The 57,671-nt window shown below is 31.0% G+C and carries 48 protein-coding genes and 1 other RNA gene (2 of these 49 running past the window's edge); 19 read left to right on the top strand and 30 right to left on the bottom strand.

Translation table 11 applies throughout. The annotated features are described in order from the left end of the window. A protein-coding gene (locus tag ACR9ES_RS05270) for a Fic family protein (RefSeq protein ID WP_435255364.1) crosses the window boundary here: on the bottom strand, positions 1 to 1,072 show its 5' portion. 257 nt of this gene lie to the left of the window's left edge; 1,072 of the gene's 1,329 nt are visible here — the first part of the coding sequence; the start codon lies at positions 1,070 to 1,072; the stop codon falls past the left edge of the window. Between the two features lie 157 nt (positions 1,073 to 1,229). On the opposite strand from ACR9ES_RS05270, the gene ACR9ES_RS05265 reads away from it, so the two are divergent. Further along, positions 1,230 to 2,216 carry a tyrosine-type recombinase/integrase gene (locus tag ACR9ES_RS05265; protein ID WP_435255363.1) on the top strand — a complete coding sequence of 329 codons (987 nt, stop codon included), beginning with the start codon at positions 1,230 to 1,232 and terminating at the stop codon, positions 2,214 to 2,216. Between the two features lie 85 nt (positions 2,217 to 2,301). On the opposite strand, the gene ACR9ES_RS05260 is transcribed toward ACR9ES_RS05265, so the two are convergent. Further along, on the bottom strand, positions 2,302 to 3,243 hold the full coding sequence (locus ACR9ES_RS05260; RefSeq protein ID WP_435255362.1) for an alpha/beta hydrolase family protein: 942 nt from the start codon (positions 3,241 to 3,243) through the stop codon (positions 2,302 to 2,304). Positions 3,244 to 3,272: 29 nt separating this feature from the next. Here ACR9ES_RS05260 and ACR9ES_RS05255 point away from each other — a divergent pair, with 29 nt between their 5' ends. The 4 genes from ACR9ES_RS05255 to ACR9ES_RS05240 are packed head-to-tail and all read left to right on the top strand — an operon-like array spanning position 3,273 to position 8,564. Beyond that, positions 3,273 to 3,839, top strand: coding sequence for a hypothetical protein (locus ACR9ES_RS05255; RefSeq protein ID WP_435255361.1), 567 nt, complete (start codon positions 3,273 to 3,275; stop codon positions 3,837 to 3,839). A gap of 2 nt (positions 3,840 to 3,841) precedes the next feature. Further along, on the top strand, positions 3,842 to 5,053 hold the full coding sequence (locus ACR9ES_RS05250) for an aldo/keto reductase (protein WP_435255360.1): 1,212 nt from the start codon (positions 3,842 to 3,844) through the stop codon (positions 5,051 to 5,053). A gap of 10 nt (positions 5,054 to 5,063) precedes the next feature. Further along, a complete protein-coding gene (locus ACR9ES_RS05245) occupies positions 5,064 to 7,253 on the top strand; it encodes a peptidase domain-containing ABC transporter (RefSeq protein WP_435255359.1) in 2,190 nt (729 codons plus the stop codon). After that, positions 7,254 to 8,564, top strand: a complete 1,311-nt coding sequence (locus ACR9ES_RS05240) for an HlyD family secretion protein (protein WP_435255358.1) — start codon at positions 7,254 to 7,256, stop codon at positions 8,562 to 8,564. Here ACR9ES_RS05240 and ACR9ES_RS05235 read toward each other — a convergent pair. The 12 genes from ACR9ES_RS05235 to ssrA all read right to left on the bottom strand — a co-directional run bounded on the left by ACR9ES_RS05235 (position 8,549) and on the right by ssrA (position 17,320). After that, positions 8,549 to 9,058, bottom strand: coding sequence for a hypothetical protein (locus ACR9ES_RS05235; RefSeq protein WP_435255357.1), 510 nt, complete (start codon positions 9,056 to 9,058; stop codon positions 8,549 to 8,551). The two genes, ACR9ES_RS05240 and ACR9ES_RS05235, sit on opposite strands and share 16 nt — an antisense overlap. Next, on the bottom strand, positions 9,055 to 10,056 hold the full coding sequence (locus ACR9ES_RS05230) for a methyltransferase domain-containing protein (RefSeq protein WP_435255356.1): 1,002 nt from the start codon (positions 10,054 to 10,056) through the stop codon (positions 9,055 to 9,057). The genes ACR9ES_RS05235 and ACR9ES_RS05230 overlap by 4 nt, the downstream gene beginning before the upstream one ends. 235 nt (positions 10,057 to 10,291) lie before the next feature. Then, a complete protein-coding gene (locus tag ACR9ES_RS05225; RefSeq protein WP_435255355.1) occupies positions 10,292 to 10,456 on the bottom strand; it encodes a hypothetical protein in 165 nt (54 codons plus the stop codon). A 29-nt stretch (positions 10,457 to 10,485) separates the two neighbouring features. Next, positions 10,486 to 11,661 carry a hypothetical protein gene (locus tag ACR9ES_RS05220; RefSeq protein ID WP_435255354.1) on the bottom strand — a complete coding sequence of 392 codons (1,176 nt, stop codon included), beginning with the start codon at positions 11,659 to 11,661 and terminating at the stop codon, positions 10,486 to 10,488. A gap of 76 nt (positions 11,662 to 11,737) precedes the next feature. Continuing rightward, positions 11,738 to 12,181, bottom strand: a complete 444-nt coding sequence (locus ACR9ES_RS05215; protein WP_435255353.1) for a DUF6730 family protein — start codon at positions 12,179 to 12,181, stop codon at positions 11,738 to 11,740. A 2-nt stretch (positions 12,182 to 12,183) separates the two neighbouring features. Next, complete coding sequence (locus ACR9ES_RS05210; RefSeq protein WP_435255352.1) at positions 12,184 to 12,942, bottom strand: relaxase/mobilization nuclease domain-containing protein; 759 nt, start codon at positions 12,940 to 12,942, stop codon at positions 12,184 to 12,186. Between the two features lie 2 nt (positions 12,943 to 12,944). Further along, entirely contained in the window at positions 12,945 to 13,238 is a 294-nt protein-coding gene (gene mbpA / locus ACR9ES_RS05205) for a mobilization protein MbpA (protein ID WP_435255351.1), read from the bottom strand. A 72-nt stretch (positions 13,239 to 13,310) separates the two neighbouring features. Further along, complete coding sequence (locus ACR9ES_RS05200) at positions 13,311 to 14,168, bottom strand: toprim domain-containing protein (protein ID WP_435255350.1); 858 nt, start codon at positions 14,166 to 14,168, stop codon at positions 13,311 to 13,313. Positions 14,169 to 14,385: 217 nt separating this feature from the next. Further along, positions 14,386 to 15,591, bottom strand: a complete 1,206-nt coding sequence (locus ACR9ES_RS05195; protein ID WP_435255349.1) for a primase-helicase family protein — start codon at positions 15,589 to 15,591, stop codon at positions 14,386 to 14,388. A gap of 91 nt (positions 15,592 to 15,682) precedes the next feature. Next, positions 15,683 to 15,976 (bottom strand): hypothetical protein, encoded by a 294-nt coding sequence (locus ACR9ES_RS05190; RefSeq protein ID WP_173359827.1) that lies wholly within the window; start codon positions 15,974 to 15,976, stop codon positions 15,683 to 15,685. Between the two features lie 74 nt (positions 15,977 to 16,050). Then, the gene (locus tag ACR9ES_RS05185) at positions 16,051 to 16,770 is read right to left on the bottom strand and encodes a hypothetical protein (RefSeq protein WP_435255348.1); all 720 of its coding nucleotides are present in this window, start codon (positions 16,768 to 16,770) and stop codon (positions 16,051 to 16,053) included. 154 nt (positions 16,771 to 16,924) lie between these two features. Then, positions 16,925 to 17,320: a transfer-messenger RNA gene (gene ssrA, locus ACR9ES_RS05180) on the bottom strand. A gap of 304 nt (positions 17,321 to 17,624) precedes the next feature. Here ssrA and ACR9ES_RS05175 point away from each other — a divergent pair. Genes ACR9ES_RS05175 through ACR9ES_RS05165 form a run of 3 tightly spaced genes read left to right on the top strand, consistent with a single transcriptional unit; the run spans position 17,625 to position 19,472 of the window. Continuing rightward, positions 17,625 to 18,833 (top strand): NAD(P)-dependent oxidoreductase, encoded by a 1,209-nt coding sequence (locus ACR9ES_RS05175; protein ID WP_435255347.1) that lies wholly within the window; start codon positions 17,625 to 17,627, stop codon positions 18,831 to 18,833. Between the two features lie 39 nt (positions 18,834 to 18,872). Beyond that, on the top strand, positions 18,873 to 19,094 hold the full coding sequence (locus ACR9ES_RS05170; protein ID WP_435255346.1) for a DUF3820 family protein: 222 nt from the start codon (positions 18,873 to 18,875) through the stop codon (positions 19,092 to 19,094). A gap of 9 nt (positions 19,095 to 19,103) precedes the next feature. Next, on the top strand, positions 19,104 to 19,472 hold the full coding sequence (locus tag ACR9ES_RS05165) for a DUF1801 domain-containing protein (protein ID WP_435255345.1): 369 nt from the start codon (positions 19,104 to 19,106) through the stop codon (positions 19,470 to 19,472). On the opposite strand, the gene ACR9ES_RS05160 is transcribed toward ACR9ES_RS05165, so the two are convergent. Further along, on the bottom strand, positions 19,473 to 20,423 hold the full coding sequence (locus ACR9ES_RS05160) for a transglutaminase domain-containing protein (protein ID WP_435255344.1): 951 nt from the start codon (positions 20,421 to 20,423) through the stop codon (positions 19,473 to 19,475). Between the two features lie 105 nt (positions 20,424 to 20,528). Between ACR9ES_RS05160 and ACR9ES_RS05155 the strand changes: the two genes are divergently transcribed. After that, a complete protein-coding gene (locus ACR9ES_RS05155; protein ID WP_435255343.1) occupies positions 20,529 to 21,527 on the top strand; it encodes a M28 family peptidase in 999 nt (332 codons plus the stop codon). A gap of 179 nt (positions 21,528 to 21,706) precedes the next feature. Next, a complete protein-coding gene (locus ACR9ES_RS05150) occupies positions 21,707 to 22,231 on the top strand; it encodes a DUF4136 domain-containing protein (RefSeq protein WP_435255342.1) in 525 nt (174 codons plus the stop codon). Between the two features lie 61 nt (positions 22,232 to 22,292). Here ACR9ES_RS05150 and ACR9ES_RS05145 read toward each other — a convergent pair whose 3' ends face one another. Then, on the bottom strand, positions 22,293 to 22,766 hold the full coding sequence (locus ACR9ES_RS05145; protein WP_435255341.1) for a hypothetical protein: 474 nt from the start codon (positions 22,764 to 22,766) through the stop codon (positions 22,293 to 22,295). Positions 22,767 to 22,808: 42 nt separating this feature from the next. Beyond that, positions 22,809 to 28,937 carry an alpha-2-macroglobulin family protein gene (locus ACR9ES_RS05140; protein ID WP_435255340.1) on the bottom strand — a complete coding sequence of 2,043 codons (6,129 nt, stop codon included), beginning with the start codon at positions 28,935 to 28,937 and terminating at the stop codon, positions 22,809 to 22,811. A 186-nt stretch (positions 28,938 to 29,123) separates the two neighbouring features. On the opposite strand from ACR9ES_RS05140, the gene ACR9ES_RS05135 reads away from it, so the two are divergent. Further along, positions 29,124 to 30,476, top strand: a complete 1,353-nt coding sequence (locus ACR9ES_RS05135) for a UDP-N-acetylmuramate--L-alanine ligase (RefSeq protein WP_435255339.1) — start codon at positions 29,124 to 29,126, stop codon at positions 30,474 to 30,476. Here the strand turns inward: ACR9ES_RS05135 and ACR9ES_RS05130 are convergent. The 7 genes from ACR9ES_RS05130 to trkA all read right to left on the bottom strand — a co-directional run bounded on the left by ACR9ES_RS05130 (position 30,460) and on the right by trkA (position 38,675). Continuing rightward, positions 30,460 to 31,545, bottom strand: a complete 1,086-nt coding sequence (locus ACR9ES_RS05130; protein WP_435255338.1) for a nucleotidyltransferase family protein — start codon at positions 31,543 to 31,545, stop codon at positions 30,460 to 30,462. The two genes, ACR9ES_RS05135 and ACR9ES_RS05130, sit on opposite strands and share 17 nt — an antisense overlap. Beyond that, entirely contained in the window at positions 31,535 to 32,644 is a 1,110-nt protein-coding gene (locus tag ACR9ES_RS05125) for a hypothetical protein (protein ID WP_435255337.1), read from the bottom strand. Before ACR9ES_RS05125 ends, ACR9ES_RS05130 begins: the two co-directional genes overlap by 11 nt. Positions 32,645 to 32,707: 63 nt before the next feature. Continuing rightward, the gene (locus ACR9ES_RS05120) at positions 32,708 to 32,878 is read right to left on the bottom strand and encodes a hypothetical protein (RefSeq protein ID WP_435255336.1); all 171 of its coding nucleotides are present in this window, start codon (positions 32,876 to 32,878) and stop codon (positions 32,708 to 32,710) included. Between the two features lie 13 nt (positions 32,879 to 32,891). Then, a complete protein-coding gene (locus ACR9ES_RS05115; protein ID WP_435255335.1) occupies positions 32,892 to 35,021 on the bottom strand; it encodes a T9SS type A sorting domain-containing protein in 2,130 nt (709 codons plus the stop codon). A gap of 40 nt (positions 35,022 to 35,061) precedes the next feature. Continuing rightward, a complete protein-coding gene (locus ACR9ES_RS05110) occupies positions 35,062 to 35,724 on the bottom strand; it encodes a phage tail protein (RefSeq protein ID WP_435255334.1) in 663 nt (220 codons plus the stop codon). A 105-nt stretch (positions 35,725 to 35,829) separates the two neighbouring features. Then, positions 35,830 to 37,329 (bottom strand): TrkH family potassium uptake protein, encoded by a 1,500-nt coding sequence (locus ACR9ES_RS05105; RefSeq protein ID WP_435255333.1) that lies wholly within the window; start codon positions 37,327 to 37,329, stop codon positions 35,830 to 35,832. After that, positions 37,329 to 38,675 carry a Trk system potassium transporter TrkA gene (gene trkA, locus ACR9ES_RS05100; RefSeq protein ID WP_298997781.1) on the bottom strand — a complete coding sequence of 449 codons (1,347 nt, stop codon included), beginning with the start codon at positions 38,673 to 38,675 and terminating at the stop codon, positions 37,329 to 37,331. Before trkA ends, ACR9ES_RS05105 begins: the two co-directional genes overlap by 1 nt. A 94-nt stretch (positions 38,676 to 38,769) precedes the next feature. Between trkA and radC the strand changes: the two genes are divergently transcribed. The 4 genes from radC (at position 38,770) to ACR9ES_RS05080 (ending at position 42,436) form a co-directional block, all read left to right on the top strand. Continuing rightward, entirely contained in the window at positions 38,770 to 39,456 is a 687-nt protein-coding gene (gene radC / locus ACR9ES_RS05095; RefSeq protein WP_274635161.1) for a RadC family protein, read from the top strand. Positions 39,457 to 39,481: 25 nt separating this feature from the next. Further along, the gene (locus ACR9ES_RS05090) at positions 39,482 to 40,792 is read left to right on the top strand and encodes a DUF7033 domain-containing protein (RefSeq protein ID WP_435255332.1); all 1,311 of its coding nucleotides are present in this window, start codon (positions 39,482 to 39,484) and stop codon (positions 40,790 to 40,792) included. Between the two features lie 182 nt (positions 40,793 to 40,974). Beyond that, positions 40,975 to 41,649, top strand: a complete 675-nt coding sequence (locus ACR9ES_RS05085; protein WP_435255331.1) for a YjjG family noncanonical pyrimidine nucleotidase — start codon at positions 40,975 to 40,977, stop codon at positions 41,647 to 41,649. A 40-nt stretch (positions 41,650 to 41,689) separates the two neighbouring features. Continuing rightward, positions 41,690 to 42,436 (top strand): hypothetical protein, encoded by a 747-nt coding sequence (locus ACR9ES_RS05080; RefSeq protein WP_435255330.1) that lies wholly within the window; start codon positions 41,690 to 41,692, stop codon positions 42,434 to 42,436. A gap of 173 nt (positions 42,437 to 42,609) precedes the next feature. On the opposite strand, the gene ACR9ES_RS05075 is transcribed toward ACR9ES_RS05080, so the two are convergent. After that, complete coding sequence (locus tag ACR9ES_RS05075) at positions 42,610 to 43,881, bottom strand: replication-associated recombination protein A (protein WP_435255329.1); 1,272 nt, start codon at positions 43,879 to 43,881, stop codon at positions 42,610 to 42,612. Positions 43,882 to 43,957: 76 nt separating this feature from the next. On the opposite strand from ACR9ES_RS05075, the gene ACR9ES_RS05070 reads away from it, so the two are divergent. After that, positions 43,958 to 44,671, top strand: coding sequence for a rhomboid family intramembrane serine protease (locus tag ACR9ES_RS05070; protein ID WP_125068429.1), 714 nt, complete (start codon positions 43,958 to 43,960; stop codon positions 44,669 to 44,671). Positions 44,672 to 44,701: 30 nt separating this feature from the next. Here the strand turns inward: ACR9ES_RS05070 and rlmB are convergent, their stop codons facing one another. The 5 genes from rlmB to ACR9ES_RS05045 form a co-directional block, all read right to left on the bottom strand. After that, complete coding sequence (gene rlmB / locus ACR9ES_RS05065; RefSeq protein WP_125068427.1) at positions 44,702 to 45,439, bottom strand: 23S rRNA (guanosine(2251)-2'-O)-methyltransferase RlmB; 738 nt, start codon at positions 45,437 to 45,439, stop codon at positions 44,702 to 44,704. A 78-nt stretch (positions 45,440 to 45,517) separates the two neighbouring features. After that, positions 45,518 to 46,876, bottom strand: coding sequence for a RagB/SusD family nutrient uptake outer membrane protein (locus ACR9ES_RS05060; RefSeq protein WP_125068425.1), 1,359 nt, complete (start codon positions 46,874 to 46,876; stop codon positions 45,518 to 45,520). Positions 46,877 to 46,887: 11 nt separating this feature from the next. Further along, on the bottom strand, positions 46,888 to 49,863 hold the full coding sequence (locus tag ACR9ES_RS05055; RefSeq protein ID WP_435255328.1) for a SusC/RagA family TonB-linked outer membrane protein: 2,976 nt from the start codon (positions 49,861 to 49,863) through the stop codon (positions 46,888 to 46,890). A gap of 132 nt (positions 49,864 to 49,995) precedes the next feature. Further along, positions 49,996 to 51,501, bottom strand: coding sequence for a SusD/RagB family nutrient-binding outer membrane lipoprotein (locus ACR9ES_RS05050; RefSeq protein WP_435255327.1), 1,506 nt, complete (start codon positions 51,499 to 51,501; stop codon positions 49,996 to 49,998). Positions 51,502 to 51,513: 12 nt separating this feature from the next. Continuing rightward, positions 51,514 to 54,726 carry a SusC/RagA family TonB-linked outer membrane protein gene (locus ACR9ES_RS05045; protein WP_435255326.1) on the bottom strand — a complete coding sequence of 1,071 codons (3,213 nt, stop codon included), beginning with the start codon at positions 54,724 to 54,726 and terminating at the stop codon, positions 51,514 to 51,516. A 389-nt stretch (positions 54,727 to 55,115) separates the two neighbouring features. Here ACR9ES_RS05045 and rpsL point away from each other — a divergent pair, with 389 nt between their 5' ends. The 3 genes in view from rpsL to fusA are tightly spaced (at most 32 nt apart) and all read left to right on the top strand, a layout consistent with a single transcriptional unit that may run on beyond the window. Further along, positions 55,116 to 55,496 (top strand): 30S ribosomal protein S12, encoded by a 381-nt coding sequence (gene rpsL, locus ACR9ES_RS05040; protein WP_028890722.1) that lies wholly within the window; start codon positions 55,116 to 55,118, stop codon positions 55,494 to 55,496. Between the two features lie 32 nt (positions 55,497 to 55,528). Next, positions 55,529 to 56,005 (top strand): 30S ribosomal protein S7, encoded by a 477-nt coding sequence (gene rpsG, locus ACR9ES_RS05035; RefSeq protein ID WP_028890723.1) that lies wholly within the window; start codon positions 55,529 to 55,531, stop codon positions 56,003 to 56,005. 6 nt (positions 56,006 to 56,011) lie between these two features. Next, positions 56,012 to 57,671 carry the 5' portion of an elongation factor G gene (fusA, locus tag ACR9ES_RS05030; RefSeq protein ID WP_435255325.1) on the top strand. The gene runs 458 nt beyond the window's last position, so the window shows 1,660 of its 2,118 coding nt (coding positions 1-1,660); its start codon is at positions 56,012 to 56,014; its stop codon lies beyond the right edge, outside the window.

Here is a 57,671-nt window from a genome sequence, read left to right as displayed (position 1 = left end):
CTTGCTCGGTAACTTGCTCGGTAACTTGCTCGGTAACTTGCTCGGTAACTTGCTCAGTAGCAGGTAGCGTAATGCGTAAAAAATTATCAGTAAATTTAAAACAATCTCTACTGTAAGTACTTAAAATTCTTGGGATTCCTGAACCTAATTGTTCTACTAAGTCTAAATCTTTAAAGATTCTTATAAGTTCTTTGTTTCTTGGAATAGAAAAACCTTCAAAAAATTCATTTTCGCTAAGTCCATCAACCAAACTTCCTGCAGATGTAATTTCAATACGATCAGAAAAAATTTCAAATTTAGGAGGTACTTCTCTACTAAAGTCGTTATGTACAAAAGCATTAATTATTGCTTCGCGTAAAGCTCTGGCATCCCATAAACGTTTTTCTTGTCTGTCTTTAGCTGTAATTTTAGCAATAGTTTTATTTTCTAACTCTAATTTATCTAATACTTGTTTACAAGCTTTTATAAGCGAAGTATAACCATATTCATTGGTCTCTATAAGTTCTACGCGGTCAATTCCTGAATACTTAGCTACCTTAATAGAAATGTTATTTACGTCAGATAGTAGGTACCCCGCATAGTTCCATTTATTATCTTCTGTTGTTAATTCTAAGGTATTACCAAAATGAGAATTAAGGTTTTTATCTTTTGCTTGATAGTAAATATGTAATTGTTCAAATTGTAGGTTTTGCTTTGGAGATACAATTTTACTAATAGTGTTTCGTGTACGTGAAGCGTATAGAGTGTCTATAGTTTTTTGTGGCATAGGTTCAGATGCTGTACCTATACGGATAAAAGAACCCTTTTCACTCATACCATATTTCTTTTTAAAATATGGTTTTTCGCTACCACTTGCTATCGTAATTTTTACTAACTTTTTTTCTTCTTGCTCTATTATTGAAATATCAAACAAACCTAAGCAAGATGGTTGAATATTTGTTTTCAAGCGATCTTTAACACGAAGCATTACATCATCGGTATCTGTTACACCAACAACTTTTCCGTTTTTGTCAATGCCGATAATAAGTTCACCACCTAAGTGATAGTTTAAAAATGAGAAAAAGCAATTCAAATATTCAATTAGAAAATCTATACTTCCTGATCATTGGGATTTCGAAAATAAGAAACCAAAAAATAAAGGGAAAAATATATCTAAAAACCAAAAAGGAATAACAAAAAGAATAAATGAATATACAGATGCTTTTGAGGAAATGCATTCTCGTTGCGAAATGAGTAAAACAGAATTTACAAGTCAATTATTAAAAGAGCATCTAGATAAAACTTTTAATAATTTAACATTAAGTCAAACTTCGTTCTTTGAAGTTTATGACAAATTTACGGAGGAGAAAATTAAAAGGAAAGAATGGAAACATTCGACAATAAAGCGATATAAAAACATTAAGAACTTATTACAAGAATTTGAAAAGGTTAAGAAGTATAAATTAACATTTAGTAAAATAAATAACGCCTTCTATACTGAGTTTATTGATTTTTGTTATGAGTATAAAGATCACTATACCAACACATTTAATAGAAACTTAGGACTATTTAAGACATTTATGTTCTGGGCTTTGAAAAAAGAACATACATACAATAATAAGTTTGTTGATTTTAAGAAACCTAAACGAGTTTTAACTAGAGAGGAAGCATTGTCTTTTGAGGATATTAAAACACTCTATAACTTTCCTTGTGAAGATGAAAGACTAAATAAAATTAAAGATGTTTTTATTTTTCAGTGTTTAACAGGAATGCGCTATGGTGAATTAAAAAGAGTAAATAAGAGAACAATTAACAATAATGGTTGTGTGATATTAAAGGAAGAAAAGGATAGCTCTAAACCGACTCGTGAAATTCCTTTGGTTTCTATTTCAAGATCAATATTAGAAAAGTATAATTATGAGTTGCCTTTAATATCTAATCAAAAACAAAATGATTATATCAAAGATATTTTAAAGGAAGCAGGATTTACTCACGAGGTTGAATATACAAGAACTAAAGGGGTAGAGCAGCAAGTTTTTATAAAGCCATTTTATAAGCGTGTTTCTACTCATACTGCTAGAAGAACTTTTATTACTATTATGAGGAATAAAGGAATTGCTGATAAAACGATTATGAGCATTAGTGGTCACAAAGATTTGAAGACTTTTAATATGTATCATCAAGTTGATAACAACGCTAAAATTGATGCTGTTAAATCTGTTTTTGAGAATTTCTAGAATATATTTTAAAAAAGGGTTCGACTCTAAGAAAGTAAAACCCTCGATAAAGAAGTTTACACACTTTACGGGATAGTGTCAAAAATTATAAATATTTGTTAAGCCAATTTAAAATAGTTAAATCCATTTCATTCTTATTTTTACGAACATTGTGCTTGTCGTTTTCATATATAATTAATTTGTAAGGAATTTGATATGCCTTAAGTTTTTTAGCTAAATCCAAAGTTTGATTAACATCAACGGCTTCGTCATTTAATCCATGGAAAATTAAAAGAGGTATTTTAGGTAGTTCATTAACCCAAAATAAAACAGATCTTTCTGTTAACACCTTGTTTTTATCTGAATTATATTTAGGTATTATTTGAGAAAAAACCTTTTTCTCCATTTCAGGTCTATTCTTTATAGTATAAAATAAATTTGAAGGACTTCCACCTATTATAGCTGTTTTAATAATGTTTTGAGATTTAAGTTCTTTTAAAGACAAATAGGTCATTATCCCTCCTCTGCTCCAACCATACAAGGCTATTTTAGAGGAATTTACTTTTTTGCTTTCTTTTAGTAAAGATATTAGATTGATAATATCGTTAACATCTTTGCCTCCAAACTCATCTTTCCCCTGACTGTCATTGTTACCACGATAAGTACTTCCAGCTATAATAAAACCTTTACTTGATAGAAGTGAAAGGTGGTAGATCATTAAAGAGGGAGTTAAATTCCCAAAATTTCTGTTTCCACCTCTGTTAAAAATTATAAGAGGCATTTCGGTTCTAGTATTTTTAGGATACATAATATACCCTTTTATTTTTAGACTATCACTAAAGTAGTTTATACTATCTAACTTAATATTTTCTAGATGCTTGTAGTTAGGTAGATATTTAAGATTGTTATCGTCATCTAAATAAGTGATTTTACTATAGAGACTCAGGTCTTGAATCTTAATATTTTTAGAATTTAATATTTGAGAATAATTTATATTAATATTTAAAAATAAAAAAAGTACAATTAATGATTCTTTAGTAATATTCATATATTTGATTTCCTAATAAAAAAACAAATATGATAAAAAAGATTTTATTTCTGTTAATTTTATTCCATTTAACAAGTAAAAGTTTCTCTCAGGTAAAAGATATGCCAAATTATTCTTTTTTTAAATTGGTGGTAACTAAATTAAATACAGATAAAAATGAAGTTTTACTTGTTAAATGGAATGATAAATGGGAAGTGCCAGGGCTGAAATATAATAGTAAATCATCTATTAAGGAGTTTATAGCTAAAATGGCTAATGACATGGGAATTAGAATGTATAAAGAAGAGAGGTTAAGAGGGATTTTCACAATTCATTATGAGAATAGACCTAAACCAACATTGATGAATTATTATTCACTTGATTTCGTTGAAGGAGATATTACTCCACCACCTAGTTGCAGTCAAATAAAATGGTTTTCAATAGATGAAGCATTAAAGTTAATATCTTATCAAGATATGGTTGAGATATTAAAGCAATTATATGAAGATAAAAATTCAGTATTTGGAGGGGCTATAAAAAAATATAAAGAAGCTAAATCAAAAGAAAAAAAAATAGAATTTACTGAACCTTTATATAAACTTGCAGAATGTAAATAAGTATGGAAAGAAAACATATAGGTATTGGAACTTATAGAATGAGTGTTGATGTTGATTCACATATCGAATCAATTAATTATGCAATAGAAAATGGTTGTTGTTTTATTGATACAGCCACTAATTATAAAAAAGGGAAAGCTGAAGAATTGATAGGTTTCGTTATAGATAAACATATCCAAAAAGAAGTAAAAATTATAACTAAAGCAGGGTATGTTGATGAAGCTCATGTATCGTCTTTTAAAGAGGATAGTTTTTTAATAAATGAAAAATTCTATCATTCGATTGATTCTTCATATATAGACTATATGTTAAATAATAGTTTAAAAAAAATGAGAATGGACTCTATTCATTCTTTTTTATTACATAATCCAGAATATATCCTTTCTACTTTGAATGATGAATCTCTTTTTTATAAAATGGTTAAGACAGCATTTTTAAAACTAGAAGAATTATCCGATGAAGGACTAATAGAATGTTATGGGATTAGTTCAAATACTTTTGCTCTTCATGGTGAGAAAAACCATATTGATGTTGAGCGATTATTAGAAATAGCCAATGAGATTAGTTCAAATAATAGATTTAAAATGATTCAATTCCCTTTTAATATTTATGAAAACAGGGCTCTAGAAAAAAGATATTCTAATAAGAAATATAATTTATTTGAATTTTGTAAAAAAAATAAAATTAAGACATTTATAAATAGACCCTTCATAGGTACTATTAATAGAAGACCTGTGCCAATTGTTATATATGAAGATTTAGCTTTGAAGGATTTAAATAACAACGTATTTAGGGATTTTGTTCAGAAGTTATCAAAGATAATATCAGAGAAAGAGGTTTCTAAAATAATTGAGACCGAAGCTTTTCTTTTTTTAAAGGAGAATGAAAAAAAATTTAAAAGTGATAAGTTACTTAGAATTTTTATAAAAAATCATTTATACGTGGTTTTTGAGAAAGAAAAGATAGTAATGAGTACTAAGTTATTTGAGATTATCGAATGGTTATATAATGAGTTGTTAAACCATATAAAATATAGAGTTAGTTTATTTAATAAAAATATCAAAGAAAAAATTTGTAGCCAAAATCCAGAGTTTAATAAAAATGAGTCATATGCTTCAATACTTTGTAGACTTTATTTAAAACAAGGTGCTGATGTTGTTTTAACAGGTATGAGAAAAATTGAATATGTAGATAAAATTAAGCATCTTTTTTAAATATAAGAGAATGAAGAAAAAGTTTCCTTTTTATAAGCAATTAGGTCCAACTGATTGTGGACCAACATGTCTAAAAATAATAGCAAAATATTATGGAAAAGAGGTTTCAACAAGTTCGATAATAAGGAAAAGTGATATATTAAAGAGCGGAATATCTATTTCTAGTTTAGCTAAAGCTTCGGAAATGATAGGGTTTAGAGTAATGCCTTTAAAAACAGATTTTTCTTTCATAGAAAAGGAAATACCTTTACCGTGTATTGTGTATTTGGGAAAATCTCATTATGCGGTTGTTTATAAGGTGTCCAAGAGTCATATATATTTATCTGACCCAGCAATTGGTCTTGTAAAATATAATAAAAGAGAATTTGAAGAAAAATGGATAATTAAAAACACATATGAAGAGAAAGGAATTTCTTTAGTATTGGAACCTAATAGTAGTTTTCATAAAAAGTTAGAAGAGGAAAAATCAGAAAAAGGATTAAAGTTTTTACTTAAATATTTTTATGAGCATAAAAAACTATTTTTTCAATTATTAATAGGATTGTTTTTTGGAAGTATATTAGAGTTAATTTTCCCTTTTTTTACTCAATCAATAGTAGATCAAGGTATAAAGAATAAAGATGTTAGTTTCATCACTATCGTATTGATAGGTCAGCTAGTTTTCTTTTTGGCACAAACAATAATAACTTTTATTAGAGGTTGGCTATTGTTGCATATAGGTATAAGGGTTCATGTATCTATTATCTCAGATTTTTTATATAAGACGCTTAAATTATCATCATATATTTATGATGTAAAGACGGTTGGAGATTTAATGCAAAGAATTGATGATAATAGAAGAATAGAAAACTTTTTATCTAATACTTCATTAACTGTTGTTTTTTCTATTTTAAATGTTTTATTACTAGGGGTCGTATTGTTTATATATAATACAACCATTTTCTTTATTTTTTTACTAGGTACATTAATGTATTTTTTTTGGATTCTATTTTTTGTAAAAAAGAATTCTTACTGGGAGAGAAAAAGAGTAGAAAAAAATTCTGAAGAAAGAGAAAAAGTTTTGCAACTTATTAACGGAGTAAAAGATATTAAACTTAACAATTCACATCTTAAAAGAACATTTCAATGGAGGGAAATACAAAGTGAGTTGTTCAAAATATCATCCAAAAGACTTTTTTATAGACAGCTACAAAACAATGGAGCTTTGTCTATTAATGAATTAAAAAATATTTTCATTCTTTTTTTTTCTGCTAACTTGGTAATAAAAGGTGAAATGACACTCGGTATGATGTTAGCAGTTCAATATATTACAGGTTATTTAAACAGACCAATAAGAGACATTATATTATTTATTCAAAGTTTGGAAGATGTAAATATTAGAATAAAAAGAATGGAGGAAATTTTAAATGAACCTGATGAAGGAGAGGGGAGTAGTATTATTCATATGCCTGTTAATGAAAGTATAAAACTTAGTAAGGTTTCATTTGGTTATGGAGGAGCGGATTCTAAGAAGGTATTGAAAAATATTAATTTAAATATTGAACATAATAAAACTACTGCTATTGTAGGAGTCAGTGGAAGTGGAAAAACTACGTTACTTAATCTTTTATTAAAGTTTTATGAGACAAACAACGGTAGTATAGAAGTAGGTAATCTAAACATAAAAGATTTTGACCCTAATCAGTGGAGAAAAATGTGCGGAGCTGTATTACAGGATAGTTTAATTTTTTCAGATTCAATAGCCAATAATATAGCTGAATCAGAAAGAGACGAGTTTATAGACAAAGTGAAATTAGTTCAAGCTGCAAGGGTTGCTAATTTATTAGATGTAATAGAAAATTTACCTTCAGGTTTTGATACATTAATTGGTCCAGGAGGAATAAAATTAAGTGGAGGACAAACGCAAAGATTGTTGATAGCTAGAGCAGTTTATAAAAATCCGAATTATTTGTTTTTTGATGAAGCGACAAGCTTTTTGGACGCTCTAAATGAGAAATTAATAGTAAATAATCTTGAAGAATTTTTTAAAAAAAGAACGGTAGTTGTTGTTGCACATAGATTAAGTACTGTAAAAAACGCAAATAAAATAGTGGTTTTAGATAAAGGTGAGATAGTTGAAGAAGGTTCTCATGATGAATTAATAAATAGAAAAAATAAATACTATAACCTAGTTAAGAATCAATTAGAGTTAGGAAAATAAATGAAAAAGATTGAATATTATAACCCAGAGAGTAACTTTTCAAAAAGCCATATAGGCAGAAGCCCAAATTGGATACTAAAGTCAGGAATGAGTATTACTGCGGGTGTCATAACTATATTGCTTTTAAGTTCGGTTTTTGTGAAATATCCGGATAAGATATCCTCTAAAATTACTTTATCAACAGAAGTGCCACCCGTTAGGGTTTCTAGTAAGGCTTCAGGTATTGTAGAGAAAATATTTGTAAATGAAGGTGAAAAAGTAAGGAAGGGTCAAGTTTTATATTACATTAATGATGGATATACAAGTCTAAATGATGTGAAAGAATTAAAAAAATTTATAAAAAAACCTCTAGATACGTTAATAAATAACTCATTTAAAACTAATTTTTTATTTCTTGGGGATATTCAAACTTCTTATCAAGATTTTCATGCTTTAATTATAGAATATTTAGAATACTTAAGTTATAACCCTGACATGCTTCAAGTTTCCAAGCTAGAATCGTCTCTGAAAGAATACAAAAGGCTTAAAAATATAATTTTAAGAAAAATAAATTTACAAAAAAAGAAACTTAAACTTGCAGAAAAACAGAGAGATAGAGCTAGGACTTTAAATGATAAAGGAGTTATCTCAGATAAAGATAAAGAAGTGGAAGAAATGATCTTTTATGAGAAAGAAGAAAAGCTAGAAGTTTTACTTTATGAGAAATCAAATATAAATATTAAAATTATAGAGTTAAATAAGAGAGTTGAAGAGCTAAATATTAAGAGTGAGAATTTCATTTTATCTTTTAAGGAAAACATAAATAATAAATTAATGTCTTTAAAAAATAAGATTAATGAGTGGGAAAGAAAACACTTGATTATATCTCCTAAAGAAGGAGTTATATCTTTTTTGAAATATGACGTTTTAAATAATTTTGTAGAAGAGAATACTACTATAATGGCAGTTATACCAAATAATAGAGAAAATTATGTCATAAAAGGAAAAATGTATATTCAGATATATAATTCTGGAAAAGTAAATGAGGGAGATATAGTAAATATTTATTTAGATAATTATCCCTATCAAGATTATGGTTTCATTGAAGGTAAAGTTCAAAATATATCTGAAATACCTGAAAACAAAAAAGGGTATTTATTGAATGTAGAATTACCTAATGGTCTAATGTCTAGTCAAAAAAAAGCACTCCCATTTAAAGATGTATTAAACGGGAGTGCTGAGGTTATTTTAGAAAACAAAAGTCTTTTTAAGAGGTTTTTCAATAATATTTTCTACACGGAAAAAAATAATAAGGATTATTTTTCAGGATAAATCCCTTTGAATAATCGATTTATATTTTGTTTAGAATATTTTTGAGGAATTTCTAAAAACCATAAATTAGTAGTTTCGTTTCCTAAGTTGTCATATACATAATTAAAAAATTGATCTTCTCTATTCTTTAAGAATAATATTTTTTCTTTTTTAGAAAAATTTTCTGGGATTTCATTTTTTACTGTAGGGACATGATGTATTAAAGTGTTGAAGTATTTTTTACAAAAGAGCTCATAATCCAAAGTAAATATTATAAACGTATGCCACATTTCATCAATAATTAATAAATCATTATTTATGTATATCGAGGTTTTATCTTCAAAAGATTTAGCACATAGCCATAACCATTTTTTAGTTTCATTAAAGATAATATTTGCTTCATCTTTAGAGGTTGAAAAATAGTTCATAAATCGATCAATCACATTTTTATTTTCATATTTCAAGACTTCTTCTAGAGGACTAATTTTGACTTTTGTAGGAAATGTGTTTTTCATATTTTTTTAAAAGTATACATTAAATTTTTATAAGAGTTAACGTTGAGTAAGCCTTCAATATTAAAATTTTTAATTTCAGATGAGTTGTTATGTATTAACTCAAAATTATTTTTCTCAAAAACTTTAATAAGTTCATCAGCAGAATACAATTCTGTTATTGATTTAAAATGATAGCTTAAAGGACCGAAGTGGATAAAATAACCTCCTCTTTCTATTACCCTATTAACCTCTTTTAAAAGAGTGTTTAATGGTAATATGTCAGTGAAGAAAATAGAGAAAATAATTTTAACTGACCCTTTTTTAAAAGGTAGGTTTTTACAATCAGCAAGTATATATTTAACTTTGTTGTAATTTTTCAACAAATCTTGTCTCAAATAGGCTTTAGATGATATTGATTTGTATTTTACATTAGAAACATTTCTAAGGTTAATTAAATGAAAACTAATTTGCTCATTTTTTTTGCCAAGTTTATTAAATATATAATTCATCGTAAAAGAATTATCTACAGCTATTACTTCATCGAAGTGGCAAGAAAGTTCAACAGCTAACCTTCCATATCCTGCTCCTAAAAAAACAGCATTGTATCCACTATTTTTTAAAAAATCAGGAATGATTGTATCTATATTTTTAATGATTAATTTAATTTCATTTTCCATATTGTCATTATAGCTCCAATCTCGATACAAGTATTTAAAAGAAGCAAGGTAATCCACATTAAGATTGTTAGAAAATGAGTCAATTTTAATTTTTTTTGTTAAGAAATCAAAAATTTCATAAAAGAAAAAAGTATTAGAATCTAAAGCATTTATTAATTGATCGTTTGAAGTTTTATTGATAAATGAAGTATTACTTTTTAGAATCGAAACTAACCGTAAGTTGTTGTTTATACAGTTTCTGTATTCTTGAGCTATTTTTTTAAAATACTCTGAATCATTTATATATGAAGAAAAATCATCATTTAAAAAGGTAACAGGTTCCCTGTCAAAAATATTTTTCATATAGCAAAACAAAAATGGCTGTTATACAACAGCCATTTAATAATTTCTTAATATTTAATTATGGTCGTGGCAATAATTTTCAGTAGGAATGCAACTAGTTTCAATAGATGCTGTACACGAAGTGCTAATACAAGCAGAGCCTCCGTTTAAATAATCACTTAATCCTAATTCTAATCTTTTCCTTTTCAGATCTTCTATATTTAACCTTTTTAAATTTCCCATAATGTTTAATATATTAAGCGTCGTGGCAATAATTTTCACAAGGTAGGCAGCTTCCCAAAGGTCTACCTAAATCGTCAACTTCTTTTGCAGTACAAGAAGTCCCTCCAGTTAAATAGTCACTTAATCCTAATTCTAACCTTTTTTCTTTTAATTCTTCCAAATTAAGTCTTTTTTCCATAATAAGTCTTTTTTTGTTTATATTTATAATTAAATTTCAAGCAATGTAAGTTTTTTTCTTACTTCATACAAATTTTCTTTTAAAAAAAGATTATGATCATAAACAAAAGGTTGGCTTTCTACAATTAAGTTATCAGTTATATGTTTATTCCTTTTATATATATTCTCACATTCTTTGTCTAACATTTTATATAGTTTCACACCTAATGGAGTAAAGACTTCATTTAAGTCCATCTTTTCTAACCCTGTCCTAAATCGTCTTTTGTTGTCTGCAAATCGACCGATTATTTCTTTGGCTTCTTCTTTATTAAAAAGAGATGAATTATTTAACATAAGTTCTAAACCAGTAGCTACTTTTGTTGTCGTAAATAAACCGTGGAAAGCAGAATAGAGAGTTCTTTTTTCTTTCTGATTATTATTTAAGCTTCTTAATAATGTGTCTGGATGAATTTTAAAGAAAGTTTTTTGAGAGTTTAATATTCTGTAAAAGATGTTATGCCCAAATTGATGTATCATTTCAACTATAAAAAATATCAATTTATCTTCTTTTTGAATATTTAGATAAGCAATACCTGGCGAAATTCTTGAGGCAAATGAAACTAATTTATTAGATTTAAATAATATAACTCCTTTTGCTACTGAAATTATTTGAGAATAATATCTAGGCATTATTATTTTTATAATTTGTAAGCTTTTATCTATTTCACTTTTTTTATCTTTAATTAATTTTTCAATGAAATTGGGAGAAAAGCATTCTTGATCATTATCTGATGTATTATTAAATTGAAACTCTAGTAATTGGGGGATGGATCTATATATCTCTATATTAGAGTTTTTTATTTTTATTTGTGGTTTAAAGGCTAAATAATCTAGTTTTTTATTTTTATCAAGTATTTTTTCATAATAGCCAATTTTAGGAACAAAAGCGATATTATCTTTGTTAAAAGACAGATTGGAAGGGATTTCATTTTTACAAGTAGAGAAATAACCAAAAAGTAAAGAGTCTAAAGGAAGTGTTTTTCGTTTAAATTTTGTAGCAAAAAAATGAGAAATTAAAAGAGGTTCTAAAAAAGCTTCGTCATTTTCAAATTTTATTACGTTAAAAATTTTTTTATTTTGGCTGAGTGCATAAGTTTTCATTAAGTCTGCTAATTTGAATTTTTGCACTTCTATAATTTCATTTGTAAAATCATAATAATTATTCATTTTTTTGTATAACAATTTATATTAGAAGAAAAGTTTTGTAAGAACAATAATAAACATTTTTTTTATAAATGTATCTCTAATTTTTTGCCCATTTTTGATATTGTTTGAGTGCTTCAGGGTTCTTTTTGAAAAATTCTTGGATATGATTCGTTATTTCTTCACGTCCTTTTGTATAACTGGTTTCTTCTATGTTTTTAGAGTTTAGATATTGATGAAAATTTATTGAAATACTCAAAAGGCAGATAATGAAAAACGAGCTGAATAAAACGATCATCCACTTTGGAACAATGATGGTTTTATTCAGTTTGTTTTGAAGTACACTAATTTGATTTTGTTGTTCTTTTAAGTTAGAAGTTAGTTCTCTGTTAAATTCTTTAAAAACTAATTGAACTTGAGAAATGTCAATAGTAAGCTTGTGATTTTTAATTTTATCAGTGTCTTTACTTAATTGATTTACTGCTTTTTGAAAAGTTTCAATTTCCTCGATGAGTAAAGCAGTTATTTCTTCGATTTTAGCCATAATTATTTTGTTATAGAGATTTGTTTAAGAGTAGCTTTTGCAATTTCTAAGAATTTACTTTTGAGTTTGTTTATTGATAAACTTCTATGTACCTCGCTACCTTTTAGATTGATCTGGTTAAGTTGATATCGGAATCCTTGAAGTTGATTAGATTTATTTATTACAGGTTTAACATGGATGTTAAATTTTTTCATTTGATTGATATACTGCTGATAATTCTCAGGATGAAAAAAATTAAATGAAAGCTCATGCTTTTCTCTGATGTATTTTCTAATCTCTTTTAAGCTTTTTAATTTCTGTTCTTTAACCATTTTTATAGTTTGTAAATTGAGTTTCTCTGCAATTCTTTCAGCTGTTTTTTGAGAACGTTTACCAATAAAGCTATCGTTATAGGCTTTTCCGTCAAAATCAATCCTGTTTACATACAAATGAATATGTTTATGGTTTTTGTCATTATGAACAAATGCGATAGCTTGATGATTTTCTAATTTTAGGTCCTTAACAAATTCAGATGTTATTTTATTAAGATCTTTTAAGTCTAGTTTTTTACCATCTTCAATAGTTGGGCTAATAACAAAACTGAAAGTATTACGTTCGCATTTATCATTCATCGATTGAATGATTTTAAACTCTTCAGTAATTTCTTTAGGAGTTTCTCCAGCTAGATTTTGCTTATAAACTATCTCAGCATTTTTTTCTTGATTCCAACCATATTCGATGGAAGCTTTTGTATGTGATATTGCTTTTCCTTTACCAATCATTTTTATTTAAAATTTTTAAGATGACTTTTTATTTCATCAGCAGTTTGATACACATTTTTGTATAAATCAGGATGCTTCTTTTTGATTAAATTTCCAATAGATTTAAAGTTATTATGATACTGAACAAGCATTTTGTAAAGAGAAATTTGTTCATCTGTTAATCGTTCAGAAATTACTTTTTCATTTGCAGATTTTATACAAAATTCACTCAGGGTTAAACCGGCTTTTTTAGCTTTTACTTTTAAAAGCTTTTTCTCGTATAGAGTACATCTAAATTCAATTTTATGATTTTTCATAATGTTGTTCAACTTTTGCGACCATAGGGAGAAAAAGCGAGATTTGTCCTGACAAGGACACATCTCGAAATACTAACTAATCTTCTTTTTGTAGTTAATTAAATAATCGTTTAAATCGTTGTGATTTTTATAGTGAATCCTACAGTCAATTAACTCTTTAGATACTTTTTCTTGGAGGTGTTTTATAGCTTTGTTTCCAGCTTCATCATTATCAAAAAAACATCTAATTTTAGAGTAATCTATAACTAGTTCGGGAACCTTTAGAATAAGAGCTGTAGAATTTAAAATGATAAAATTTTCATTTGGAATTAATTTTTTAAAAGTCAAATAGGAAAGGAAATCAGACCAAGACTCAAATAAAGAAACAATATCAGAATTGTTATTAATTGTTGTGATGGCTTTTTTACCTAAACAACCTTTAAAAAAGTTATTTCTAATTTCAAATCCTCCACAATCATTTTTAAAACCAACACCGTAATATTCTCTTTTAGAATCAAAAGTGTAATGAACTTGATATAAAAAACGTTTAGCAAATTCAATATTTATTTTTCTAAAATTTATATAGTTGATTAAATTTAAATTAGATAGTTCTGCTACTCTTACAATCGAATTGTTTGGTTTAAATGGAGTTGTTTTTTTTTCTTGTTGCTGGTGAAAGGAAAAATTATTTGAGCTTAAAATTTCTAAAGCACTTTTAATAGAACAATTATTAACCTTCATAACAAAATCAATTACAGTTCCTCCGATTCCTTCTCCAAAGTCGTACCATATATTTTTAATAATATCGACTTTAAAAGAAGATGTTTTTTCATTTCTAAAAGGAGAGTAAAACCAAACAGAATTTTGAGTGTTTCTTACTGGAGTAAATCCTTGTTTTTTTAAGTAAGAAACAAGATCTATTTTTTTAGCTTTAGAACAGTTTATTTTCATAATTCGAGGTGTATAAAAAAATGTGTAAAAGTTGATGATTTGATGACGGAACCTCTGTGTCCTTTTATTGATAAGACTTTCTTTCTTCATCAGAAGATCATCAAGTCATCAGCATTTTGAAAATACCGTCATCAACTTTTTATCTTGATGACGCTTTGATGACGTTTTTGATGACGACTAAACCCCTTATATTTATTAGGTTTAGTAAATAAAAAGATTACTCTGTCATCAAGTCATCAAAGTTTTTTAGTAAAAATTCTTTTTTAAGTGTAAAAAATCTTCCTTTAGTATCTAATAAGACTATTTCCCCATCACTTAGAATGGTGAATTTTTGATATTTAAAACAGTTGTTTTTTTGAGGTAATTTCCAGTTAGTTTTTAATAAGGTTCTCAATTGTGTTAAATCTGTTTTTATCCTAGTTTTATTTAAAGCATTTAATAAATCCATTATACTGAAATTGATTTCCTCTAAATCAAATTTTTCCATTACACTACATAGTAAATGGGCTATCTCTTTCTCAACTCTATTTCTATTGTTGTTAACTAGTTTGTTTAAAGCTGTAGTGTGAATTTGTTGTGGCGTAAACCACATTCTAGTTTTTCTTTCACTAGCAAACTTTCTTTTTAAAATGAAGTTTAAGAAAGCAGGAATTTCAATAATTAATTTTTCAAGAAAGTTTACATCTTCAAATTGTAGTTTTGGTACTTTAATTATCCAGAATCTAATTTCATCTGCATCAATTTTGATAAAAGAATCTTCTTTGTTACTGCACATTATAAACTTACCAAAGAAATCAACTTCCAATCGTTCTTTTCCTTTAGCTTCTATTTTGTTTTTATTAGAAGTAGATAAATATTTTATCTTCTCGGTAATCTCCTCTTTTTGAAAAAAAGCTTCATCTAATCCAAGGATTAATTTATTACCCCAATCTAAATTGAAGTTACTATTTAATGAATGACTGTCTAAATAACTCATATTATGTCCGAAAACTTCTTTCAAATACTTAAGAAAAGAACTCTTACCCGTAGCTCTTTCTTTACTAACTAAGCATAAAACGGGTAGTGCGTGCGTAGGATTCTCATATAAAAGTTTAAAATAATCCAATCCGTATTCTAATTGACTACCAAAAATATGTTTGAAAAAGCTTAAAGTATTCTTTATTTCTCCATTTTTGGGGCTATGCGATAAAGGAGAATATGTATTATAAAAGCCATGAATAGTTTTAGAAAAGTTAATGTGATTAGGAAAACAAATACTCCCATCATATTTTGGGATTTTAGTTAAGTAATCTCTATTATGGTCTTGTATAATAGTATTTCTATCCCATTTAATTAGAGTTTCATTAAATTGATTATGAATTGTAGGTACTTGAACTATCTTAAAATAAGACGTACCAATTCTTAGGTATGATGTTTCTTCCATAATTTATAAGAATAATAATCCGTATCTTTGTGTTATACGGTAGTTAATAACTATTGTTTAGAAAATATTTAAGCGTGATTGGTTGAAGCAATCACGCTTTTCTTTTATACTTGAAGTTTTTTAATGTTTGATCTTCATTAAAAATTTGATAGTGGTGTATTAACTTTTTTCGAGGACCAATTTCTTTTGCTGTAATCATCCCAGAAGAAACATAGTTTCTAATACTTTGATAATCTACATGAAGTAAGTCTGCTACCTGATGGTATGTGTAGTATTTTTTAGAGTAGTCTTCCTTTGGTGTATTTTTAATATCGATTATAAGGCTCTTAAGCTCTCTTAATTGATCAAAAATATGGCTAAAAGGATCTGTGTATGTTTTATGCATAATCTTTGAGTTTATAATTTATTACCGCAAGAATATGCTTTGATATACAAGGATTACTAGGTTTACAAGGTTACCTAGTGATTTTTTTTATCTAATTTTAGTAAGTCGTTATAAAATTGATGTTTTCTAATATGAATGTTTCCTTTTTCATAACCTTGTTGAATTAATTCAGAATAATCACACCAGTTTTTTGAGGTTAATATTTGTCCTTCCATATCGAAATAACTGTTGAAGAGGTTGTATATATGTTGTTTTTTAGTGTTTTGATTTAATTTATATTCTTTTTCAAAATATAAAATAAGAATTTGAAAACTTTGTAAGGGAGTAATTTTATATTCACGTAAATTAAACTTTCTATTTATAGAATCGTAAAACGAACGATTTTTTAAATCTTGCAATAACTTGTTAAAAGCTACTTCTAATTTATTAGCGTTAAACTTGATATCTACATTGTATGATTTTTCTGTAGAATTGGATTCTCTTAGTTTACTAACTTTTTTTATATCAAACCAAAAACAAAATGAGGTTATAAATATTAGAAAAAAAAGTATAAAGTAATTAATATATTGATTTGTAAAATTCGTTTCTTTTACCACTTTTATAAAAATTACAGGAGCAAAATAAAATGTTGAAGATAGAATTAATTTAAGTCTATCCACTTTAGGATTCCAATCTGCTTTTTTCCCTAAAATGTAGGGGGTTAGTTTATAGGCGTATCGTTTAGATAAGAATCCCAAATGAATTAAAGAAATGATTACAGCTAGTAAGAGAAGAGGGATGTAATAGTTTGTCATAATTTTATGTATTATTAATGGTAATTACCATAAAACTATTATTTTTGAAGGATAACAACAAATTAGAGTTTTGACAATTAATACGTTAAAGTTATCAACGAAATTATCAACTCAAAATAAAAACCCTTATAAACACTAGATTTACAAGGGTTAAAAGTGGAGACGCCGAGAATCGAACTCGGGTCCAAACAAGCAGCTCAAAGGCTTTCTACATACTTAGTTTTTGATTAATTTTCGATTAAAACCTGACCAAAAACAGCCCAATTTTAACTTAGCTTCTTTAATTTCGAAAACCCATCGAAGCACTAAGTTTTCTATGTTTACTTTTACGATGCCCATAAATGAAACGCCGTAAACCAAGGCTTTTCGTGGACATTCAGCTTGCGCACCTTGTGCGCCGAGGCTTTATCTTACTATAAATTCAGATTAAGCAGCTAAAGCGTAGTTATCTTCGCCGTTTAAATGTTTGAAATAAGTTTAGCGAGTTATCATTTCACTCCTCGGTATGCTTACATTTTCACTCGTCTTGCTGTCAAAACCAGTCGTCCCCAATATATCAAAGAATGTACTTATCTAGCGCAAAAAATATACCAATTTTTAGGGCGTTCGAGCGGGCTTTCACCATTCACTTTTTTATTGGTTATTGAGCGTAGTCGAAATACCAATTAAAAAAGAGCTCAAACATATAGCTTGTGGTGAGCGTAGTCGAACCGTTCAATCCCTAACGCATCATAAGCGGACGCAAATATAAAAAAATATGATTTGTACAATCACTTTAAAACGAGTATTTTCGCCATGATTGTTATATATATAACATTTTATGTAAAGTTGTTTAATTTTAATATAAATAAAGAATGAAATTCGGAATCATAAAAGAACGCAAAAACCCACCAGATAGAAGAGTAGTATTTTCTCCTGAAAAATTACAAGAGTTTAAAAAACAGTTTCCACAAGCTGAAATAGTGGTAGAAAGTTCTGATATCCGAGTTTTTTCTGATGAAGCCTACAAAAATGCAGGGTTCGAAGTAACTAATGATGTTTCTGATTGTGATGTGTTATTAGGCGTAAAAGAGGTTCCGGTAGACGAGTTGATTCCGAATAAAAAATACTTTTTCTTTAGTCATACTATTAAAAGGCAACCATACAACCGTAAGTTGTTAAAAGCGATACTAGAAAAGAATATCGAAATGTTTGATCATGAAACCATTATTGAAGAAAATGGAGCTCGTTTAATTGGTTTTGGTCGTTATGCTGGTTTGGTAGGAGCTTACAACGGATTTAGAGCATTAGGTTTGCGTGAAGGGTTGTTTAATTTACCTAAAGTTGAAACCTTGCCAGATTTAGATGTTGTAAAAGCTGAATTAGACAAAATTACTTTACCAAATATTAAAATCTTATTGACAGGAACAGGAAAAGTGGCTCATGGAGCTCAAGAAATTCTTGATCACTTACAAATTAAACAAGTAAGTGATGCGCTGTATTTAACTTCAGAGTTTACCGAACCAGTATATTGTATAGCTGATGTTATGGAGTATGCAAAACGAAAAGATGGTAAAGTAGGAGATAAGTTTGAGTTTTACAAAGATCCGTCTGGTTATGAAAGTAACTTTATGCCCTATGCAAAACAAACTGATTTCTTTATAGCAGGGCATTTTTATGGAGATGGAGCACCGTATTTATTTACACGTGAAGATGTAAAACACCCTGAGTTTAGAATAAAGTATGTGGCGGATGTTTCTTGCGATATTGATGGGCCAGTAGCGACAACACTTCGTGCGTCAACAATTGCAGATCCTATTTACGGATATAACCCAGAAACAGAATCAGAAATTGATTTTAAAGACGAAAAAGCTATCACAGTAATGGCCGTAGATAATTTGCCATGTGAGTTGCCTAAAGATGCAAGTGAAGGTTTTGGAAATATGTTTTTAGCACATGTAATTCCAGCATTTTATAACAATGACAAAGATGGAATTTTAGCACGAGCTAAAATGACGACAAACAATGGTAAATTAACCGAACGTTTTGCATATTTGCAAAATTACGTAGACGGAAAAGAATAACACTTTAACTCCCGCTTCGGCGGGATTTTTTTATTTTAGATGATACCAGACAAACAATTTTTAATTGATACGGCCAATATGAAAATGCCTTTTGGAAAATATAAAGGAACTTATTTAATAGATATTCCTGAGTACTATATTGTTTGGTATAAAAACAAAGGGTTCCCTCAAGGAAAGCTTGGTGTTATGTTAGAATTAGTTTACGAGCTTAAATTAAATGGATTGGAAGATATTTTGAGGAAAATCCGTCGAGTTTCTTAAATTTAGAACATGAAACCAGCAGAAGAACATATACTCAAACAACCAGAACCTTTCAAGTCTATTTTATTGCATTTACAACTGTTGATAGAGAATAATTGTACTGATGTAGAGCTAAAATACAAGTGGAAAATGCCTGTGTATTATGTAAACGGACATCAACTTTGTTATTTAAATGCCTCTCATAAAAAAGGGTTTGTAGATGTAGGTTTTTGGGCAAAAGGTATTTTACAAGATTTTGAAACGTATTTAGTTTCTGAAGGTAGAACTGTTGTGAAATCACTTCGTTATACTTCTGTTGAAGATGTTGATGAAGAAATTTTTCTTCAAGTAGTTGAAGAAGTGACGAAGCACAATCATAAAGGCTTTTGGAAGAAATAATTATTGAAACAAAAACTCAAGCATCACCTCCTTATCAATAATTAAATATACCTGTTTGCTGTTTTTTGGCGGTAATGTTGTAATGGTAGTAATGTTATTTTTAGTTACTACTTTATCTGGTTTTACAGCATAGCGATACCCACTATAACCCAAAAATATAGTTTGATTCTCACTTAAATTTTTAAGTTTAATTTCTATGGGAGTTGAACCATTTAAGGTTCCTTTTTTAGGAGAAATCAATTGTAGGTTAGATTGCAAAAAAGCTGAACTATAAATTGGTTGATTGTAAAAATCATCCTTTTCCATTCTACCAACTCTTAATTGCCAAAGTTTGTTTTCAGGGTAATGTGTTTTAAAATACTGTTCTTTAGGTATGTTGTAGTAATACGAGTTAAATAGTTGTTGCCAGCTACCATTGTTAACCATACCTGCAGCCCAAGTAGCATCAATATAAACCCAATTATTATTCAATTTAACAGCGTTCCAAGCGTGATTAGAATTACTTTTAGGATTGGCTATATCGTTTGATGAATTTCTAACATACCCTTTAATAACTTCATTTTCTATTTGTAATAAAGAATAGATTTTAGCTAGAGTTTGCGCATAACCTTCGCAAAGTGCTTTTCGATTTGATAAGGTTTCGTTTACAATTTCATCTTTTATGGCTTGAAGCTTTTCTAATTTTTCTTGTTCGTTTTTATATTTGAAAGAAATTCTTTTTTGCCTCGGATTGTAATATCCTTCTAAATCATATTTGATATTGTGAGAAAGCCAATAAAAGGCGGCTTTCACTTGTAATTCTTTAGAATGAAAATCTTTAGCTATTCTTTTCGCTAAATTTTCGGCAGTTGTTAATTTAGGATAGTTAATTACTTTTTCTTCTATCAAAGAAAAATCTTGGGCGTTTACAGCCCAATTCAATAAAAAGAAAAGAAAAAAAAGTCGCTTCATATATCAGATAAACAAAGGTACTGCACAAAAATTGTGCCTGTAAAATTAACAATTTAAAAACACGAAATTAAATTAGCTATATTTAGGCTTTTAAATAAATAAAGAATGAAAAAATTTTTATATCCATTAGCATTTGTAAGTGTAGCAGTTTTAGTATCGTGCAAGCAAACTAAAAAAACTAGTAACGAATTAGCTGTCAATACTGTTGAGGTAGCTCAGAAAAAAGAGAACAAAGAAGAGATAATTGATTCTGTTTTAGTAAGAAAACACTTATATACACTTGCTTCAGATGAAATGGAAGGTAGAAAGCCTGGGACTGAGGGAATGGAAAAAGCAACTCAGTATATAGAAAATGAATACAAAAGAATTGGTTTAAAAACTTTCGATACACTAACTACATATCGTCAAAATTTTGAATACAAGGGTATTAAGATGAGTAATATAATAGGTTTATTAGAAGGTAAATCTAAAAAAGACGAGTTTGTTATAGTATCTGCACATCACGATCATTTAGGGATGAAAGAAGACGGAGAAGGTGATCGTATTTTTAACGGAGCAAACGATGATGCTTCAGGAGTAACCGGCGTGCTAGCATTGGCAGAATATTTTGCAAAAAACGAAATAAATGAACGTAGTATTTTGTTTGTATGTTTTACTGCGGAAGAAATGGGCTTGGTAGGATCTGAGTATTTTGGAAAAGGAATTGACGCAGAGAAATTCGTCGCAGGAATCAATTTAGAAATGATAGGAAAACAACCAAAAACAGGACCAAAAACAGCATGGTTAACAGGGTTTGATAAATCTGATTTCGGAAGAATTATTCAAAAGAATTTAGAAGGTTCAGGGTATCAGTTATTTCCAGATCCGTATCCAAAATTTCAATTATTTTTAAGGTCAGATAACGCATCATTAGCTCGTTTAGGTGTGCCGTCTCATACATTCTCAACAACACCTATAGATGTAGATGCTGATTACCATAAGGTAACTGATGAGGCAGAAACGTTAAACATGACTGTATTAACAGAAACAGTTAAAGCAGTGGCTAGAGGAACTCAAAGCATTATTGAAGGAAAAGATACTCCTACTAGGGTAGTGATGGAATAAAGGAATTTACTGATTTTACTCAAACAAACATTCAGAGTTTGGGTATGGAAATATTGACTCTTTAAAAGCAATTCAATAAAAATCAACTAGCTAACCTATGAAAAGCCTCGTTTGTACGAGGCTTTTTTGTATTTTTATAAGGTACAATTCTTGTTAGGTTAAACTTAAAAACATCATTTATGAAATATTATCAATACCTTTTTTTACTGCTTTTTATAGGGTGTACATCTTCTAAAGTAGTGTACGATTATGATAGTCAAGTTAATTTTAATGACTATAAAACATTCAATTTTTTTGAAGATGCAGGAAAAGGCTTGAATGAATTAGATAGAAATAGAGTAGAATATGAATTGCAAACAGCTTTGGAAGCAAAAGGAATGCGATTGGCAGAAACTCCAGATTTGTACATAAACATAATATCTAATGAGCAAGCATCTGTAAATAGAAACAGAATAGGAATTGGAATTGGTAGTGGAGGTAGAAACGTAGGATTTGGAATTTCAGGAGGAATTCCTATTGAAAGTAGAAAGATTAATCAGCAAGTAACGATAGATTTTGTTGAAAGTGAAAAAAATCAACTAATATGGCAAGGAAAAGCAAATAGCGAACTAAACGAGAAAACCTCACCTGAAGAAAGGAGAGCGTATTATCAAAAACTAATACAGAAAATATTGAGTAATTATCCGCCAAAAAAAGAAAAATAATAAAAAAGAAACCCTCCAAAAGTTACTTTGGAGGGTTTATATTATTGTCTGATTTGGGGGCTTAGAATTGGTAACGGATACCTAATCCAAAATCAGAATTGAAATTTTTATAGCGATCACCGAATCCTATGTCAGGTCTAAAATCTAAAGAAATCAATAATGGAATATCAAAATTATATTCAATACCGATAACACCAGAAACAAAAAGATAAGTTTCTGAAAAATCTGAATTTTTATCATTCCAATGACCAAGACCTCCACCAGCACCAGCATACCAGTTAAAGTTGTTTTCTAATTGCCATACCCATTGGTATAAACCTGTAGCCTTGAATCCGTCATAGTTGCTACCATTTCTTAGTCCTAAGTCGATTTCTAAACGGTTGTTATCGCTTAATTTACGTTGGTAAGAAATTTCAGCACCAAAACCATCGTTATCTCCTAAACGAAGACCAATAGCATTGTCAGAAATTTCTTGGGCATTTGCTGTAAAAAACGAAAGGGTTAAAAAACCAATGAATAAAAAGATTTTTTTCATAATTTTTAATTTAGTGTTATGTCTATGCTAATATAGCCTAATTTATTTAATTAGTAATCTATTTCCTTTTGAATGACTACTAAACTCAGGTGCATACATGCTCTGAATAGTGGTAATTCCGTTGCTGAAATTACCTGCGTTATTCACACGAACATCGTATTCAAAAACATATACACCTTTAGGTAAACGATCAAAAAAGAAATTTGTTGCAGCATCTTTTGTGCTTTCATAATAGCCCAAACCATCTTGCCATTTGTATTGTGATAATACGTTAATTGGTTCAACTCCACTAGCTCGCATATCTTTCATGTGTACAAATTCCATATTTCTATCTGAACGAAGCTCTATTCTAACAGTTATTAAGTCTCCAATTTCTAGCTGGGTTTCTTTGGTGATTTCTTGTAGCTTTTTTCCTGTGTTAGTGTTAATTTTTTTGAATAATTTCTTATTCAAGTTTAACGGATTTTTAACAGAGGTAATTTTATCTAAATCTTCAAAATACTGCCAATATAAGCCACCCCAAGCAATACCTTTTCCTTTTTTAGTGATGCTTACTGTACTCATTTCAGGAGTAATTTCAGAACCATTCCAAGAGGTTTTAAAATAGCCTGTTCCAGCTTCAATTTTAGTATTTTCCAACTGAGTCGGATTGATAGCTTTATTTCCAATAGTTATATCAACCATATCGGTTACTGAAATCCAATCGCTACCTTGTAATAATAAAGCATATACAGCTTCGGTAGTTGCTTTGGTAGTTTTCCAACGATTGGTTTGCTTGTTTTTTAATAACCAGATTTTTAAGTTATCAATTGTTTCTGTGTTGTTTTCAATTTCTGAAAAAGCTTCGATTAATAAAGCTTGAGTTTCAATAGGTGCTTGATACCAATACCAACTAGGTTTGTTTTCTTTCCAGTACATTCCTAATTCTTCTGAAGTAATACTATTTTCTTTCAAAGAAGCTATGATTTTATTAGCTACGGAAGTATTTCCACTTCTAAATTGAAGTAATGTGATTTGTCCTTTTCCGTATAAATTGAATTCTTTCCAATAGTTTTTTGTTTGATTTTTATAGTATTCAACAGCAACTTTGGTTTTATCACTCATGTTAATGTCTTTATAAAAAGAACGCATGTATAAATATTGAATGATAAAATAACTCAGGTGGTTTTTTTCTAAGTACTCTTCGTATTTTTTTTGCCCTTTTTCAGCTTTAATACGTTCAGCATTTTCTAATAGCTTTTTGTAAACTTCTTCAATTTCTAGATCTAAAAAGTGAACTGATTTTTGAACCATAGCTGTAGTTGAATTGTCAACGTCAACTACTCCCAATTTTTGTAAATGTCCGAATCCTGTAGCAATGTGATTGGTAATAAAAGCATTCGGATAATCGCTTCCTTTAAACCAAGGGAATCCGCCATTGTTTAGCTGTATTTCTGTAAGCTTGTTAACAGCTTTTTGTTGTTCGTTTTTCATTTTATTCAAATCGAATAACAAAGCAATTCGTTTCTTTTGTTCTGTTTCTGATTGTGCGTCACGTAACCAAGGAGTTTCTTGAATAATCAACGATTTTAATTCTTGGTTTTTTTCAAGGTTACTTAGCAAAGCATCCGAAGATTTCCACGAGTTGAATACTTCTTGAATCCTCGGATTTGAATTTGCAATATGACTCGCCAAGGTATTTGCATAATAACGAGCAAAGGTTTGTTCACTGCATTCGTATGGATATTCCATTAAATAAGGTAAAGCTTGCACAGCATACCAAGCAGGGTTAGAGGTAACTTCTAACGTTAATTTATGGTGACTGAGCGTAGTCGAAGTCTGATTTTTTAGTTTATCTAACGTGAATGTTTTAGTTTCATTAGAACGAATCCACATAGGTAAGGTTTCTGTAACCAACATTCTGTTTGATAAAACAGGCAGTACATTTTGTTCTCCATCAGAAAAATCTCCTGCCTTGGCAATTACTTTATATTGAATTGCTTGATAGGTATCTGGAATAGCCAAATTCCAAGAAACTTGTGTGTTTCCGTTAGAATCAATACTGAAAGACTGATTTTTAGAAGAGTTACTTAACAAGTTGATTTCCTTTCCAGTAATTGCATCGGTTAGTATAAGTTGCGCTGTTCCTTCTAAATTTTTATCAGATATGTTGGCAATTTTAGTACTAAAAGTAATTTGATCGCTTACTCTTAAAAATCGTGGTGCATTCGGTATCACCATTAACTCTTTTTGAGTAACGGTAGTTAATGTTTTTGTAGCTGATTGTACCTCCTTAGTATGTGCTAGTAATTGTAATTTCCATCGTGTTAACGATTCAGGAGTAGTGAAGCTAAAGGTTACATCTCCATTTTTATCAGTAGTTAAATGCGGATAGAAAAAAGCTGTTTCTTGAAGGTTTTTACGAATTTGAACTCCTTCCGAAGAGATTTTTTCTTCAATATTATTTTTGATTGAAGAACTAATTGGAGGTGGGGAGATAGAAGCGTTTTGAGGAAAAAACATTTCATCGTCATTATATACTTCTTTAGGTCTCATGTTGTTTTCAACAACTTCTAACTTTCTGGTAGTATTTACAGCGCCTCTTAAAAGAATGTTTCTGTTTCTTCCGAAGCTAAATCCAAACCAATTTAAGCGATCGTATTGTTGAGTTGAATAATGCCTGTTAGGGTAATTTACATTAAAAATTCTGAAATGTTCATTGCCAAAACTTTGGTAAGCATTTGCATTGCTGCCGTAAGAATAATAGGTTGAAGTTGTAATTGGATTAAATTGCCAATTATGTGCTTTGAATTCATCTAAAGAAGCATCGTACATACTCGCTAAAACTTCTGCAGCTACTTTGTTGTTTTTATCATTTTTTATGGTAAAACTCCAAGTTTCTTCAGCTCCAGGTTGTAGTTTATCTCTAAATGTATTGGTTTCAATGGTAATTGTTTCTTGTTTGTTTGGTACAGAAATAGGAATCGTTCCGCTTAAAAAACTGTTGTAATTCACAAAGTAATATTTGATGGCAAACCCACCAACATCTTCTTTGTTAACTGGAATTTTGATTGTTTTTAAATTATTGTTTAAATGAACAAGTTTTGTTTTTACAATTTTATGGTTCTTTTCTATTTGAATAACCACAGTTACATCTTTTGAAGCAGAACCAATTTGTAATTCAACATTATCACCAGATTTGTAACTCGGTTTGTCTGTGTTGTAAACAAATAACTGATTATCAGTTACACTTTTCTCAACTCTATTTGTTAATGTAAAACGAGTTTTATCGGTAACAACTTGTCCAAATTTATCTCTAGAGTTTAATATGATAACATACTTTCCAGAAATCCATTTTGAATAATTTTTTAAGATAATTTCTTTTGATTTTTGCGTATCAAAAGCTTGTTCAAAAACCAGTGTACCTTGTTTCCAAGTTTCAGGATTTTCTTCTTCTTTGGTATAAGCATCGTGTGGAAACAACTTTCTAAAATCAGCTTCTGAAATATCTTGATAATCAGGGATATTCCAAGGTCTGTTACGTAACGGACTTTTAGGAGCTTGTAGTTTGTATATTTTAATACTTCCTTCTGCAGGAACGAACTCTCCATTCAAATTTTTACTAGAGATTTCAATAGTAGTTTCTTTGTTCGATTTATCTATTATTGAAGGAGCTACTATTGAAGCAAGCAATGAATGATATCCAACTTTTACGATAGAAGTGGCAGAACGAGTTTCGCCATTAATATCGGTAACATCAGCAGTGATTTCATATTCAAAAACAGGAAGATTTTTTTTGTCTACACTTTCATCAGGAAGTGCTTTAAAAGTGATTGAAAAGTTTCCTTGGGCATCAGTTGTCAATTCTCCATGCGTAATTTCTTGTGCTTCTGAAATAAGTTGAGGTCTACGCCAATACCACCAATTAGGATATTGCACTTTACGATGCACTCGATATACTACTTTAGCATCGGTAATGTTTGTTCCAGAAAATGCTTTGGCGAATCCGTGTACTGTAATGCTGTCGTTTACCTTATAAGTTTTAGTAATAGGTTTAAACTCAGTTTTAAACTTTGGTCGTTTGTATTCTTCAACTGAAATAGGAGTAATGTATTCTTCTTGGGTAAAAGAAAAATATGCATTGTTATAAAATTTACTTTCTCGTTTTTCACTTTCATCAATAGAAAATGAATATTCGCCAGTTAATCCGTTGTTAGGGAGTATAAACTCTCCAGAAGCAGAACCATATTCGTTTAATTTAAGGTCTAATGTTTTTACTTCTTGACCATTCACATCGTTTAGTGTGATTTGTACATATTCATTAGAGAAAGGTTTTGAAGTTTCTCCTTTTTGCTGAATAAAAATAGCTTTAAAATATACCGTTTGACCTGGGCGATAAATGCTTCTATCCGTAAAAATAAAAGGTTTGATATTTATATCTTCCTCTTCTTCATCAATATTAGATGTTTCATGATATTTGTATAGGTAGTAATTCCCAAAAATAGCAGAATCATCTTTTGTAGTTACCGTAATATATACATTGCTAAAGTTGTCATTACTTTTATAACTAGCAAAACCATTTTTATCGGTTGTTAATTTTTTATGAATTGATTTTCCGTGTCTACGTTGCTTGTTTTGTAATAATAATTCAGCATTTTTAATTGGTTTTCCTGTGTTTCTATCTACCACTTGGTAGGTTCTGATACCGTTATTGTTGTTTTCAACCAATACTAGATTGGTTACTTGTAAGTTGGCGGTAGCGTATAGGTCAGAAGTATTAAAAATGGTATTTTTATGAGCTACGATTAAATAATTTCCCTGAGTTAACTTTGGAACAACAACTTCAGTCGTGTGCTGTAAATAATCTTTTTCGTTTCGTAAAGCACTATTCCAAGAAGTAGTTTTTTGTAGCTTTTTTATAAAGTTGATTTTATCTTCGTCTTTATAAATTTTTTGAAGCTCTTCTAACTGTTTAGTGGTGATTTTATAAGCACTAAAATGCAGTTTATCAATGTTATTGTAAGTAACTAATATTCTTGAAGGCTTGTTTATTGGAACAAATTTTTCTGAAAGAAGAGTTAATGATTCTAATTTGATTTGTTGCTGTAAAGTTTTACATTTTTTTGCAGCAATACTTTCAGGAAATTGTTCAATTACTTTATTACAAATAGCTAAAGCATCTCTATTTTTAAAACGAAAATCTTCATTTTTATTAGCTTGATATGAGGTTGCTTGTTGATTATAAATTCTAGCAATTTCATATTGATACAAACCACTTACTTCGTTGTTTTTATAGTTGTTTACTGGTGTTTTTAAGGTTTGTAGCAACAACTCTTGTTTGTTGCTAAAAGTAGCATGCTGATTTACAAAATGAAGTCGTTGTATATCGGCGTCAACCAAAGCTTCTAGATTGTTGTTTTTTAAATGAAAAGAAAGTAGGTTTTGATAAATTTTTAAAGCATTGAATTGTAGTGATGAATCATCTTTTGTAGTGAGTTTTAGGTTTGAAAATGTTTTAACATCACTAATATATTTTGCTTCATTAATTTTAAATTGATAGGTAGGTTTTGTAATGCTGGTTTCTGTAGTTTTATAAAACTCTAAAGCATTATGCGCTAAAAAATCGAATAGAGCAGGACGAAATTTTTTAGAATCTTTAACAGCGTGGATAATTTCTCCAAACTCATATATGTCTACTTTTTGGAGTAGTGTTTCATTTTGTAAAGAATTTTGATAATGACAGTGAATTTCAGTAAAAAGTGTGTCTAAATCCCATGTTCTAAAATCGTTTCCATCAACTTTTTGCTCCGTTTGTGTTCGATTGTAAAACTTCCATCTGTTTTGATTGAAGTATTGCCAATACAAGTTAGCTAAAATATTTTCGAGTACATTCTTGGTAGGAAAATTACTTTTATCAATTTGTTGTTTGAATTGATTGATAATTTTCAATTGCGCGTCTTCCTCCAAAGTCAATGAATATTTACTTTTATAAAATAGCGATTTTATAATTTGAGGTGAGTTGTTACTTTTTTCTGCCTTTTCATAAATACTTTCAACAACTTTTAAAGCTGATTTTGGTAGATTATCTAACTCAAATTGATGGACTTTTTCCCATAAATCTTTATAATTTTCTTGGGCGTTTACTATGGTTGAAAATAAAATTAGTAGCAAAATAGAAGTCAATTTTTTCATAACACGATTTTTTCATTTATAGATACAAAACACCAAAAAAGACGATTTATTACAAGTTAAAGTTTGTAATAATAGTATTTGAGTGAGTGTGTGCAACTTTTCAATGAGTTTAATATTTAAAGATACTTAAAATTCTTACTTGGTTTTGTATTTTTGGGTTTTTATACATTACAGATAATTTACTACATGAGAATTCATTTTATAGCCATAGGTGGTAGTGCAATGCATAATTTAGCCATTGCTTTACAACAAAAAGGATACCAAATAACAGGAAGTGATGATACAATTCACGATCCATCAAAAACTCGTTTAGCAAATAAAGGGTTGTTGCCAGAAGAATTTGGTTGGTTTCCAGAAAAAATTACTACCGATTTAGATGCTATAATTTTAGGAATGCATGCAAAAAAAGACAACCCAGAGTTGTTGAAAGCGCAAGAATTAGGAGTGAAGATTTATTCGTATCCAGAGTTTTTATATGAACAATCTAAAGATAAAACTCGTGTAGTTATTGGTGGTTCACATGGAAAAACAACCATAACTTCTATGATTTTACATGTGTTGAATTATCATGAAAGAGAAGTAGATTATATGGTGGGAGCACAATTAGAAGGCTTTGATACGATGGTGCATTTGACAGAGGAAAATGAATTTATTGTGTTAGAAGGAGATGAATATTTGAGTTCGCCGATAGATATGCGTCCGAAGTTTCATTTATACAAACCTAATATTGCGTTGTTAAGTGGAATTGCGTGGGATCATATCAATGTGTTTCCAACATTTGAAAACTATGTAGAACAGTTCAAGATTTTTACTGACTCTTTAACAAATGGAGGAATCATGGTATATAATGAGGAAGATGCCATTTTAAAAGAAGTGGTAGAAAGTTCAACTCATCCGATAAAGAAGTATCCATACGATACTCCCGATTATTTTATTGATAACGGAACTACTTATTTAGAAACGTCTGAGGGAGATTTACCGTTAGAAATTTTTGGAGATCATAATTTACAAAACTTAGCTGGGGCAAAGTGGATTTGTCAACACATGGGAATAGATGAAGATGAGTTTTATGAAGCAATTGCTAGTTTTAAAGGAGCAAGCAAACGTTTAGAAAAGATTGCTGAAAATTCTTCTTCAGTAGTGTTTAAAGATTTTGCACATTCACCATCTAAAGTAGCAGCAACTACAGCTGCGGTTAAGAATCAATATTCAAATAGAACTTTGTTAGCATGTTTAGAATTACATACTTATTCGAGCTTAAATGCTGAGTTTTTGTCAGAATACAAAGGCGCTTTAGATAAAGCTGATAAGGCAGTAGTTTTTTATTCTCCCCACGCAGTAAAAATTAAACAGCTAGAAGAAGTTTCAACAGCACAAATTGCCAATGCTTTTGAGCGAGATGATCTGATTATCTATACGAATCCGCAAGAGTTTAAAGAGTTTTTATTCAGTCAAAACCTGGAGAATACTGCTTTGTTATTGATGAGCTCTGGTAATTACGGAGGACTCGATTTTGATGAGGTTAAGAGTTTGGTTTAAAACCAAACTTTCTTTTTAGCCAATTAACATCTGTTATTTTAGAGTAAACAAATAAAAAATAAGATTTATTAAATAGGGCTTTGAATAAAATTTGAACTCTAGATAATAATTTTAAGTAGAAGCTTAACATCTTTTTCTTGATTTTGGTATAGCTGTTTGGTGTTAAGCTTTGTAAACAATCTTTAATGTATTGCTGACTTTTGTTGTCTGAAGTGTATTGTAGGTTCTGTGGTTTAGATAAAATAAAACTGTATAAATCTAAACCACCATTTAATTCTTTAGATAGGTTTGTGTCTGTAATTATAGTTTCAGATTTTAGTTTATTTCCTTGAAGGAAAACATCATAAGCACCTCTTAAGTTGATGCTTTTAAGAAAGTAAGCATTATCATTAATCAATTTAGAAAATACAGTTAGTTTGATTTGATTTTCAATTGATAAAAGGGTGATGTTATTAGTTGTAAACAGAGAGTCTTTAACAGTTCTGTAGTTGAAAAATGTAGCTTTTTCTTTTCGTAACATGTTTTTATGAATTTCAATAGCTCCAATTTTTTCAGGATGTGTAATTCTAGGTATATGCCTGTGATCATCAAAAAGCTCAGAAACTTTGTCAGTATAGCCATATTTTTTTAGGATATTAAGAGTAGTTTCAATATGGTTTTTATCAACTAAAAAATCAATATCGCCTACCATTCTTTCAGCGGTATCTTCATAAAGCCCTTCTAATAAATTACTCGTTCCTTTTAAAAAAATGGGATTGATATTGTTTGATAGTAAAAGTTCATTAATTTCCTTAGCTTCTTTTATAATTTGCTGATTTCGCTCCCTGTTTAAATCAGTAATATGTTTCATATATTCGACTAAATCAGTAGGTAAGTAGTGTAAAAAATCAGCTCGTTTTAAATTGCAATATAATGCTGGGAAAACATAGTGGGTTGTACTTACTTTAACTACAGCGTTCCAGTCAACCAAATCCGATTTAATTTTTTCTTCAACTAAATCCCTATTCGTTTTTTCGTAAGTAATAGTTAGACACTTACCAATAAATAATAAAGCCTCTTTATAAGTCATCAGCAAATATTTTTTTAACAGTTGAAATCATTTTTTCATTATCCGAATAAGTTAGCTGATAACATGGTAACTTTTCAAACCAATCTAAAAAAAGTTTAGCATTTTCAGGGAGGGGAGATAACCACGAATCAGGTACTAATTGTTCAAAAGCTGTAATGTTTGAAATTTTATTAATGATTAAATCACTATTTTTTTGATACTTGATAAAGACCAAGGCTTTACAAGGAAGTTTTAAAGAGTAATTTTTGTTGTTGGTAGGTAAGTACCGAACAATTTTATTAAGTTTTTTAAAATGATATTCAGCAGATGTTTTCAATTCTGGATAAATTGGAAGTAATGTCTCCAAACTATTTTTTTTTATTGAGATAGCAGCAGGAAAACTGTGTGCCAATAAAGATGTGTCAATAGGAACAAAATCATCCGCTAAACAATTGAAACCATTAGCTTGTAATAATGCTAAAGAGGTACTTTTTCCATTGCCAGAATCTCCTAAAAACAGAATAGTATTATTGTTATCGCTAACTGCAGATGCGTGAAAAGTACCTATCCATTCATCTTCATTTCTTTGATATATTTTCTGTACTAACTCCATTGAAAATTTTCCTTGAAAAAAATGTACTTCATTCAAGTTCCAAGTACCGATGTGCAAACCATCTATAGAAAAAGAAATAGCATTATAATCACTAAAAACTTCAAAAAGATAATCGATACCATTCGTTTTTTCAGTTTCTAAGTGAGCAAATTTTGGATGCACTAAAGAGGTTTCTATATCAGAAGCAAATTTTACTTGAAAATAGAATCCGTTTATTTTATAATATTTTATTGAATGAAATACCTGTGGTTTCTGTACTAAAAGAGTTTGATTATTTCCAGGTGTTTTTTTTGAAGTGTTAAGTAGCACTTCAATATCCTGAACTAAACTAAAGGCTTCTTTGTTAGGAATATTAACTTGTTTAGTTATTTTAGAAACAATTTCTTCTTTGTTAATTTTTTTGTTTAAAAGAGAAAGGGTTTCAGCAACTAAAGGAGCTACAACAAGATATTCATTGTTGTCTTGAAACCAAATAATCTGTTTGTTTTCGAGATTTTTTGTGGTCATATATTCATGAAAATATTAAAAACCTCGAGAACTTCTGGAGGTTTTTTTAATTCTTTTTGAATCTTAAAAGTCATCTCCTGGGTTTTCAGGGCTTGACGCCTGAGCTTTTTGCGGATTTAAAATCATATAGGTTCCTAAAGCCGTTAAAGCAGTATATTTACTGTAGGTTCCTATCTTCTTTAAAGCTTCTTTTCTAGTTATTTCTTTATTGTTATGTTTAGTTTGTTTTTTCATAATTCTTAATTTTTTAGTCTAAAATAATTTTAGCATTCGTTTTTATAGAATCTGAAACTAACTCAACAAGGTAAACACCTGAAGCTAGTTTTGGTGTTGAAATTTCAGTATAACCATTGGAGTTAAAAGTGGTATTAAAAACTTGTTTACCTGATAAAGAGAACATTTTTAAAGTAGCTTTTTGATTTTGAAGCCCTTTAACAATAATGACTTGACTGTTTTTAGCTTTAAATAATTCTATACCTTTTGTTTCATTAGGTAGGTTTAAATTTAAGTTTTTAGCACTTGTGTGTAGGTAGAACTGTCCTGTACTATTAGAATTTTTACTAAGCGTAGTAGTATAGTTCTTTTCAGATAAATTAATGAAAGTGTTATTGTTTTTATCTTCTAAATATACTTTAAGGTTATCTGGTAAGTTTTCAAAATTCACAGAAAAAGTTATTTCTTCACCAGCATTAGCTCTTAAACCAATGGGAATAATCATCTTTTCATAATCATTATTGGGTAATGTTTGAATAGCTAATTGTTTTCCTTGATTATTGGTGAGTAGCTCAGTAAATACAGCTAAGCCAGAAGTATCTTCTCCAAACATTTTCGAGTCATAACTTCTATCATATCCAGTAGTTTTTCCAGAAACATAAAAAACTTGTGTAGATCTCTTGATTTCGTTATTGTTAACAGATAACTCAATTGAAGGAATAGGTTCCTGTTTCATGAATGTATCTGAATTTTGATGACTTTGGTTTGAAAAAGCAAAGATAACATTGTTGCTTGCCGCGGCTTCTACAAAGAATGCTTGCCCTGGAGCAATTTCAATTGGGTTAACTGCATTTCGGGTAGTGTATTGCGTACCATTCCATAACCAAATGGTCTCACTAGTAAGTATAGATGAGTTTGAAGCTGTAAAGCTAGCAGAGTTAATATAGGCTGTATATGGATTTCCTACAAGATTGTAATTAGTTCTACTACCTGTAGAAATAGCTTTAGCAATATTAGAAGTATTAGCTGTTCCACTGATTGAAACCTCTCCAGGAGTAGCTAATTTAATAGAGAGACCTGTTCCATTAGTTATTGTTCCAGTATTACCACTTTGCACATATAACCACGCTGATCCAGTAATATTGCTATAAGGAGCTAACCCTAAATTGCCACCATTACCAGAAGCTAATGTATGGTTTGCAATAATATCCTCTATAGTTTCACCAGCAACAGGAGGTGATACCAAGTACCATAATGTAGTTGGTAAACTTCTTTTATAAGTTACAGTACCAGTAACAGTACTTTGTGGTATAAAAGAAGCTCCACTATTAATTGTTAATGAATTAAAGGTTAACGCTGACGAGGCAGTTGGATAGTTCTCTAACCCAGAAGGAATAGTTATATCTGCATTGTTAGGAGGAACAACATTGTAATCCCAGTTTGAAGCTGTATTCCAATCGTTATTAGTTGCGCCAGTCCAAATAGGTGTAACTTTAAAAGCTGTATTATCAAGTGGAAGAAGATTTTCGCCATTATCGATGTCAATTAACCAATTAGTAATATTGGCTATTTCAGTAAGATAGGCACTATAAGCACCTAAACCTGTTCTTGGCCCAATGTATTTACCCCCGTCGGGATTTCCTGTCTCAAAGAGGTTAATAAAAGTACTTCCTTCAGTTAAGCCACTACCAGTTAAATCACCGTAGTTACCCGCTTCATTTTGAATACCTGCTAAAAATATAGTTGGTGCTTCAACAGTACCTAAATAAGCAAATAAAGCATCACCACTAGCAGCTAAATTTAAAGTGCCTCCAGCACCTGCTGATGATAAGGATCCTATAGAAGAACCAAATCCAGGGTTTATAGAGCTGTCAGTATCTGTAAATGTAACTACAGTTCCAGCTGAAATTACTGCCCCACCGGTATTCCATTCCAAGTTTCCTTCATTAAAATCAACAAATCCACCAGCTCCATTTAATTCATCATCAGAAAAGAATATTGTGGTTTTAGCAGGAATGTCATTTAAAACAACAATAGCAAAATCATCATCTCCATCCGTATTAAATGCAATAAAAGCGATATCTCCTGTATTTTGTGCTAAAGACTGTAGTGTACAAAATATAGATAACATGACCGTAAGTAACAAATTGTAATAATGTTTCATAGTAATTAAGGTTAGTTTGTCGTATTTTATGATTATCTGATTAACCTCTTGAAGGATAAATCCCTTGTATACAAATCATGTATCTTACTGTAGTGTATGGTTGTCTGTTGTCAAATGATTGATTTCCTCCTTGATTTTCAACGGTTACAGTTCCTTCAACAGTTAGAGAAGTAGAGAAAGGTCTTAAGGTGCCATTTGGTGCTTCAGTAGAGTACATTTTAGTTTCGTCTCCTTGAAAATTACCGATAGCAAAAGAAGAAAGGTTAGATAGTTCACTTTCATTAGCTTCATCAGCATATGTAGGTATTGCTATGTTCGCATTTCCATTTGTTTTTGTGAAAGTAGCAGTATGATTATGAGCAGGCATTTGTGCTATAGATAGAGTTCTGAATTCGGCTCCTCCAATGGAACCTTGCCTGTAGTCTTGTAAACCAGGTCCACGACCAGCACTAATAGCTACTCTTCCTCTTAAATCAGGTAAGGCAAATGTTGTTCTGCCATCTCCTCCATATATGGTTCCTAATAAAGTAAATAAGGCTTGATTTTGTGCTATAGGCATTAATTGACCTTCACAAAATGCCCATCCTCTAGGAGCAAAATTACCAGCAAACATTCTAATTTCTCTCAAAAAAGCTTCTTGAGCTTTACTTTCAGGGATGTTTAATAAGCAAATAAAAAAAAGCAATGCAATTTTTAGTTTCATAACTATAAGAGATTTGGTTAATCAACTAAAAATAATGTTTTTATCTTAACTTTTTGGTTTTTAAGTTGTTATTGGGTGTTTTTCCTGTTGTAAAAGGTGGTTTAACTAATTCTTCCTCCAGAAAAATGGAGTTAATAAAATTAACACAGTAAATAGCTCTAGACGTCCAATCAGCATTAAGAAAGAACAGAACCATTTTGCTCCCATAGATAGGTGGTTAAAATTATCTACTGGACTAACACTCCCTATAGCAGGTCCGATATTTCCTAAAGAGGAAGCACAAGCACCTAAAGCAGATTTTATATCCAATCCTAAAAGAGCTAGAATAACTGTACCAATAATAAATATTAACATGTACAGGATAAAAAATGAAAGTACATTAAATATAATCGTTTGGTTTACTGCTTTACCATCGTAACGTACAGGAATAATAGCATTAGGGTGTAGCGATTTTTTGAACTCTAAAAAGCTGTTTTTCAGCATGATAATATGTCGAACAATTTTTACCCCTCCAGAGGTAGATCCTGCTGAACCTCCTAAGAAAAATAGAGAGAAAAATATAGCAGTAACAAAAAAGCTCCACATAGTAAAATCGGCAGTAACAAAACCAGTGGTGGTTACTACTGAAATTACAGAGAATAACGAGTGGCGAATAGCACTTTCTACTTCACCCCATACTTTTGGGTGCGCTATGGTTGTTTGTAAATTCGGGTCTTGAAAAAAGATAATCATAAGTGCTACGATAGCCGAAATACCTATAATTCCGAAGAAATAGTATTTAAACTCTTCGCTTTGTATAACTTTTCTAACTTTTCCTTTTAATGCAAAATAGGTAAGTACAAAGTTGGTACCTGCTATAAACATAAAAAAGATGATGATATATTGAATTAGAGGAGTGTCATTCCAATGGGCAACACTTGCATTTTTGGTTGAAAATCCACCGGTGCTTACCGTAGCCATTGCATGGTTTATGGCATCAAACCAAGTCATACCCGCTACTTTTAATAATAAGAATTCAACAGCGGTTAATAAAACGTAGATTAACCATAAACGTTTAGCTGTATCGGTAATTCTTGGGTGTAGTTTATCTGCTGAAGGTCCAGGAGCTTCTGCCATAAAAAGCTGCATACCACCAATACCTAATAAAGGTAAAATAGCAATGGTAAGAACAATGATTCCCATACCCCCAATCCAATGCGTAGCACTTCGCCAAAATAAAATTCCTTTTGGCATTGATTCAATATCTGTTAAAATAGAAGAACCTGTTGTTGAGTATCCTGAGATGGTTTCAAAAAAAGCATTGGTAACACTTGGAATACTTCCCGTAAGTAAGTAAGGTAGCATTCCTGTAAAAGATAATGTTAGCCATCCAAGGGTTACAATAAGGTATCCTTCTTTTTTATAAATATTATTGTTGTCTGGTTTGTTAAAAAAATAGAGTAATGTACCAAGAGTAATTGTAATGATTCCTGCATTTAAGATTCCTAGTTTAGCAGCTTCATTATAATAAACACTTACAGGAACTGTTAACCACATAAACAATCCGTTTAAAATGGCTGTAACTCCTAAAAAACGATAAACTAATTTTAGATTAAGATTTCCCATTAGTTAAATAAATCTTCTACAATTGTTATTGCTTCAGGTAAACAAAAAACAATGGCTCTATCTTCGCTTTGTAATTGAAAATCTCCGAAAGACATTAAAGGTTCACCGTTTCTAATTACACCTCCTATGATAGCTTCTCTAGGAAAACGCAATTCTCGAATTACTTTTTTAGTGACCTTTGCATTCGGTTTTACTTCAAATTCAAAAACTTCAGCATCTACATTATGTAAGTTGGCTAAGGCAACAATTTCTCCTTTTCGAATATGACGGAAAATATTACTAGCTGCAATTAGTTTTTTATTGATTAAAGTGTCAATTCCTATGGTTTGAGAAATGTTTATGTAGTCCATGTTCTCAACCAAGGCAACCGTTTTTTTAACTCCTTTAGATTTTGCTACAAGGCAAGACATAATATTTGTTTCAGAATCACCAGTTACAGCTACAAAGGCATCCATTTCTCTAATGTTTTCTTCTTCTAACAACTCTAAATCTCTACCATCTCCATAAATAACTAGTGTGTTTCGAAGATCTTCGGCTAATTGTAAAGCTTTGTCTTTGTCTTTTTCAATAAGTTTCACCTTAAAGTTGTCTTTACAAAGCTTTCTAGCTGTTTTTCGTCCAACTCGACTTCCTCCTAAAATCATTACGTTGGTAATGTCAATATGATTTTTACCAATAATAGGGTAAAGTTGATCAATACTGTGTTTAGGAACAGAAAAATAAACCTGATCGTTTATTTTATATTCGGTATCTCCTCTTGGAATAATTGTTTGCGATGTTCCTTCACGCTTTATAGCTATGGTAATAAAATCTACCATATTGTACCTATCCTTTATTTCCTCAACGGTTAAGTCTAAAATAGGTGATTTATACCCAAGGGTGGTTCCCATAATATTGAAAACACCATTTTCAAAAGCAACGGTATCGTTAAAGGAAGACTGATGTAAAAGCGATTTAATTTCTTCTGCAGCTAATTCTTCAGGAGAAATCATAAAATCTACACCGTAATCTTTAAAATTAATACAAGGATTATCTAAAAATTCAGGGTTACTAATTCTAGCAATGGTTTTTTTTACTCCTAATGCTTTTCCTATTACTGAAATTGTGAAATTTGTATTAGGACTCTCAGTAACTGCCAATAAAAGGTCAGCCGAACTAATACCTATTTCTTTTAGTAGTTTAATCGAGGTAGCATCACCTTTTTTTGTAATCACATCTAAGTGATTGTTTAGGTATTCTAACTTTTCACCGTCAAAATCTATTACATAGGTGTCTTGCGCTTCGTAAGAAAGGAGTTTAGCCAAATGAAAACCGACGTCTCCAGCCCCGGCTATTATAATCTTCATAGTAAAATTTAAAAAAAGACTGACTGCAAAGATACTGTGCTTCTTTTGTTTGTGCAAAAAATGTTATATTTATAAATCTACCAAGAAAAAAAGGATGAAAAAGATTTCAATTAAATCATGGGCATTAGACGATAGACCAAGAGAAAAGCTATTGTTAAAAGGGAAAGTAGCTTTGTCGGATGCAGAGTTAATAGCTATTTTAATAGGTTCGGGCAATAGAGAAGAGAGTGCTGTAGGTTTGGCTAAGAGAATTTTATTGTCAGTAAACAATGATTTAAGTTCGCTAGCAAAGCTATCTGTAGAAGAATTAATGAAGTTTAAAGGAATAGGGGAGGCAAAAGCAATATCAATAGTTACAGCTTTAGAGTTTGGAAAAAGAAGACAGTTTGAAGAAAAAGTAGTAACTCCCAAAATAAGTAGTTCTAAAGATGTGGCTAAAATTATGCAACCACTCATTGGAGATTTACAACATGAAGAGTTTTGGGTGTTGTATTTAAATAATTCAAATAAAGTTTTAGCAAAACACCAGTTAAGTAAAGGCGGATTTACCGCTACTTTGGTTGATGTACGTTTGTTATACAAAAGAGGACTTGAATTATCATCTGTCGGAATTATAGTATGCCACAACCATCCTTCGGGAAAGTTAGAGCCTAGTAGAAGCGATATAGAGTTAACTCAGAAGATAAAGAAAGCAGGAGAGACTTTAGATATAAAACTGTTAGATCATCTAATTATTACTGAAAAAGCGTATTTTAGCTTTGCTGATGAAAGCATCTTATAGTTGTAGGTTTTACAACTAATATTTAATGAGTATGATACTGATTTACACCCATAAAGTTACTCCTCGAGTTCGTTATATTTTCAAACAAATTTTTACACGTATTTTACAGGTTGAAATAGATTTTACAGGTAAAATTGAAGAGTTTGTAGCTTTTAACGGGCCAAAATTTTCATATACCAACGTACCTTTAGGGAAAGAATTTTTTATTCAGAGTAATGAGTTGTTGTTTCAACAAGGTATAAAAGATGTTGAAATCAACATACAAGAATGGGAAGGAGTACCTTGTTTTTTTTCTACAATTGAAGCTTCAGAAATCCCGTTTGATATTTTTGCTGCTAGTTTTTATTTAATTTCTAGGTACGAAGAATATTTACCGCATATTAAAGACAAACACGGGCGTTTTTCGGCAACTCAAAGCGTAGCTTATGAAAATGGATTTTTAGAAAAACCTTTGGTTGATATTTGGGCATACAAGTTTTTAGAGGTGTTAAAACATAAGTTTCCCGATTTTGAAAATGAAGAAAGAAGCTATCAATATATTTCAACAATAGATATTGATAATGCGTATGCCTACAAACACAAGAGTTTTATAAGAACTATAGGAGGTTTCTTAAAAGATGCATCACAGTTTAAAATTTTTACAATTTGGGATAGGTTCGCAGTGCTTTTCAATCTAAAAAAAGACCCGTTTGATACTTTTGAAAAGATTATAGAATTAAAGAAAACGTATAATGTAAGAACCATTTTTTTCTTTTTAATAGGAGATTACACAACATTTGATACAAATGTTTCTACTTCAAAAAGAAAATTCAAGTTGTTGATAAAAGATATGGTAGATTATGCTCGAGTAGGGTTGCATCCGTCATATTACACCATGAACGATGTTTCTTTGTTAAAGAAAGAAAAAGAGCGTTTAGAGGCTATTACAAATATTCCTATTAAACGATCAAAACAACATTATTTACGAGTTTCGTTGCCAGAAACGTATCAGCAATTAATCGATTTAGAAATAGAAGAAGATTACTCAATGGGCTATGCAAGTCATGTAGGTTTTAGAGCAAGTACATGCACTCCTTTTTATTTTTACGATTTAGATTTTGAAATTCAAACACCGTTAAAAATCTTTCCATTTGCACTTATGGATGCAACGCTTAATGATTATATGAAGTTTACACCAAAGCAGTCGTTAGGAAAAATTAGAGATTTAAAAAATGAAGTAAAAGCAGTTAATGGTACTTTTATTACTGTGTTTCATAACGAAAGTTTAAGTAACTATTTGAGATGGAGAGGTTGGGGTAGATTGTATAATTCAATGCTTAAAATTGTAAAAACTTAGATAATTAGATGGTTAGACTTTTAGATTTACGGATGTTCTGAAGTTTATAAAGTGAAAAGCGAAAAGTGTAAAATTAAAAGTGAAAAGTAAAAAGTTTTTTCTTTCGATAGTGTGAGTAAAAAACTAGTTTACCTAAACCCTAAACCCTAAACCCTAAACCTATTCAATTCAATAAAAGAGATATGGAAATAAAGCATTTATTTTTTGATCTAGACCACACACTTTGGGATTTTGATAGAAATTCAAAACTGACTTTTCAGAAAATTTTCGAAGAGCAAAACATTACAATTCCTATTGATGATTTTTTAGAAGTGTACATGCCGATAAACTTAAAATATTGGCGATTGTATAGAGAAGATAAAGTTGAAAAATCAGATTTAAGATATCATAGATTAAAAGAAACTTTTGATGCTTTAAACTATAAGGTTTCTGATGATATGATTGATGTGATTTCTGAAGATTATATTCGTTACCTACCTAGTTATAATTATCTTTTTTCGGATGCTGTTGAAGTTTTAGAATATTTAGAAAATAAATACCATTTGCATATTATAACCAATGGTTTTGAAGAAGTACAGAACTTAAAACTTCAAAAATCAGGGATTGATAAATACTTTAAGCAAGTAATTACTTCGGAATGTGTTGGAGTTAAAAAACCGAATCCTAAAGTTTTTGAATTTGCTTTAAGCAAGGCGGAAGCAGCAGCTCACGAATCGATTATGATAGGGGATAGCTACGAAGCAGATGTTATGGGAGCGTTAAACTCAGGGATGATGGCAATCCATTTTTCCGAAGAAACTAAAAATAATGGAGTACAACGCGTAGCTTCATTAATAGAATTAAAAAATTATTTATAAGTTTATCAAGATTAGAGATATTATACCTAAAAGACATAAAATGAAAAGAATACTTTTAATAGCATTGTTTATATCAACAGCAAGTTTTGCACAAAAATCTATCAATAATTATAAATACATAATCGTACCAAGCAAGTTTGATTTTGTAAAGGAGAAAGATAAATACCAAACAAGTTCACTAACTAAGTTTTTATTCAATAAGTACGGATTTACTGCTTTTTTAGATGATGAAAATTTACCTGATGAAATAGCTAATAACAGATGTTTAGCTTTAACAGGAACTGTAAAAGATGAATCAGGTATGTTTACTACCAAAAGTGTTATTGAACTAACTGATTGTTACAACAAAGTCGTGTTTACATCAAAAGAAGGAAGAAGTAAAGAGAAAGAATACAAAAAGGCATATCAAGAAGCAATCCGTGATGCTTTTAAATCGATTGAAGCTTTAAAGTATAAATACATTCCGTTACAAGAAGATGTTGTAACTAAAACTAAAGAAGTGCCAGCTGTAGCTGTTGTACCAACGGTAGTAGAAAGTAAAGTAGCGGAGGTTGTTGAAAAACCAGCCAATGCTAAAGAACAATTATTTGCACAACCAATACCTAACGGTTTTCAATTAGTTAATATGAAACCTGAGGTTGTTTTTCAAGTATTAAAAACCAATGTAAAAGATGTTTTTGTGATAAAAGATAAAAACGGAATCTTATACAAAAATGGAAATTCTTGGTTTGCTGAATACTATACAAATGATGGTAAAGTAATTGAAGAATACCAAGTGAAGTTTTAATTATTTTTCTCTTAGGTATTTAATTATGGCTAAGAGAAAAAGGCTAAAACCAATAACTAAACAAGTATAATATACATAGCTCCTTTCTTCTTTAAAGACTATAGAAGAAGGGAGTATTATTCCAGATAATAAATACAGGTAAACAGGTTTAATCTTTGTAAAATTCATATTTTTTAATAGTTGTATTTATCCTTCCAACGTTGTTTTAACAATTCTCTAAATTGATTTTCACGAGCATTATTTCCTGGTTCGTATAGTTTAGTGTTTTTAATCTCATCAGGTAAAAACTCTTGATTTACAAAATTACCTGCGTAATTGTGCGAGTATTGATAGTCTTTTCCGTAGTCTAAATCCTTCATTAATTTAGTAGGAGCATTTCGTAAATGCAACGGAACAGACAAATCGCCAGTTGTTCTAACCAAATTTTGAGCTTCACCAATCGCCATATACGATGCGTTACTTTTTGCAGAGTTTGCTAAATATACTGCACATTGACTCAGTATAATTCTCGATTCTGGATAGCCAATAACTGAGACAGCCTGAAAAGTATTGTTCGCTAAAATCAACGCTGTTGGATTTGCATTACCAATATCTTCCGAAGCAGCAATAAGCATTCTTCGTGCAATAAATTTTACATCCTCTCCACCTTCAATCATTCGAGCTAACCAATAAACAGCGGCATTAGGATCGCTTCCTCTAATCGATTTGATAAAAGCAGAAATGATATCGTAATGTTGCTCACCTGTTTTATCATAGCGAACTGTGTTTTTTTGAATCTTTTCTAAGACTAACTTATTAGTGATGTCAATTTCATCCTCCGCAGCAACCAATAACTCAAAAATATTTAAGAGTTTTCGAGCATCTCCACCCGAAACTTGTAGCAAAGCATCCGTTTCTTTTAAATTGATTTTTTTCTGAGAAATGATTTCGTCTTTTTCCATCGCTCTGTGCAAAAGTGCAATCAAATCCTCTTTATCAAAAGAATTCAAGATATACACTTGGCAACGAGAGAGTAGGGCAGGAATCACTTCAAAGCTTGGGTTTTCTGTAGTAGCACCTACCAATGTTACCCATCCTTTTTCAACAGCGCCTAATAAAGAATCTTGTTGCGATTTGCTAAAACGATGAATCTCATCAATAAATAAAATCGGATTTTTCTGAGTGAACAATCCGCCACTTTTCTTTGCTTTTTCAATTACCTCACGAACATCTTTTACACCAGAACTTATGGCGCTTAAAGTATAAAAAGGACGTTCAGATTCATTTGCAATAATATTTGCTAGAGTAGTTTTACCAATCCCTGGAGGTCCCCATAAAATTAACGAAGGAATGATTCCCTGCTTAATATGATTAGTTAAAATACCATTTTCACCCACCAAATGTTGTTGACTAATATAGTCACCCAAATTCTGTGGACGTATTCTTTCTGCCAAAGGTTGATTCATAATGTAAAAATAGCAAAGATTTATGACAGAACTTCAGAAATAGTACTTTGGATTTATTTTTGTTATTTTCATCACTATGAATACTGATGAGCAACTAAAATTTTCTAGAACTGTTTTTACCATTCCTCTCCTTTTTGTTTTTACAATATGGTTTGTTTATTGGTTGGAAATTAAATTTGGATGGAATTTTAATAAATTTGGAGTATTCCCGAGAAGTTTTAGTGGTTTAAAAGGGGTTTTGTGCTCTCCTTTTATTCATAGCGATACAAATCACCTTTTTAATAATTCGGTTCCTTTATTCGTGCTTTCTGCATGTCTTTTTTACTTTTATAAAGAAGTAGCTGTTAAAGTTTTGATATATGGAGGTATTGTAACTGGGTTGTTAACTTGGATAATTGCTCGTGAATCTTATCATATTGGAGCGAGTGGAGTAGTATATTTACTTTTTAGCTTTGTGCTTTTTAGCGGAATAATTAAGAAGAACTATCGGTTAGTAGCAGTTTCTTTTATTACTATTTTTTTATATGGAAGTATGGTCTGGTATGTGTTGCCAATAAAAGAAGGAATGTCTTGGGAAGGACATTTATCTGGATTGGTAACTGGGTTTGTTCTTTCTCTACTGTATAGAAAAAGAGGAATAGTAAAAGAAAAGTTTGAGTTTTCTAAAACGGAATTTGATGATATGTTTGATGAAGATGGAAATTATGCTCCGCCTGTTTTTGAAGAAGAAATGGAGTTAGAGGAGTTAGAAGAGATAAAATACCGATATATTTATAAAGAAGAAGAATAAAAAATCCTGCATTATGCAGGATTTTAAATTTTATAAACGTTGTCTTACAGCTTCGTATAAAAATGCACCACAAGCAACTGAAACATTTAAAGATTCAATTTCTCCTAGAAGTGGCAACTTAGCCTTGTAGTCTACCATCTTTAAGACTGAGTTACTTACTCCTTTGTGCTCAGAACCCATTATGATAGCTATTGGCTGATTAAAATCAACATCATAAACCGAATCTTCTGTTTTTTCAGTTGCAGCAGTTAATTTAATGTCAGCAGCTTTTAGTTGAAAAATAGCGTCTTTAATATGATCTACTTTACAAATAGGTACTTTAAAAGCAGCACCCGCAGAAGTTTTGATAGTCTCAGCATTAACAGGTGCACTACCACTTTTCTGAATGATAATTCCGTTTACACCAGTACACTCAGCAGTTCTAATGATAGCTCCAAAATTTCTTACGTCTGATACTTGGTCAAGTAATAGAAATAAAGGAATATTGTTTGATTCTAATGTTTCTTCAATTAAGCTTTCTAAATCATGAAAATCAATAGGAGAAATTTTAGCAACAGCACCTTGATGGTTGTTGTGTTTTGATAAGCGGTCTAGCTTCTCAGTAGGAACTACACTGGTTGAAATTTTATTTTTTTTCAAGAGCTTATCTAATTGAAAAAATAGCTCTCCTCGTAAACCTTTTTGAAGATATACTTTGTTAATTGAAGCACCACTTTCTATAGCTTCAATAATGGCTCTAATACCAAAAATGTTTGTGTTTTGTTCCATGCAGCAAATGTAGTTGATTTTATGGTATAAAAAAACCACCTCGAAAAAGAGGTGGCTTTAGTTTTATTCAAAAGCTAATTATTGATTAGGGTTAGGTTGCATATTCGGGTTCGCATCTAACTCAACCTGTGGTATAGGTAAAACAAATGAATCTTTATTAGATGAATAAGGTAAAGAACATTGAACAGAACAATCAGTAGTTCTATTTATATCTTTTCCGTTTCTAATTAAATCAAATAACCTATGCCCTTCAAAAGCTAGTTCCTTTTGACGCTCTAATAAAATATTATCTAAGTTAATAGCTCCATAAGTGTTAGCATTTCTAGCATTAGCTACAGCATTTAAATCTATTAAAGCTTGAGCAGGATTAGTAGTCATTGTAGCTTCAGCTCTGATTAAATACATTTCAGGTAATCTAATAATAGGATAGTTATCATCATTAGGAGAAGTTGCACCTCCTAAGGTAAATTTTGTAATGATTTGTGTATCTATTTCACCACCAGTACGATCACCTTTTAAGTACCAATCACTTTTCCTAGTATCATTATCGTCATATAAATTAAATAATGACTCTCTAGCTAAACCATCACCATAACCTCTCTGGTCGATAAAGTATGCGAAAGAGTTAACTCCTTCATTATCAATATCAGTGTTTCTGATTTCTAAAAGAATATCATTCTTCCAGTTTGAAGATAGACTTCCCTTGGTAGAAATAACTTTAGAAGCATAATCGGCTGCATTTACCTTATCCCCAGAGTATAAGTAAACTTTAGCTAATAAAGCTTGAACAGCAGTTTTAGTAAATCTACCACTATTATTACTGTCATCTAAGATGCTTTCAGCTTCAATTAAGTCATTTATAACTTGTTGATAAACTTGCTCTACAGAACTTCTTGATGGTAACTCCGTAGGGTCTGTATTAGTCTTAAGTGCTATACCTAAATCACTAGATTCAGGATATTGCAAAGCGAAGAAATTAACTAAGTTAAAATGTGATAAAGCTCTAACAGCATAAGCTTCACCCTTTGCATTACGACCAGCTGTTGTTAAATCAGTGATGTTAGCAGCGATAATTTCATTAGCAGCATTGATTGACTCATAAGCTTCCTTCCATAATTCTCTTCCCCACTGAGTTCTTGAATTGAAAGTGTAATTTTGCATTTCTGAATATCGACCTGCATTATTAGAACTGATAAACATTTCATCTGACATAACTGCAGGTAAAACAAACATACTTCTACCGTAATAATCTTCATCTTGCATCAGATCATACATACCTCTAGCAGCTGTAACTAAATCAGATGAGCTTGAAAGAGCAACATTATTAGATAAGTTTTGTTGAGGTTCAATATCTAAAATATCCGAACATGATGGCATTAGAGTAATAGCTCCTAATGATAATGCCATTATGATTTTATATGATTTTATTTTCTTCATAATTAAATAGATTAAAAAGTTAAATTAACTCCTAAAGAATAGGTCTTTAAATTAGCTTGTCTTAAGTCTGACTGACCCGTAATACCAACTTCTGGGTCAAAGTTTAACTTGTCATCAAAAGTATAAGTTAGTAAGTTTGTTCCTGTTAAGTATAACCTCAATCCAGAAATACCAGCTTTACTTAAATATTCTTCAGGTACTGAATAACCAAATTGAATATTTCTTAACCTAATGTGGTCTCCGTCATATAAGAATCTCGTAGAACTACTTGTTGCATCTCTACCATTACCCCAAACAGGTTTTGGAGTGTCTGTTATATCTCCTGGTTGTTGCCAATAATCTAAAACGTTTGAGTTTTTATTAAAAGATAAAAATTCACCAGCATTATAAGTATAAAAAGCCCACCCGTCATATACTTGGTAGTTACCAGAATAATTCAACTGGAATGATAAATCAAAATTATTATATTTAAAAGTATTAGTCATAGATGCAATTATTTCAGGAACAGATTGGCCTTGAATAGCTCTTTCAGCTTCATTATAATCAGAAGTAACAGCTCCATCTTTACCATTTATATACCATTGTGGTTCACCATTATCAGGATTAACACCAGCCCATTTTCTGATATACCATGATCTTGCGTGTTCACCAACCCTTCTTATTTGTGTTCCATTTAAAATATCTTTACCTTCATCTAACTTAGTGATCTCGTTTTTGTTAGTACTGAAGTTAAAGTTAGTATCCCAAGAAAAATTGTCAGTTTGAATATTACTAGTGTTAAGGTTTACTTCAATACCACTATTTTCCATTTCTCCTATATTTTCAGTAATGACTGTAAAACCAGAAGTTGTAGATAAAGGTTTGTCTAATAATAAATCAGAAGTTGTTCTTTTGTAGTATTCAAGAGTACCTGTTATTCTACTGTTGAACATTCCGAAGTCTAAACCAACATTGAAAGGTTTGTTTAACTCCCATCTTAAGTCTGGATTAGCAACTTGGTTAGGGAAACTTGTTCCTTGACCATTGTAGTCTCCAAAACCATATAAGCCTAGACCATCAAAGTTACCAATACCTGCAGAATTACCATTAACACCATAACTTGTTCTAAGTTTCAATGAGTTTATGAAGTTATCTCCAAAAAATGCCTCATCAGAAATAGACCAAGCGAAACCAGCTGCCCAAAAATTACCATATCTGTTATTAGAACCAAACTTTGAAGAACCATCTCTTCTAAAACTAAAATCAAAGAAATATTTATTTTTAAAATTATAATCAATTCTAGAAAACACAGAAAGGAAAGAGTTTCTTGTACCAAAAGAACTTGCCTCAGTTGGTTTAGATGTCAATTGTAAGTTCGTTAGCTTATCAGTAGCATAGTTTTCACCTGATGCGTTAATTTGATACCTGTCATCTTGCTGAATTTCATAACCCAACTTAAGTTTAAAGTTATTATCATCATTTATATCAAATGAGTAATTTAATTGGTTAATCCAGTTGTAATTATATCTTCTAGTGTAATAGGCACTAGCTGAACCGTTTACGTTTCTACCTGCCCCAAAATCAGGATTATAGTACTGTTCTTCTTCAAGAGCTATATATTCAGCTCCAAAAGATGAATTAAACTCTAAATTATCTATAATTTCATATGTAATATCTGTCTTTCCAAATACTTTAGTAGTTTTTAAAGTAGTAAAATTTCTTTCAAATAAAGCTACAGGGTTATATGTTGAAAAAAACGATAAATTATATGTGCCATCTTCATTATAAACAGGATAGTTAGGAAGTAAAAAATATGAAGCTAACTCAGGGTTCGCAAAAGATCCTCCATCGTCTGGACCATTTAACTTAGAATGTGAAGCATTAATATTAAATCTGATGCTTAGTTTATCAGTAGCCTTATGTTTTAGGTTTAAAGCAGTTGAAACTCTAGTCAAATCAGAAGTCTTTATTAGACCTTCTTGTTCAAAGTAGCCTAAAGAACTATAAAAAGTTGTTTTTTCATTACCTCCATTAGCAGAAAAATTAATTTTTTGACTAGTGGTTTTGTCTCTATGAGTTTCCTTATACCAGTTGGTGTCAGTCACTCCGTCCCATGCCCATGGTAAACCAGTGTTATATATTCCTTCACCAGATCCAGCTCCAAAAGCATTGTCTAATGCAGCAATAGTATATTGTTTTAATTGAGCAGAAGTCATTGCATTATCATCATACAATGTTTCATCTCCAATTCCATATTCTGAACTAACAGTAAATTTTGTTTTTCCTGCCTTTCCAGCTTTTGTCGTTATAAGTATAACACCATTAGCAGCTCTTGATCCATATAAAGAAGCAGAAGAGGCGTCTTTCAATACACTAATAGATTCGATATCGTTAGTGTTAATACTAGAAAGGATGTTAGATGTAGTTTGTAATCTAGACAAATCACCAGTTAAAATTGGAACACCGTCAACTACATATAAAGGAGCTGAACTAGCATTAATAGATCCAATACCTCTAATACGTACGTTTGTAGCTGCACCTGGTTGACCACTTGTAGCTGAAACTTGAATACCAGGAGCAGATCCTTGTAAAGCTTGATCTAAAGAGGCAACATTTGTTTTTTCTAGAACTTCAGACTTTACTGTAGTAACAGAACCCGTGATAGATTTTTTGCTCTGGGTACCATAAGCTACAACAACAACTTCATCTAATACATTATCCCCTTCTAAAACAACCGAAATTTGATTAGAAGTTCCAATAGTTCTCTCAGCAGATTTCATACCAACAAAACTAAAAACCAATACATCTCCAGTTTTTGCTTTGATAGTAAAGTTACCATCAAAATCAGTTTCAGTACCCTGAGTAGTACCTTTTTTTAAGATTGTAACCCCAGGTAGTGGACCTGTTTCATCAGAAACAGTACCTGAAATTATTCTGTCTTGTGCAAAGGATATTTGCACAATCAACGCTAGGAATAGCGTTAAAATTCCATTAAACTTTGTTCTCATTATGTAATTATTTGAATTAATTAGCTGCTAAAATCATAAATATATCTTAAATAAACAATTTTTTAACATAAAAAAGTGCCTTGAGATCAAGGCACTTTTAAGGTTGTAATTTATATTAGGTTGTGAAAAATATTAATTTACATCCCAAAACAATTTAGAAACCATTGTATCTCCATCAGATAAACCTTGTCTAGCAGCATCCCAATTAGAGTTGTTTAACAATTGTTCATTTTGTGGATAGGTTATTCTGTTTGGAATTGTATTTAAACCAGGTACTAAAGTTGTAAAAGTAGCTGTTCCATAAGTGTCACCAGGTACAGTTAAAGTGTTAGGGTATCCGGTTCTTCTATATTCTGTCCATGCTTCTCTACCATCCATATATAAAGCAATATACTTTTGGGTTAATACATTTTCTTCATTAGCAGTAGGTAATAATGCAACATAATTATCACTATCTGATGAGGAGATGTTCCATGATTCCATAGAAGCTTTTACGCCATTTTCATAATGAGTTTGATCCCAACCATTAAACTCAGATCTAATAAACTCCATTTCTGCATAAGACAGTAATATTTGATTATAGTTAGGTTTTATTATTTCTGAACTAGGAATTCCTTCATCATCAATAGCTCTTGCAGCAGCATTACCAAAGCCGTATGGTAAACCAACAACTTCAGCAGTTCCTAAGCGAGTGTCAAAATATTTTGTTACTCTAGGATCCTCTTCGGAAATAGAAGAAAAAGGTCCAACACGATTGTATAATAGTTCAGTAAAAGATAAAGCAGGGCCAAAGTCTCTACGAGCTCCAACAGTAAAAGCATCATGCCAAGGACCACCCGTTATATCGTCTGAACCATAAACAAAGGTAGCATTATCCGCATTAGAAGAAAAAGCATTGGCATCAGATTCATTAAATACACTTGTAGCTAGAGTATTGTTATAATTATGTATGTGAGCAGCCAGTCTTAATCTTATAGAGTGAGCAAATTTAACCCACATTGCAGCATCACCATTATAAATGTTGTCTCCAGAGGTAAAAACTGTTTTAGAAGTATTCATTTTATTGGCTGCATCTAATAACTCAGCTAATAAGTCTTCGTAAATAGTTTCAGCGTCTGTGTAAGCAGGACTATTAATGCCTTCTTCTAATCTTAACCCCTCAAAAGCAGTGTTGTTTTTTTGCCCGTAACTCCAATAAGGTACATCTCCAAAAGTGTCAACTAATTTAGAAAATGTAAAAGCCATCATTATTCTTGAAGCTTGAATTTGATTGTTGTTGTCACCATAAGCAGACATTAACGCAGCAGTTTCAGGATTCTCATTTAATTCAATTACTTTTTTCAAGTCAGTTAAAATTCTATAAGGCCATTCCCAAGAGTCATCAATTTGTGAAACTCTTAATGCGTATCTATTTTCATCTGTATAGAAAGTTTGAGCCCAATATTGAGCAAAGCCTAAAGTTGCTCTAGCTCCAGTCCATTGATTATTTAATTCGAAAGCTAAATCAAATTGAGCACTCGTAACTAATTGTGTGGAAGGCGCTATTTCCGGGTTGTCTGGATCGCCAATGTAGTCAGTATCACAAGCTAAAAAAGAGCTTAGTAATAGTGAAGCGAATATATATTTTATTTTTTTCATCTTATTTTGTTTTTAGAAAGATAAGTTTAAGTTCATACCAAAAGATCTTACAGAAGGTTGTAAACCACCTTCTAAACCTTGAATATTACCTGAACCAGTAGATACTGTTTCTGGATCAATTCCATCAAAATCAAGCCCCCAAGTGTATAAGTTTCTACCAAATAGACTAATTCTAGCTTTGTCGAAAACTTTTAAAAACTCCCCTTTAAAGGTGTAGCCTAAAGAAACCTCTCTTATCTTATAGAAATCAGCATCGAACACGTTTTGAGCGTCAGGTGTTCCAAAACCACCATAGTGAGAGTTACCATAAGTCTGACCAGATATTTTAGTTGTGTTAGGTGCTGTGTTTGTTACATTGTAGCTACCATCGTCATTATAAGTAATAGTACCCGTCACTCCAGGTAATACAATACCATCTTCTCTTATGTTGTTTGCGACTGTTTTTTGTAACATTCCTGAGTACATACCCCACATGTGTGATGTAGAAAAGTATTTACCTCCCTTACTCATTTCTAGTAATATTCCTAAATCAAAGTTTTTATATTTAAAACTGTTTCTTAAACCAGCATTGAAGTCAGGGTTAGCAGAACCTAAAGGGACTAAGTCACGAGTAGCTGCATATGTACCACCACTAGTAACTACTTTGTTTCCTTGGTCATCATAGATAAAGTCACTACCCATAATTGTTCCATAGGCTTGACCTACAGTAGCTGCTAATTGAGCTTGGAATGGAGCGTTTGTTAGAAGGATTGAATTTAAACCTTCTTTTAATTCAACTAGCTCATTTTCGTTTTTAGCAAAATTTACATCTATATTCCAAGTGAAATTTTCATTAACTATTGGTTTTAAGCCTAATTGAACTTCTACTCCTTTGTTAATCATTTTACCAGCATTAATCCACTGAGACCCATAACCCGTACCAAAAGAAAGGTCTACAGGAATGATTTGATCTGTCGTTTCGTTGTTATAATATGTAACATCTAAATTAACACGTCGATTAAAAAAGTTTAATTCAGTACCTACTTCCCAAGTAGTAGTTGTTTCGTTAACCAAGTCTGCATTTAATAAGCTTGAAGGAACGGTTACTCTACCATCACCTTTAAAAGGATTGTCTAAAGTTAGTGTGCTTACAACTCTATAAGGATCAGTGTCGTTACCAACTTGTGCCCAACCAAATCTTAATTTACCATAGTTGAACCAGCTTGATTCAGGGAATAGAAGATCATTAAATACCCAAGCAACAGAAGCTGAAGGGTAAAAATATGAATTATTGTCTTCAGGTAAAGTAGAAGACCAGTCATTTCTACCTGTTAAATCAATGAAAAGTTGATTTGCAAAAGAGAAACTAACGCTTCCAAATAAACTGTTAACTACCTTGTCAATGTTGTCTGTATTTTTGTCTATTGGTCCTTTGCTATTGTTAATATTATAGATGTTTGGAACAGATAAACCTCCCGTAGTTTGGTTAAAACGGTAGTTTAAAGTGTGGTTTCTTTTATTGGCTCCAAATAAAGCGGAAACTTTAAAGTTATCGGAGATGTCTTTCTTGTAGTTAGCAGTAAACTCGTAGTTGTACTCTTTAAAGTTATATGCTCGTTCTAAGAATTGTGATTGAGCTTGAGAGCCAACAGCTACTTGTTCAGTGTTTCTAAAGTTGTATGTATCGGCATAAACACTACCTTTTATACTTAAATCGTCATTTATTTGATAGTTTAAACTAGCGTTACCATAAACACGTGTTCTTCTGTCTGTAGGTAAGTTTTCGTTAAGTGTCCAGTAAGGGTTGTCAGAATAGTTAGGTCTAGGGTTGTCCCAAGAGATTCTATTCCATGTTCTTTGAGTGCCATCGTTATTCTTATAGTTTTGTAATCTTTTATAATCTAACTGTCTTTGTCCCCATTGAAAGAACTTTTGAGTTACACTATTATCATCATAACCGATAACAGGTCTTGAACCAGATGTTTGAACATAATTAATGCTACTAACAGCAGTTAAGTCATCTGATAATTTTTGATTAATGCTAAATTTTGCAAAATGGCGATTAACTTCAGTGTTAGGTACAATTCCAGTGTTCTCTTGTAAGCCAGCAGAAAATAAAACACTTCCTTTATCACTAGCAGAAGTTAAAGTAAGGGTGTTATTTGTAGATATACCTGTTTTGAAAAATGAATCTACATCATTTTCAGGAGCTACCCATGCTCTTGGTTTTAAATAATCATTAGGAAAACTAGCTTGATCAAAAGCGTCCCAATGTAATACTTTAATGTTAGGATTGTATTTAGGTCCCCAACTTTCGTCTGTGTGGTAATCAACTAACAAGTACTCAGTGCCGTCAATTACTTGAGTAGCAAAACCATTTTTTCCACCATCAGCGTCTGATATAATAGCTCCTCCTCCATATTCTCTTTGAAGGTTAGGTAATATTGCTACTTCAGAGAAGGTGATAGAAGAACTGATGTTTACTCCTAGTTTTTTAGAGTTTTTACCAGTTTTAGTAGTGATTAAAATTACTCCATTTGATGCTCTAGATCCATATAAAGCCGCAGCAGCTCCTTTTAAAACAGTTACAGTTTCAATGTTGCTAGGGTCAATATCGTTAATTGTGCTTCCAAAGTCAACACCACCAGCTCCTCTTTGAGCGTTAGCACTGTTAAAGTTTGAGTTGTCCATAGGAATACCATCTATAACAAATAAAGGTTGATTTTCTCCAGTAACAGAGTTAGAACCTCTAACTAAGATTCTTTGAGAACCACCAATGTTACCCGAAGGAGAGTTGATTTTTAAACCAGCTACTTTTCCTGATAAAGCACTTACAGCGTTGTCATTTTGAGCAGCGTTTAACTCTGCTGCTTTTACTTTTGGTGCAGCAAAAGCTAGAGCTCTTTCGCTTCTCGATTGTCCAAGGGCGGTAACAACAACTTCATCAAGTACATTGTCAGTAGTCATTGTTACATTAATTGAGTTGGAGCTTGTGACTGTTCTTTCTGTAGTTTTCATACCTACGAAACTAAAAACAAGAATGTCTCCAGTTTTTGCTTTAATAGAAAATTTTCCGTCAAAATCTGTTTCTACTCCAGAAGTAGTTCCTTTTATTAATACATTAACTCCGGGTAGCGGACCTGTTTCGTCGGAAACAGTACCTGAAATCATTTTTTCTTGTGCAAAGGATACTTGCACAATTAACGCTAAGAGCAGCGTTAATATTCCATTAAACTTTGTTTTCATTATGTAATTATTTGAATTAATTGAGCCAAAAATCATAAATAAAACTTAAAAAAACAACTTATTTGTTAAATAATTCTAAAAAGTAAGTGTGTGTATTGGTGTTTTTTGTTGGTTCTCTAGTTTTTTTTGAAAGGTTGTTATTTTCTTGTTGTGTTTGTTGTTTGTTGTGGTTTTTTAAAACGATTGTGTTGTGTTGTTTTTTTTTGCAATAGGTAGGTGTATTGAGGTTAGTGTGTTTTTGTGATAATGCATGAGGTGGTTTTGATGTTTTTGTGTTGAGGATAAAAATAACTCCTTGATATTTGAATAAATAGAAAATTATCGTACATTTGCACACTCTTAAAATTAGAGTAATTTAAGTACAAATTAAAAACAAGTAATAATTTAGTATGCCAACTATTCAACAATTAGTTCGTAAAGGAAGAGCCAAAATAACTAAGAAGAGTAAATCGGCTGCTTTACAAGCATGTCCACAAAGACGTGGAGTTTGTACGCGTGTGTATACCACTACACCTAAGAAACCTAACTCAGCGATGCGTAAGGTTGCAAGGGTGCGTTTAACAAATGGTAATGAAATCAACGCGTATATTCCAGGTGAGGGACACAACTTGCAAGAGCACTCGATAGTATTAGTTAGAGGTGGAAGGGTAAAAGATTTACCAGGTGTTAAATATCACGTGGTACGTGGAGCATTAGATACTGCAGGAGTTGAGGGTAGAACCCAACGTAGATCTAAGTACGGTGCAAAACGCCCAAAAGACAAAAAGTAAAAATTAATTAGTAACTTTTTTAATGTAAAGACATGAGGAAAAGAAGAGCTAAAAAAAGAGTTTTGTTACCGGATCCAAGATTCAACGATCAATTAGTTACACGTTTTGTGAATAACTTAATGTGGGACGGTAAAAAATCTGTAGCGTTCAAAGTGTTTTACGATGCAATGGATATCGTAAACGAAAAGAAAACTGACGAAGAAAAGTCGGCTTTAGAAGTGTGGAAAGATGGTTTATCTAACGTGATGCCTCACGTAGAAGTTCGTTCTCGCCGTGTTGGTGGTGCAACTTTCCAAATTCCAATGCAAATTCGTCCAGACCGTAAGGTTTCTATGGCGATTAAATGGATGATTTCTTATGCGCGTAAGCGTAATGAAAAAACAATGGCCCAACGTTTAGCTGCTGAAATTTTAGCTGCTGCTAAAGAAGAAGGTGCTGCTGTTAAGAAAAGAGTTGACACTCATAAGATGGCTGAAGCAAACAAAGCATTCTCACACTTTAGATTTTAATAAGAAATGGCAAGAGATTTAAAATATACAAGAAATATCGGTATTGCTGCTCATATTGATGCTGGTAAAACAACAACAACTGAGCGTATCCTTTTCTATACAGGAGTGTCTCATAAAATTGGAGAAGTTCACGATGGAGCTTCTACAATGGACTGGATGGAACAAGAAGCTGAAAGAGGTATTACAATTACTTCTGCAGCTACAACTTGTACATGGCAATTCCCAACAGAAAATGGAAAGCCTACCGCTGATGCTAAAGGATACCATTTTAATATTATTGATACTCCAGGTCACGTTGACTTTACCGTAGAAGTAAACCGTTCATTACGTGTATTAGACGGGTTAGTGTTCTTATTCTCTGCAGTAGACGGAGTAGAGCCACAATCTGAAACTAACTGGAGATTAGCTGATAACTATAAAGTGCCTCGTATCGGTTTTGTTAATAAAATGGACCGTCAAGGAGCAAACTTTTTGGCAGTTTGTCAGCAAGTAAAAGACATGTTAAAATCTAATGCAGTGCCAATCGTATTAAACATTGGTGATGAGGCAGATTTTAAAGGAATTGTTGATTTAGTTAAGAACCGTGCTATTGTATGGCATGATGAAAATCACGGATCAACTTTTGATGTTGTTGATATTCCAGAAGATTTAAAAGAAGAAGCTCGTGAGTTACGTGGTAAGTTAATCGAAGAGGTTGCTGCTTATGACGAAAACTTATTAGAGAAATACATGGAAGATGAAGATTCGATTACAGAAGAAGAAGTGCACGCTGCATTAAGAGCTGCTGTAATGGATATGTCTATCATCCCTATGGTTTGTGGTTCTTCATTCAAAAATAAAGGTGTTCAGTTCTTGTTAGATGCTGTATGTCGTTATTTACCTTCTCCGGTAGATAGAGAAAATATCATCGGTACTAACCCTGATACAGGAGAAGAAGAAACACGTAAGCCAGATGCAAAAGCACCATTTTCAGCTTTAGCATTTAAAATTGCTACCGATCCTTTCGTAGGTCGTTTAGCATTCTTCCGTGCATATTCTGGTCACTTAGATGCAGGTTCTTATGTGTTAAATAACCGTTCAGGTAAGAAAGAACGTATTTCACGTATTTATCAAATGCACTCTAATAAACAAAATGCTATCGACTTTATCGAGGCAGGAGATATTGGAGCAGCTGTTGGGTTTAAAGATATTAAAACTGGAGATACGTTATCTGACGAGAAAAATCCGATTGTTTTAGAATCTATGGATTTCCCAGATCCAGTAATTGGTATTGCAGTTGAGCCAAAAACTAAGGCAGATGTTGATAAGTTAGGTATGTCTTTAGCAAAATTAGCTGAAGAAGATCCAACATTTACTGTAAAAACAGATGAAGCTTCAGGGCAAACTGTAATTTCAGGAATGGGTGAGTTACACTTAGATATTATTGTAGACCGTTTAAAGCGTGAGTTTAAGGTTGAAGTAAATCAAGGACAACCACAAGTAGAGTACAAAGAAGCTATTACTGCTGCTGCAGAACACAGAGAGGTTTATAAAAAACAATCTGGTGGACGTGGTAAATTTGCTGACATTGTGTTTAAAATGGAGCCAGCTGAAGAAGGTAAACAAGGTTTAGAGTTCGTATCTGAAATTAAAGGAGGTAACGTACCAAAAGAATTTGTTCCTTCTG

It is taken from the genome of Tenacibaculum sp. A30 (genome assembly GCF_051200845.1).
Lineage (GTDB): Bacteria > Bacteroidota > Bacteroidia > Flavobacteriales > Flavobacteriaceae > Polaribacter.
Note: the sequence above shows the minus strand (reverse complement) of the source record. Positions and strands in the feature narration are given on the sequence as shown.

Coding starts and splice junctions, on each gene's coding strand:
- ACR9ES_RS05240 (WP_435255358.1), top strand. CDS start 7,254: ATGAAAAAGATTGAATATTATAACCCAGAGAGTAACTTTTCAAAAAGC.
- rpsL (WP_028890722.1), top strand. CDS start 55,116: ATGCCAACTATTCAACAATTAGTTCGTAAAGGAAGAGCCAAAATAACT.
- ACR9ES_RS05165 (WP_435255345.1), top strand. CDS start 19,104: ATGAAACCAGCAGAAGAACATATACTCAAACAACCAGAACCTTTCAAG.
- ACR9ES_RS05230 (WP_435255356.1), bottom strand. CDS start 10,056: ATGAAAAATATTTTTGACAGGGAACCTGTTACCTTTTTAAATGATGAT.
- ACR9ES_RS05110 (WP_435255334.1), bottom strand. CDS start 35,724: ATGAAACTAAAAATTGCATTGCTTTTTTTTATTTGCTTATTAAACATC.
- ACR9ES_RS05080 (WP_435255330.1), top strand. CDS start 41,690: ATGAAAAGAATACTTTTAATAGCATTGTTTATATCAACAGCAAGTTTT.
- ACR9ES_RS05125 (WP_435255337.1), bottom strand. CDS start 32,644: ATGACCACAAAAAATCTCGAAAACAAACAGATTATTTGGTTTCAAGAC.
- ACR9ES_RS05260 (WP_435255362.1), bottom strand. CDS start 3,243: ATGAATATTACTAAAGAATCATTAATTGTACTTTTTTTATTTTTAAAT.
- ACR9ES_RS05265 (WP_435255363.1), top strand. CDS start 1,230: ATGAGTAAAACAGAATTTACAAGTCAATTATTAAAAGAGCATCTAGAT.
- ACR9ES_RS05045 (WP_435255326.1), bottom strand. CDS start 54,726: ATGAAAACAAAGTTTAATGGAATATTAACGCTGCTCTTAGCGTTAATT.
- ACR9ES_RS05055 (WP_435255328.1), bottom strand. CDS start 49,863: ATGAGAACAAAGTTTAATGGAATTTTAACGCTATTCCTAGCGTTGATT.
- rlmB (WP_125068427.1), bottom strand. CDS start 45,439: ATGGAACAAAACACAAACATTTTTGGTATTAGAGCCATTATTGAAGCT.
- ACR9ES_RS05150 (WP_435255342.1), top strand. CDS start 21,707: ATGAAATATTATCAATACCTTTTTTTACTGCTTTTTATAGGGTGTACA.
- ACR9ES_RS05120 (WP_435255336.1), bottom strand. CDS start 32,878: ATGAAAAAACAAACTAAACATAACAATAAAGAAATAACTAGAAAAGAA.
- ACR9ES_RS05060 (WP_125068425.1), bottom strand. CDS start 46,876: ATGAAGAAAATAAAATCATATAAAATCATAATGGCATTATCATTAGGA.
- ACR9ES_RS05220 (WP_435255354.1), bottom strand. CDS start 11,661: ATGAATAATTATTATGATTTTACAAATGAAATTATAGAAGTGCAAAAA.
- ACR9ES_RS05105 (WP_435255333.1), bottom strand. CDS start 37,329: ATGGGAAATCTTAATCTAAAATTAGTTTATCGTTTTTTAGGAGTTACA.
- ACR9ES_RS05245 (WP_435255359.1), top strand. CDS start 5,064: ATGAAGAAAAAGTTTCCTTTTTATAAGCAATTAGGTCCAACTGATTGT.
- ACR9ES_RS05210 (WP_435255352.1), bottom strand. CDS start 12,942: ATGATTGGTAAAGGAAAAGCAATATCACATACAAAAGCTTCCATCGAA.
- ACR9ES_RS05135 (WP_435255339.1), top strand. CDS start 29,124: ATGAGAATTCATTTTATAGCCATAGGTGGTAGTGCAATGCATAATTTA.
- mbpA (WP_435255351.1), bottom strand. CDS start 13,238: ATGAAAAATCATAAAATTGAATTTAGATGTACTCTATACGAGAAAAAG.
- ACR9ES_RS05075 (WP_435255329.1), bottom strand. CDS start 43,881: ATGAATCAACCTTTGGCAGAAAGAATACGTCCACAGAATTTGGGTGAC.
- ACR9ES_RS05090 (WP_435255332.1), top strand. CDS start 39,482: ATGAGTATGATACTGATTTACACCCATAAAGTTACTCCTCGAGTTCGT.
- ACR9ES_RS05235 (WP_435255357.1), bottom strand. CDS start 9,058: ATGAAAAACACATTTCCTACAAAAGTCAAAATTAGTCCTCTAGAAGAA.
- trkA (WP_298997781.1), bottom strand. CDS start 38,675: ATGAAGATTATAATAGCCGGGGCTGGAGACGTCGGTTTTCATTTGGCT.
- ACR9ES_RS05175 (WP_435255347.1), top strand. CDS start 17,625: ATGAAATTCGGAATCATAAAAGAACGCAAAAACCCACCAGATAGAAGA.
- ACR9ES_RS05225 (WP_435255355.1), bottom strand. CDS start 10,456: ATGGAAAAAAGACTTAATTTGGAAGAATTAAAAGAAAAAAGGTTAGAA.
- ACR9ES_RS05255 (WP_435255361.1), top strand. CDS start 3,273: ATGATAAAAAAGATTTTATTTCTGTTAATTTTATTCCATTTAACAAGT.
- ACR9ES_RS05140 (WP_435255340.1), bottom strand. CDS start 28,937: ATGAAAAAATTGACTTCTATTTTGCTACTAATTTTATTTTCAACCATA.
- ACR9ES_RS05155 (WP_435255343.1), top strand. CDS start 20,529: ATGAAAAAATTTTTATATCCATTAGCATTTGTAAGTGTAGCAGTTTTA.
- ACR9ES_RS05160 (WP_435255344.1), bottom strand. CDS start 20,423: ATGAAGCGACTTTTTTTTCTTTTCTTTTTATTGAATTGGGCTGTAAAC.
- ACR9ES_RS05050 (WP_435255327.1), bottom strand. CDS start 51,501: ATGAAAAAAATAAAATATATATTCGCTTCACTATTACTAAGCTCTTTT.
- ACR9ES_RS05145 (WP_435255341.1), bottom strand. CDS start 22,766: ATGAAAAAAATCTTTTTATTCATTGGTTTTTTAACCCTTTCGTTTTTT.
- ACR9ES_RS05190 (WP_173359827.1), bottom strand. CDS start 15,976: ATGCATAAAACATACACAGATCCTTTTAGCCATATTTTTGATCAATTA.
- ACR9ES_RS05070 (WP_125068429.1), top strand. CDS start 43,958: ATGAATACTGATGAGCAACTAAAATTTTCTAGAACTGTTTTTACCATT.
- ACR9ES_RS05250 (WP_435255360.1), top strand. CDS start 3,842: ATGGAAAGAAAACATATAGGTATTGGAACTTATAGAATGAGTGTTGAT.
- ACR9ES_RS05195 (WP_435255349.1), bottom strand. CDS start 15,591: ATGGAAGAAACATCATACCTAAGAATTGGTACGTCTTATTTTAAGATA.
- ACR9ES_RS05215 (WP_435255353.1), bottom strand. CDS start 12,181: ATGGCTAAAATCGAAGAAATAACTGCTTTACTCATCGAGGAAATTGAA.
- ACR9ES_RS05200 (WP_435255350.1), bottom strand. CDS start 14,168: ATGAAAATAAACTGTTCTAAAGCTAAAAAAATAGATCTTGTTTCTTAC.
- radC (WP_274635161.1), top strand. CDS start 38,770: ATGAAAAAGATTTCAATTAAATCATGGGCATTAGACGATAGACCAAGA.
- ACR9ES_RS05115 (WP_435255335.1), bottom strand. CDS start 35,021: ATGAAACATTATTACAATTTGTTACTTACGGTCATGTTATCTATATTT.
- ACR9ES_RS05085 (WP_435255331.1), top strand. CDS start 40,975: ATGGAAATAAAGCATTTATTTTTTGATCTAGACCACACACTTTGGGAT.
- rpsG (WP_028890723.1), top strand. CDS start 55,529: ATGAGGAAAAGAAGAGCTAAAAAAAGAGTTTTGTTACCGGATCCAAGA.
- ACR9ES_RS05170 (WP_435255346.1), top strand. CDS start 18,873: ATGATACCAGACAAACAATTTTTAATTGATACGGCCAATATGAAAATG.
- ACR9ES_RS05130 (WP_435255338.1), bottom strand. CDS start 31,545: ATGACTTATAAAGAGGCTTTATTATTTATTGGTAAGTGTCTAACTATT.
- ACR9ES_RS05185 (WP_435255348.1), bottom strand. CDS start 16,770: ATGACAAACTATTACATCCCTCTTCTCTTACTAGCTGTAATCATTTCT.